This window comes from Desulfuromonas sp. CSMB_57, from assembly GCF_020194955.2.
Classification (GTDB): domain Bacteria; phylum Desulfobacterota; class Desulfuromonadia; order Desulfuromonadales; family Syntrophotaleaceae; genus JAFCIY02.
This window is the reverse complement of record NZ_JAFCIY020000031.1, coordinates 1-56623: the sequence shown is the minus strand read 5'-3', so window position 1 is coordinate 56623 and position 56623 is coordinate 1. Positions and strand designations below refer to the sequence as shown.

At 55.3% G+C, this 56623-nt stretch carries 55 protein-coding genes and 2 pseudogenes; 45 read left to right on the top strand and 12 right to left on the bottom strand.

What is annotated here, in order from left to right; genetic code table 11:
- Positions 1 to 16 precede the first annotated feature (16 nt).
- Together JQN68_RS09800 and JQN68_RS09795 are read left to right on the top strand one after the other, a co-directional pair.
- On the top strand, positions 17 to 274 hold the full coding sequence (locus tag JQN68_RS09800) for a type II toxin-antitoxin system Phd/YefM family antitoxin (RefSeq protein ID WP_225072251.1): 258 nt from the start codon (positions 17 to 19) through the stop codon (positions 272 to 274).
- Positions 262 to 573, top strand: a complete 312-nt coding sequence (locus tag JQN68_RS09795) for a type II toxin-antitoxin system RelE/ParE family toxin (protein ID WP_225072252.1) — start codon at positions 262 to 264, stop codon at positions 571 to 573. Before JQN68_RS09800 ends, JQN68_RS09795 begins: the two co-directional genes overlap by 13 nt.
- Positions 574 to 705: 132 nt before the next feature.
- Here the strand turns inward: JQN68_RS09795 and JQN68_RS14755 are convergent, their stop codons facing one another.
- Positions 706 to 1290, bottom strand: coding sequence for a DedA family protein (locus JQN68_RS14755; protein ID WP_225072253.1), 585 nt, complete (start codon positions 1288 to 1290; stop codon positions 706 to 708).
- 334 nt (positions 1291 to 1624) lie between these two features.
- On the opposite strand from JQN68_RS14755, the gene JQN68_RS09785 reads away from it, so the two are divergent.
- Complete coding sequence (locus JQN68_RS09785; RefSeq protein ID WP_225072254.1) at positions 1625 to 2371, top strand: SAM-dependent methyltransferase; 747 nt, start codon at positions 1625 to 1627, stop codon at positions 2369 to 2371.
- A gap of 338 nt (positions 2372 to 2709) precedes the next feature.
- A complete protein-coding gene (locus JQN68_RS09780) occupies positions 2710 to 3333 on the top strand; it encodes an outer membrane protein (protein ID WP_225072255.1) in 624 nt (207 codons plus the stop codon).
- A gap of 398 nt (positions 3334 to 3731) precedes the next feature.
- On the opposite strand, the gene JQN68_RS14885 is transcribed toward JQN68_RS09780, so the two are convergent.
- Together JQN68_RS14885 and otsB are read right to left on the bottom strand one after the other, a co-directional pair.
- The gene (locus JQN68_RS14885; RefSeq protein WP_225072256.1) at positions 3732 to 6209 is read right to left on the bottom strand and encodes a glycoside hydrolase family 65 protein; all 2478 of its coding nucleotides are present in this window, start codon (positions 6207 to 6209) and stop codon (positions 3732 to 3734) included.
- Positions 6196 to 7800 (bottom strand): trehalose-phosphatase, encoded by a 1605-nt coding sequence (otsB, locus tag JQN68_RS14880; RefSeq protein ID WP_249621160.1) that lies wholly within the window; start codon positions 7798 to 7800, stop codon positions 6196 to 6198. Before otsB ends, JQN68_RS14885 begins: the two co-directional genes overlap by 14 nt.
- Before the next feature lie 420 nt (positions 7801 to 8220).
- Between otsB and JQN68_RS09765 the strand changes: the two genes are divergently transcribed.
- From JQN68_RS09765 to JQN68_RS09745, 5 genes are all read left to right on the top strand, one after another.
- Positions 8221 to 8745, top strand: a complete 525-nt coding sequence (locus JQN68_RS09765; RefSeq protein ID WP_225072258.1) for a GNAT family N-acetyltransferase — start codon at positions 8221 to 8223, stop codon at positions 8743 to 8745.
- Between the two features lie 68 nt (positions 8746 to 8813).
- On the top strand, positions 8814 to 10058 hold the full coding sequence (locus JQN68_RS09760) for a M48 family metallopeptidase (protein ID WP_249621159.1): 1245 nt from the start codon (positions 8814 to 8816) through the stop codon (positions 10056 to 10058).
- 256 nt (positions 10059 to 10314) lie between these two features.
- Positions 10315 to 11235, top strand: coding sequence for a Ycf46 family AAA ATPase (locus JQN68_RS09755; protein WP_249621158.1), 921 nt, complete (start codon positions 10315 to 10317; stop codon positions 11233 to 11235).
- A gap of 101 nt (positions 11236 to 11336) precedes the next feature.
- Positions 11337 to 11636 carry a hypothetical protein gene (locus JQN68_RS09750; protein ID WP_225073761.1) on the top strand — a complete coding sequence of 100 codons (300 nt, stop codon included), beginning with the start codon at positions 11337 to 11339 and terminating at the stop codon, positions 11634 to 11636.
- On the top strand, positions 11636 to 11971 hold the full coding sequence (locus JQN68_RS09745; RefSeq protein WP_225073762.1) for a hypothetical protein: 336 nt from the start codon (positions 11636 to 11638) through the stop codon (positions 11969 to 11971). Before JQN68_RS09750 ends, JQN68_RS09745 begins: the two co-directional genes overlap by 1 nt.
- A 227-nt stretch (positions 11972 to 12198) precedes the next feature.
- Here the strand turns inward: JQN68_RS09745 and JQN68_RS09740 are convergent.
- Positions 12199 to 12708, bottom strand: a pseudogene (locus JQN68_RS09740) (transposase family protein); the annotation flags it as partial.
- A 444-nt stretch (positions 12709 to 13152) separates the two neighbouring features.
- On the opposite strand from JQN68_RS09740, the gene JQN68_RS09735 reads away from it, so the two are divergent.
- Positions 13153 to 13911 carry an acyl-CoA dehydratase activase gene (locus tag JQN68_RS09735; protein WP_225073763.1) on the top strand — a complete coding sequence of 253 codons (759 nt, stop codon included), beginning with the start codon at positions 13153 to 13155 and terminating at the stop codon, positions 13909 to 13911.
- A 25-nt stretch (positions 13912 to 13936) separates the two neighbouring features.
- Entirely contained in the window at positions 13937 to 15094 is a 1158-nt protein-coding gene (locus JQN68_RS09730) for a double-cubane-cluster-containing anaerobic reductase (protein WP_225073764.1), read from the top strand.
- 93 nt (positions 15095 to 15187) lie between these two features.
- On the opposite strand, the gene selD is transcribed toward JQN68_RS09730, so the two are convergent.
- Genes selD through yedF form a run of 3 tightly spaced genes read right to left on the bottom strand, consistent with a single transcriptional unit; the run spans position 15188 to position 18196 of the window.
- On the bottom strand, positions 15188 to 16450 hold the full coding sequence (gene selD / locus JQN68_RS09725; RefSeq protein WP_225073765.1) for a selenide, water dikinase SelD: 1263 nt from the start codon (positions 16448 to 16450) through the stop codon (positions 15188 to 15190).
- Complete coding sequence (locus JQN68_RS09720; protein ID WP_225073766.1) at positions 16447 to 17574, bottom strand: aminotransferase class V-fold PLP-dependent enzyme; 1128 nt, start codon at positions 17572 to 17574, stop codon at positions 16447 to 16449. The genes selD and JQN68_RS09720 overlap by 4 nt, the downstream gene beginning before the upstream one ends.
- 7 nt (positions 17575 to 17581) lie before the next feature.
- A complete protein-coding gene (gene yedF / locus JQN68_RS09715) occupies positions 17582 to 18196 on the bottom strand; it encodes a sulfurtransferase-like selenium metabolism protein YedF (protein WP_249621157.1) in 615 nt (204 codons plus the stop codon).
- A 216-nt stretch (positions 18197 to 18412) separates the two neighbouring features.
- On the opposite strand from yedF, the gene JQN68_RS09710 reads away from it, so the two are divergent.
- On the top strand, positions 18413 to 18598 hold the full coding sequence (locus tag JQN68_RS09710) for a hypothetical protein (protein WP_225073746.1): 186 nt from the start codon (positions 18413 to 18415) through the stop codon (positions 18596 to 18598).
- Positions 18595 to 19890: a DUF2254 domain-containing protein gene (locus tag JQN68_RS09705; protein ID WP_502799356.1), complete on the top strand. Its 1296-nt coding sequence runs from the start codon at positions 18595 to 18597 to the stop codon at positions 19888 to 19890. The genes JQN68_RS09710 and JQN68_RS09705 overlap by 4 nt, the downstream gene beginning before the upstream one ends.
- 6 nt (positions 19891 to 19896) lie before the next feature.
- Here JQN68_RS09705 and JQN68_RS09700 read toward each other — a convergent pair whose 3' ends face one another.
- Entirely contained in the window at positions 19897 to 21336 is a 1440-nt protein-coding gene (locus JQN68_RS09700) for a mechanosensitive ion channel family protein (protein WP_225073747.1), read from the bottom strand.
- A gap of 286 nt (positions 21337 to 21622) precedes the next feature.
- Between JQN68_RS09700 and JQN68_RS09695 the strand changes: the two genes are divergently transcribed.
- On the top strand, positions 21623 to 21910 hold the full coding sequence (locus JQN68_RS09695) for a sll1863 family stress response protein (protein ID WP_225073748.1): 288 nt from the start codon (positions 21623 to 21625) through the stop codon (positions 21908 to 21910).
- Here the strand turns inward: JQN68_RS09695 and JQN68_RS09690 are convergent.
- Positions 21869 to 23104 (bottom strand): multidrug effflux MFS transporter, encoded by a 1236-nt coding sequence (locus JQN68_RS09690; protein WP_249621155.1) that lies wholly within the window; start codon positions 23102 to 23104, stop codon positions 21869 to 21871. The genes JQN68_RS09695 and JQN68_RS09690 overlap by 42 nt on opposite strands.
- Before the next feature lie 185 nt (positions 23105 to 23289).
- Between JQN68_RS09690 and JQN68_RS09685 the strand changes: the two genes are divergently transcribed.
- Positions 23290 to 24135 (top strand): ferredoxin-like domain-containing protein, encoded by an 846-nt coding sequence (locus JQN68_RS09685; RefSeq protein WP_225073750.1) that lies wholly within the window; start codon positions 23290 to 23292, stop codon positions 24133 to 24135.
- Here the strand turns inward: JQN68_RS09685 and JQN68_RS09680 are convergent.
- Positions 24074 to 24424: a hypothetical protein gene (locus JQN68_RS09680; protein WP_225073751.1), complete on the bottom strand. Its 351-nt coding sequence runs from the start codon at positions 24422 to 24424 to the stop codon at positions 24074 to 24076. The genes JQN68_RS09685 and JQN68_RS09680 overlap by 62 nt on opposite strands.
- A gap of 135 nt (positions 24425 to 24559) precedes the next feature.
- Here JQN68_RS09680 and JQN68_RS09675 point away from each other — a divergent pair, with 135 nt between their 5' ends.
- The 11 genes from JQN68_RS09675 to JQN68_RS09625 all read left to right on the top strand — a co-directional run bounded on the left by JQN68_RS09675 (position 24560) and on the right by JQN68_RS09625 (position 35841).
- Positions 24560 to 25387 carry an aldo/keto reductase gene (locus JQN68_RS09675; protein ID WP_225073752.1) on the top strand — a complete coding sequence of 276 codons (828 nt, stop codon included), beginning with the start codon at positions 24560 to 24562 and terminating at the stop codon, positions 25385 to 25387.
- Between the two features lie 75 nt (positions 25388 to 25462).
- Entirely contained in the window at positions 25463 to 25663 is a 201-nt protein-coding gene (locus JQN68_RS09670; protein WP_249621154.1) for a hypothetical protein, read from the top strand.
- Between the two features lie 139 nt (positions 25664 to 25802).
- Entirely contained in the window at positions 25803 to 25979 is a 177-nt protein-coding gene (locus JQN68_RS09665; RefSeq protein WP_249621153.1) for a ferredoxin, read from the top strand.
- 663 nt (positions 25980 to 26642) lie between these two features.
- Positions 26643 to 29033, top strand: a complete 2391-nt coding sequence (locus tag JQN68_RS09660; RefSeq protein ID WP_349632311.1) for a glycyl radical protein — start codon at positions 26643 to 26645, stop codon at positions 29031 to 29033.
- Between the two features lie 109 nt (positions 29034 to 29142).
- Complete coding sequence (locus JQN68_RS09655; protein ID WP_225073695.1) at positions 29143 to 30111, top strand: glycyl-radical enzyme activating protein; 969 nt, start codon at positions 29143 to 29145, stop codon at positions 30109 to 30111.
- 246 nt (positions 30112 to 30357) lie between these two features.
- The gene (locus JQN68_RS09650; RefSeq protein ID WP_225073694.1) at positions 30358 to 31023 is read left to right on the top strand and encodes a tetratricopeptide repeat protein; all 666 of its coding nucleotides are present in this window, start codon (positions 30358 to 30360) and stop codon (positions 31021 to 31023) included.
- A gap of 15 nt (positions 31024 to 31038) precedes the next feature.
- Positions 31039 to 31965: a DUF4037 domain-containing protein gene (locus tag JQN68_RS09645; RefSeq protein WP_225073693.1), complete on the top strand. Its 927-nt coding sequence runs from the start codon at positions 31039 to 31041 to the stop codon at positions 31963 to 31965.
- A 15-nt stretch (positions 31966 to 31980) separates the two neighbouring features.
- Entirely contained in the window at positions 31981 to 32556 is a 576-nt protein-coding gene (locus JQN68_RS09640; protein ID WP_225073692.1) for a DUF4125 family protein, read from the top strand.
- Between the two features lie 399 nt (positions 32557 to 32955).
- Positions 32956 to 33600: a response regulator gene (locus JQN68_RS09635; protein WP_225073691.1), complete on the top strand. Its 645-nt coding sequence runs from the start codon at positions 32956 to 32958 to the stop codon at positions 33598 to 33600.
- 107 nt (positions 33601 to 33707) lie between these two features.
- Entirely contained in the window at positions 33708 to 34097 is a 390-nt protein-coding gene (locus tag JQN68_RS09630) for a response regulator (protein WP_249621152.1), read from the top strand.
- Positions 34075 to 35841: a PocR ligand-binding domain-containing protein gene (locus JQN68_RS09625; RefSeq protein ID WP_225073689.1), complete on the top strand. Its 1767-nt coding sequence runs from the start codon at positions 34075 to 34077 to the stop codon at positions 35839 to 35841. Before JQN68_RS09630 ends, JQN68_RS09625 begins: the two co-directional genes overlap by 23 nt.
- A 63-nt stretch (positions 35842 to 35904) precedes the next feature.
- Here the strand turns inward: JQN68_RS09625 and JQN68_RS09620 are convergent, their stop codons facing one another.
- Entirely contained in the window at positions 35905 to 36234 is a 330-nt protein-coding gene (locus JQN68_RS09620) for a hypothetical protein (protein ID WP_225073688.1), read from the bottom strand.
- Between the two features lie 198 nt (positions 36235 to 36432).
- Between JQN68_RS09620 and JQN68_RS09615 the strand changes: the two genes are divergently transcribed.
- The 6 genes from JQN68_RS09615 (at position 36433) to JQN68_RS09590 (ending at position 42823) form a co-directional block, all read left to right on the top strand.
- On the top strand, positions 36433 to 36633 hold the full coding sequence (locus JQN68_RS09615; RefSeq protein WP_249621151.1) for a hypothetical protein: 201 nt from the start codon (positions 36433 to 36435) through the stop codon (positions 36631 to 36633).
- Between the two features lie 139 nt (positions 36634 to 36772).
- Complete coding sequence (locus JQN68_RS09610) at positions 36773 to 36964, top strand: ferredoxin (protein WP_225073638.1); 192 nt, start codon at positions 36773 to 36775, stop codon at positions 36962 to 36964.
- Positions 36965 to 37094: 130 nt separating this feature from the next.
- The gene (locus JQN68_RS09605) at positions 37095 to 38426 is read left to right on the top strand and encodes a sensor histidine kinase (RefSeq protein ID WP_225073637.1); all 1332 of its coding nucleotides are present in this window, start codon (positions 37095 to 37097) and stop codon (positions 38424 to 38426) included.
- Between the two features lie 3 nt (positions 38427 to 38429).
- On the top strand, positions 38430 to 38879 hold the full coding sequence (locus JQN68_RS09600) for a response regulator (RefSeq protein WP_225073636.1): 450 nt from the start codon (positions 38430 to 38432) through the stop codon (positions 38877 to 38879).
- A 112-nt stretch (positions 38880 to 38991) separates the two neighbouring features.
- A complete protein-coding gene (locus JQN68_RS09595; protein ID WP_225073635.1) occupies positions 38992 to 40131 on the top strand; it encodes a PP2C family protein-serine/threonine phosphatase in 1140 nt (379 codons plus the stop codon).
- A 337-nt stretch (positions 40132 to 40468) separates the two neighbouring features.
- Positions 40469 to 42823, top strand: a complete 2355-nt coding sequence (locus tag JQN68_RS09590) for a bifunctional diguanylate cyclase/phosphodiesterase (protein WP_225073634.1) — start codon at positions 40469 to 40471, stop codon at positions 42821 to 42823.
- Between the two features lie 22 nt (positions 42824 to 42845).
- Here the strand turns inward: JQN68_RS09590 and JQN68_RS09585 are convergent, their stop codons facing one another.
- Entirely contained in the window at positions 42846 to 44861 is a 2016-nt protein-coding gene (locus tag JQN68_RS09585) for a sigma-54-dependent Fis family transcriptional regulator (RefSeq protein ID WP_249621150.1), read from the bottom strand.
- A gap of 679 nt (positions 44862 to 45540) precedes the next feature.
- On the opposite strand from JQN68_RS09585, the gene JQN68_RS09580 reads away from it, so the two are divergent.
- The 13 genes and pseudogenes from JQN68_RS09580 to JQN68_RS14745 all read left to right on the top strand — a co-directional run.
- Positions 45541 to 46527, top strand: coding sequence for a DUF7973 family transport facilitator (locus tag JQN68_RS09580; RefSeq protein ID WP_225073632.1), 987 nt, complete (start codon positions 45541 to 45543; stop codon positions 46525 to 46527).
- Positions 46528 to 46595: 68 nt separating this feature from the next.
- Positions 46596 to 47669 (top strand): 2,3-butanediol dehydrogenase, encoded by a 1074-nt coding sequence (locus tag JQN68_RS09575; RefSeq protein WP_225073631.1) that lies wholly within the window; start codon positions 46596 to 46598, stop codon positions 47667 to 47669.
- Between the two features lie 90 nt (positions 47670 to 47759).
- Positions 47760 to 48095, top strand: a complete 336-nt coding sequence (locus tag JQN68_RS09570) for a hypothetical protein (protein WP_225073630.1) — start codon at positions 47760 to 47762, stop codon at positions 48093 to 48095.
- A 22-nt stretch (positions 48096 to 48117) separates the two neighbouring features.
- On the top strand, positions 48118 to 48420 hold the full coding sequence (locus tag JQN68_RS09565) for a DUF6506 family protein (protein ID WP_225073629.1): 303 nt from the start codon (positions 48118 to 48120) through the stop codon (positions 48418 to 48420).
- Positions 48421 to 48495: 75 nt separating this feature from the next.
- On the top strand, positions 48496 to 48990 hold the full coding sequence (locus JQN68_RS09560; protein ID WP_225073628.1) for a VOC family protein: 495 nt from the start codon (positions 48496 to 48498) through the stop codon (positions 48988 to 48990).
- A gap of 101 nt (positions 48991 to 49091) precedes the next feature.
- Positions 49092 to 49895 carry a glucose 1-dehydrogenase gene (locus JQN68_RS09555; RefSeq protein WP_225073627.1) on the top strand — a complete coding sequence of 268 codons (804 nt, stop codon included), beginning with the start codon at positions 49092 to 49094 and terminating at the stop codon, positions 49893 to 49895.
- A gap of 100 nt (positions 49896 to 49995) precedes the next feature.
- Entirely contained in the window at positions 49996 to 50295 is a 300-nt protein-coding gene (locus JQN68_RS09550) for a putative quinol monooxygenase (protein ID WP_225073626.1), read from the top strand.
- 54 nt (positions 50296 to 50349) lie between these two features.
- Complete coding sequence (locus JQN68_RS09545) at positions 50350 to 50685, top strand: DUF190 domain-containing protein (RefSeq protein ID WP_249621149.1); 336 nt, start codon at positions 50350 to 50352, stop codon at positions 50683 to 50685.
- Between the two features lie 141 nt (positions 50686 to 50826).
- On the top strand, positions 50827 to 51702 hold the full coding sequence (locus JQN68_RS09540) for a transporter (protein ID WP_249621148.1): 876 nt from the start codon (positions 50827 to 50829) through the stop codon (positions 51700 to 51702).
- Between the two features lie 288 nt (positions 51703 to 51990).
- Entirely contained in the window at positions 51991 to 54009 is a 2019-nt protein-coding gene (locus JQN68_RS09535; RefSeq protein WP_249621147.1) for a sigma-54-dependent Fis family transcriptional regulator, read from the top strand.
- Positions 54010 to 54385: 376 nt separating this feature from the next.
- Complete coding sequence (thiC, locus tag JQN68_RS09530) at positions 54386 to 56116, top strand: phosphomethylpyrimidine synthase ThiC (protein WP_249621146.1); 1731 nt, start codon at positions 54386 to 54388, stop codon at positions 56114 to 56116.
- 41 nt (positions 56117 to 56157) lie between these two features.
- Positions 56158 to 56358 (top strand): sulfur carrier protein ThiS, encoded by a 201-nt coding sequence (thiS, locus tag JQN68_RS09525; RefSeq protein ID WP_225073966.1) that lies wholly within the window; start codon positions 56158 to 56160, stop codon positions 56356 to 56358.
- Positions 56359 to 56526: 168 nt separating this feature from the next.
- Positions 56527 to 56623: pseudogene (locus tag JQN68_RS14745) on the top strand (thiazole synthase); the annotation flags it as partial.

Below are 56623 nucleotides of genomic sequence, written 5' to 3'. Positions count from 1 at the left end.
TTGAGGGAGGTAACCCATGAAAGTAGAGCTTGTAACCAATCTGAAGCGTCAAGCGACTAGAATCCTTGCTGATCTGCATGAGAGCAAGGAACCGGTCCTGATCACAGAGCACGGCCAGCCATCCGCTTACCTGGTCGATGTTCAGGATTACGAATTCATGCAGCGCAGGCTAGCGCTGCTGGAAGGATTGTCCAAGGGGGAAAGGGCAATTCTGGAGGACAGGACGACCTCCCACGAGAAGGCCAAAGAGCGGATGCGGAAGTGGCTGAAATAGTATGGACGGATCCCGCGCTGGATCAATTGGAGGAAATCGCTGATTACATCGCTTTGGATAGACCGGAAGCTGCCGCAGGGCTTGTTAAGAGAATATTTTCAACCGTGGATCGGATTGGGCAGTTTCCGGATTCGGGCCATGTACCCCCCGAGGTTCCAAACTCGATTTATCGTGAAGTCTTTGTCAGGCCATGCCGAATATTTTACCGTCAAGAAAACGGTGTTGTTTTAATTGTTCACGTCATGAGAGAAGAAATGCTGTTACGCAAATTTCTTCTGGACGAGGAATTGAACAGCTAATCGGGTAGCCGGGGATTTTTAACCCCCAGCCCCACACCATCCGGCATGCGGGTCCGCACCGGGCGGTTCGCAGAGACCTGGCTCTGTACTGACACTTGGCTCTGGTAGCTTTGACATTTGGCTCTGCAGAACTTAAAGGACCAGGTATCCAATCACGGCATATTTTATCGACAGGCCAACTACACTTAAAAGCATCGCCCAACGGGCCGGATATCGCATCATGCCCGCGACTAACAAGACAATGGGCGAAGATAATGGAAACAGGCAAAAGAAGAAGATGGTCATTCCGCCATATTTTTCAATACGCTTATAGTAACGTCGATACTTCTTTTCCCCGATGACATTGTCTATCACGGTGTCATTGAACGCGTATCCGATCAGATAATCGATCGCCTGTCCGACCAGCGCCGTGCCAACCGCCACCACCCACAACAGACCGAGGCCATGATCAAACTCGACCATGCGCGCAAACAGGATTTCCACCGGGGAAACGATAAAGAAAAGATAACCGGCAAAGTGGAACAACCCGAACATCCAAATCGTCGTTTCGTCCCCCGCGATCAGCATCTGTCGCAAGCCATAGGAAAGGATGGATATCCCAGTGACCAAGCCGGCCACGACGATCAACCAGCGGGGCTTCCAAGCCTGCAAGCGGCCAAACCAGGATGTCGATGGTTTCGCTGCCACGTCGGCGGATCTGTCCTTTTTTTCTCTCACGCAGCGAACCCTATCACCCCAACCCAATCGCAACGAATAATTTCCCAACTATTAGGACAGTTTTGCATTGATGATAAGAATTTGCTTTCTTGAGAGCAGCGTTTAGATTAGATCAAACGGTCTTGGGTGTCAAAGAGAAGCTGACTGCAGGATCTTGTAGGCGAAACGGGTTGCTTCAAAATGGAGGATTCAGTTGAGGGGGGCTGGACGCAGGGCAGCCTGATGACGTTCGCGCTGCCAAAAACGGTCGAGATTTAAGTAGAATGGACCCCTGTAGGTCTGACCTTTTTTACGGCGACCGAATCTATTTATATCTATAAGGAGATTTTCTACATTGGATATTCCACGGATCTTCAACATCACCGAAAGTGCTCATCGCATCCATAATCCTTTCACGTCAGAAAAGCTCGCCACTCTCGGTGCCGTGTTGCGTTTAAAGCCGGGGACACGCGTGCTCGATCTAGGCAGTGGTTCGGGTGAGATGTTGTGCACCTGGGCACGCGATTACGCAATTACCGGCGTCGGTATCGACATGAGTCAGTTGTTCAGCAAACAAGCCAAGCTCCGGGCTGAAGAACTTGGCGTTGCCCATCGAGTCGAGTTCATTCATGGCGATGCTACCGGCTATGTAGCCGACGAAAAGTGCGGTGTGGCTGCCTGTGTCGGTGCCACGTGGATCGGTGGGGGAGTGGCCGGCACCATCGAGCTTTTGGCGAAGAGCCTCGGCGCCGACGGTGTCATCCTCATCGGAGAGCCCTACTGGCGGCAGTTGCCACCGACGGAAGACGTTGCCAGGCAGTGTTTTGCCCATGCCATCTCTGACTTCCTCATGCTTCCTGAGCTTCTCGCCTTTTTCGACAACCTGGGTTACGACGTTGTGGAAATGGTTTTGGCTGACCAGGAAGGTTGGGACAGGTACGAGGCTGCCAAGTGGCTTACCATGCGTCGATGGCTCGAGGCGAATCCCGAGGACGATTTGGCGAAAGAGGTTCGAACTCAACTGACCACGGCGCCAAAACGCCATGCCGCTTACACACGTGAATACCTTGGATGGGGGGTTTTCGCTCTGATGGCGCGGTAATGAGGGAGGGCCGGGCGAATCAGGCAGGATCCCTTTGGCTGCGCTCCTTTCCCTTGGGATATTGAACAGTATTAAAGTATTTGGCAAAATTTTGGTCGAAAAATTGACAGCCATGGTTCGCATGATAGAGTCGACAAGAGGTAAGTCGAATCTTTCTTCTGGCCGTTCCTCCAAAAGCCGTTCCCGGAGGAAAGAGGGACGCCGTCCTATTGTGATCTGCTCACCATGGCGCCAAATCTCATGACATGGGATGGCTAATCACCCTCAGGGAAAATGGCTTTCTGGCGGACTTCTCTTGCGCAGAAAAATTGTTTTTGCGTAGGGAAAGGAGAAGCGTCATGAAAAATGGTTTAGTTTTCTTGTTTGTCCCCATGGTTTTGGTTTGCTTGTTCTGTGCGGAATCCTTTGGCCAACCATATGTTTCAGGCAACATCGGAGTCGTTTTTTTGGAAGATTACGATCTTTTTGACAGGGAGTTCAATGAAAGGGTTGTGTTTTCTTTTGATCCAGGTTTCGGACTAGCGGCAGCGGTTGGTTACGATTTTTTGAATGGTATTCGTACCGAGTTGGAAATCGGCTATAAAATGAATGATGTGGACAAGATTCGTGTGTCAGGATCTCCGTCGGCTGGTTTTAAAGGAGATATGTCGGCCTTTACCGTGATGGGAAATGTTTTCTATGACTTTTTGCCCAACGAAAAAGTCAGTCCTTTTCTTGGGGCCGGCATTGGTTTTGCCAACCTCGATTTTGATATTTCTGATATTAATGTTAGCGACGATGACAACGTTTTTGCCTATCAATTGATGGCTGGAATAGCCTATGCATTGAATCACAATCTTATTTTGGATGTTCAATATCGTTTTTTTGGAACGGAAAAACCCAGTTTTAACCTTGGTTTCCCAGCCAGTTTTGATGAATATAAAACTCACAACATCCTTTTTGGGTTGAGGTATGCTTTTTAAACTATATTATTAATTCTTTTAAAATGGATAGAATATAGAAAAGTCCATCTCGCTTTCGAGGTGGACTTTTTTTCTAATAAATGAGATTTATTATTTAGTAATAATTTCTTTTAGCATTCTGCGAGGTGTTGCAAAAAATATGCTTCCAGCGATATCCGACCATGATATTCGTTCCCAACGAAGGTCTCGATGCGCGTCGTATGATGTTAATGCTCAACCTGGACAGTATGGGCTTCATTGATGTATTCATTTCCGAAAAAGTGACGTGCAGTTTCTCAGGCAGTTTGAAGATTGATTGTAAAGCCGAAAAAGATCCAGTGCTGAAGACGTTGATCGGGCAGGTGGAGTCAAAGTTGGAGGATGTCAGAAGTAGACTTGACCATAGCTGGCCAGAACTTTCATTTTTGGTCTTGTTTCGACAATGGACATTGCTCTTTTTCGGCCTGCCGGCAAGGGACGAACAGGTTAAAGGTACGGCGGCCGCCGGGGGCGATCTGCCGATACTGGCCGCGATAGGCGACGGTAATGGTGTCCGTGGTGAAGGCGAGGCTGGAAATCTGCAGCATTTCGTGGTTGGCGGTGACATCGAGAACCTGGCGCCGGTAGCGCAGTCGTACCCTGACGCAGGTGAGGTCCTGCGGCAGCACCGGATCAAAATGCAGAATGTCGGCCCGCATTTCGATGCCCAGGTAGCAGCATTGCATCAGATCGATGGTGCCGGCCATGGCGCCGGCGTGAATGCCCTCCGCCGTGGTGCCTCCCTGAATGTCGCCGATGTCGCTGTCGAGGGCGGTCTGGAACAGATGCCAGGAGCCCTGGCGGTCGGTGCGGGCTAGCACCCAGGAATGGACGATCTGGCTCAGGGTCGAACCGTGAGAGGTGCGTTCAAGATAATAGGCGACATTGCGGGGAATGGTGTCCCGATCGAAGGGATAGCCGAGCTGTTCGAACAGCAGCGCCAGTTCGTCGGCGGAAAATAGATAGAACAGCATCAGCACGTCGGCTTGTTTGGATAGCTTGTAACGGTTCGGCGTGTCGCCTTCGGCTTCGAGGATGCGGTCGAGGCGCTGAATATTGCCGTACTTTTCCCGGTAGCCCTGCCAGTCGAACTCTTCCAAGTCACCATAGCCCTCAAACTGACTGATGATGCCGTCGCCGTGAAAGGGCACGCGCAGTTTACGGCTGATATCCTGCCAATTATCCACTTCCTCCCGGCACAGGCCGATGCGCTCGCAAAGTTGTCGGCAGCGCAGTTCCGGCAGCAGATCCAGCACATCCCGGGCGCGGTTCAACACCCAGGCGGCCATGACGTTGGTGTAGGCGTTGTTGTCAAGTCCCCCGGCCTGCTCCGGATCGCTGTCGGGGTAGGCCGTATGGTATTCGTCGGGCCCCATCACTGCCTTGATTTCATAACGGTCCATGGCGGCGTTATAGGTGGCCAGACCGGCCCAGAAGCGGGCGATTTCCAGCAACATTTCGGCGCCGTAGAAATACAGGAATTCATGGTCGTCGGTAACCTGGTGATACATCCAGATATTGTAGGCGATGGCCAGGTTGATGTGGTACTGGCGGTGGGAGTTGTCGGGCAGCCAACGCCCCGACTGGGGATTGAGATGCATTCGCTGGGTCTCCTCCCGGCCGCTGCTGCCGCTTTGCCAGGGGTACATGGCACCGGGCAGATCGGCCGCCGCTGCGGCACGCCGGGCCTCGGTCAGGCGCCGATAGCGGTAGCGCAACAGGGAACGGGTGAGAATGGGCAGTCGCAGGGTGAGAAAGGGAAAGATGAACAGTTCGTCCCAGAAGATATGGCCGCGATAGGCTTCGCCGTGCCAGCCCCGCGCCGGAACACCGGCATCGAGGTCGACGGTGTGGATGGACACGGTTTGCAAAAGGTGAAAGATGTGCACCCGCAGTTTGAGCAGAGTCCGGCCGTTGGAATGATCTTCAAGGGCGATGTCGCATTCGTCCCAGAGATGGCGCCAGGCCAGGGCATGTTTCGCCAGCAGATCGTTGAAGCGGCCGGTGCGACGCAAGCTCTGCAGTGCCGCCAGGGCGGGTTCGGAGATGGCCGGGTCGCGGGAACTGTGCATGGCGACAATTTTCTCCGCCGTCACAATATCACCCTGCTGCAGGTCGCAGGATAATTCCTGGACGATGCCGTCGGGTCCCGGTCTTATCACCACCTCGGCGCTGATGGGGCGCTGGTTGCGAAACAGCAAGGTGCGGGCTGCCTGGGCGACCTGCAGGTGGGATTGGCTGGTCTGCACTCTCAGCAGCAGGGTGTCATCGTCGGCCTGTTTCACTTCCAGCGTTTCAAGATGACGGCCTTCCAGTTTGCGGTAACGCTCCACGCCGCTGTTGGTGACGGCGCCATCCAGGGCGCTGCGCAGCGTCAGGCGTCCCGACCAGTTCTCGGCAGTGAGACGGACTTCCAGCGCGGCGAGGTGGGGATTGGCCATGCTCACCAGGCGCCGTTCCTGCCAGCGCGTGGTACGGCCGCGATGGTCTCGAAACCGCAGAATTCGGTACAGCACGCCGCACCGCAGATTCAGCCTCTGCCGAAAGGACAGCAGATCCGTGTCGCCAAGCTCAAACCACGCTTCCTCGTCAATGCGAAAGGTCAGGGGCAGCCAGTTGGGCAGATTGACCAGGTCCTCGTTTTCGATTTCACGCCCGGCCACGATGGACGTCAGACGATTGTAGCCGCCTGCCAGGTAGGTGCCCGGATAATGGATGCCGTCGGCGCGACTGTCGGGGGCGGCACCGCGGGTGGCGAAGTAGCCGTTGCCCAAAGTGCAGAGGGTTTCGCGCAGGCCTTCCTGCTCTGGATTGAACCCGTCGTAGACCAGGGTCCATTGGCATTCATCGCGAGTCATCGTCATCCTCCCTGGAAGCCGGCGGCTCGCCAAGGATGCCGGTCAGCCATGCGAGAAAAGCGCGTACCTCGTCGGTGTCGGCGACGGCGTAATCGGCCGCCGTCGGGCGCTGCTCCTCACCGCGCACGACGATGGCCAGGCCGCTTTCGGCCAGAGCTCTGAAGGCGTGTTCGTCGGTGATGTCGTCACCGATGTAGACCGGCAGGATATCGGGCCGGTCAAGCTGCAGCTGCTCCAGCAGCCACAGCACCGCCTCGCCTTTGTTCCAGTCCAGGTCGGGCAGGATCTCCAGCACCTTTTTGCCCCGGCCACCCAGCAGTTGCGGATGCCGCTCCAACACCTCGTCGACGATGGCCTTGAGTTCCTCGATTTGGTCCCGGGCCACCTGGCGATAATGCACGGCCACGGAAAAGCGTTTTCGCTCTACGGAATGGCCGGGAATCTCCGCCAGCTTGCGGCGCAACTCCTGCTCGACCTCGTCGAGCAGCGGCAGATACTCGACCCCGCGTTCCATGCTTGTCACCCGGCCTTTCGGGCCGGCGATTTCAAAACCGTGACTGCCGGCATAATACAGATTGTCGATGGCCACCAGCTTGCGCAGCATGGCCAGGTCGCGGCCGCTGACCACCGCCACCGGGCAGCGCTCGGCCAACGCGGTTACGGCGGTGCGCATGGCGTCGTCCAGCAAGGCTTTGGTGTGGTCGGCAACGATGGGCGTCAGGGTGCCGTCATAGTCGAGAAAAACCGCCGGCGAACGCCCCGAAAAAAGACGGCGGATCTCCTTGTTCCGGTCCTGCGCCGAAGGCAGGTTCTCCAGGGTCTTGAGAAGGATTTGACGATCCGAGCCGATACGGATTTCGCTCAGGTCGTTGATGATCAGGTCGGCGCCGGCGGTACGCAAAGCGTCTGCGTGGTTGCCACGATCCACGCCGATGACCAGCCCAAAGGCTCCGGCGGCGCCGGCCTCAACCCCGGCCACGGCATCCTCGATCACGGCGCTTCGCGCCGATTGCACTCCCAGTCGCTTCACTGCCTCATGCAGCATGGCCGGGGCGGGTTTGCCGGGCAGGCCCAGGCGGGCCAGGTCGCTGCCATCGACGAGGATGTCGAACAGGTCGCTGACACCCGCGTTTTCCAGCACCTTTGCGGCATTGCGACTGGCCGAAAAAACCGCGGCGGGAATCCCCAGCCGATGCAGATCGCGCAGGAGTTTGAGCGTACCGGGAAAGGTTCGAACCCGGTTCTGCTGCAGCCATTCGTTAAACAGCCGGTTTTTTCTGTCCGCCAGGCCGCAGACGGTCTGCTGCCGCGGACCGTCGTCTTCGCTGCCGTAGGGCAGTTCGATGCCCCGCGCCGCAAGGAAGTCGACGACGCCCTGGTGGCGCGGCTTGCCGTCTACGTACTGCAGGTAATCGCGCTTGGCATCAAAGGACTCAAACGCTTCCTTGCGGGCCTTCGCATGCTGTCGCAGGAATTCATCAAACATTTCTTTCCAGGCGGCGGCATGGGCCCGAGCCGTATCGGTGACCACGCCATCCATGTCCAGCAGCACCGCCTCGAGAGCGGGACCATACGTGTTGTGAGGGGTCATGGGCTGCTCCCTGTATTGCTTTGCCAATGAGTACGACACCGTGTGCCTTCCGGGGTTGCCGTCGAACACCGACCAGGTTAAGGGCCGGCTACAACAATTCTGTCAGCTCCGGCGAAAAATGGAACCCGTTGAAGAGGAATTTCTTCTCTGGAACGACCCGGGATAAGCTTTTGCCTCTCCTTTCCGCTATTGACAATCGATCCCCAGGAGATTCTTTCAGGCTGAATAGCGTGACTCGAACGACCCCCATTCGCCAACTTTATGGAATTCAATGCACTTATTTTCATTGCAAGTCTGTAAAAAATGGCTTAATCTTTTCCAGAAAATATCAGAAGCGGATTCTTTTCGCGGCAGTTCTACGGCGGAAAAATTTAAACGCTTCCTCACCCAGCTTATCAACACCAATCGATTGCTCAGGATATGCGATTAACACATCGACCTATTAATCAGAGCGACGTCCGGATCGTGTGTGGCTTTCCACAAAGCGAAGAAGAACTGTTTTTTCTATTTCCCAAGGCCGACTTTCCATTAACACAAGTTCAATTTCAGGAAACAATTTTAAAGCGTTCTGATTCAACCATAGTCGAAGCTGATGGTGTTGTTGCAGGTTTTGCAAACTTCTACAAATGGGAATTCGGCGGAAACTGTTCAATAGGAAATGTCATCGTTTCCCCGTCATCACGTGGTTACGGCGTAGGGCGCTATCTCATTGAATGTATGATTGAGACCGCACTATCGAAGTATAAAGCCAGACATGTTAGTATTTCTTGCTTCAATATGAATGTTATTGGATTGTTGCTGTATTCAAAGCTTGGGTTCAAGCCATGCGATGTTGAGGAAAGAAAAGATAATAGAGGGAATCGTGTTGCCCTTATCCATATGATTCTCCATCAAGATCGCACAGATCCAAAGCATCCGAGAGGAAGTCCTGACGCACACAATTAGGTGGTTCGCATGTTTCTAGATATGGCCTGGTGTCCCGCTCCTTCGCGGCAGGATCAAAGGGAGATGAAATGATGGATTCGAATGAAATCGTAAACGATGCGGTTAATGTTCAAAGGTGGCCCACTGAGACACCTTTATTCGTTCTGGTTCTGTTGAGTGCCATAGCCTGCTGGATTTTTTTGGTTTTGTCTATTGTCGGGCTCGTGTATGCCGGGATGCTCGGTATCTTCTTTTTTGTGTCCCATGTCGCCTTTATCGCCCATCTGCGAGGGAGTGCCGTACGAATCGGGCCGGACCAGATGCCAGAGCTTTATGAACGGATAGAGTATCTTTCGCGACGTGTCGGCTTGAAGGCAGCGCCGACAGTTTACGTCATGCAGGCCGGTGGAACCCTGAATGCCTTGGCCACCAAGTTTTTCTCCTCCAATTTTGTTGTGCTGTTTTCAGATCTGATCGAGGCCTGTGGCGACAATGCGGAGGCTCGTGACATGATTATTGCCCACGAACTCGGCCATCTCAAGGCGGGTCATTTGAAAGGGTTATGGTTTCTCCTGCCTGGAATGTTCATTCCCTTTCTCGGTAGCGCCTACTTCAGGGCTCGTGAATATACTTGCGACCGCTACGGGTTTGCCGTCTGTCAGGATCGGAGAGCGGCGCTGGTCGGAATGAGCATTCTTGCCGCCGGGGGTGTCAACGGGCCGAAGGTCAACCTCGGTGCCTTTGCCAATCAGGGAAACGATCTCAACACAACCTGGATGACCCTGGGTCGGTGGCTTTCGACCCATCCGCCCCTGGCGGATCGTATCGTTGCCGTGGATCCTTCGCTTGCCGCGAATCAAAACTCCCGACTGGGTGGCGCCATCGGTGCAGTCGCGCTCCTTGGCTGTCTTGTTGTCGCTCCCTTGGTTGGTTCTTTCGTGATGATGCCCAAGTGGATCAATGCCATCAAGGAGGCGAACGCGGATTTTGCCGATACGGAAGAACTCCCTCACCCGTCTGCGGTGCATGGGTTATCTCCTGCGCAAATTGCCGAAGCGACTCGCCAGGCTTGGTCAGACATGGAGCAATTGAACACCGTCATCGAAAAATATCGGCTTCAAACCGGCGAGGTGCCTGAAAATTATGATGTGGTGCATGCCGCCTGGAAGATATTTCGGCCCGATTCAGAGCCTCCCGTCGATCCCTTCGATGGGTATGGTTATGGCTATGAAAAAATAGGTTCAAGCTACGTGATCTGGAGTGAAGGGCCTTCTGACGAATCGGATGAAGATGACCTCGTATTCAGGCCTGAATCGACCCGGCCCTCGCTATAGAGGCATCTGAACCGAAAGGATAGGGCAGGGGAGGGAGGTGGCTGGTAAGCAAGGCATTCAGTAGGACGGCTAGCTGGGGCCGCCTCAATATCAAACTGTTGCCGGATGCCCGCCCCACATGACGTTTAAGCTGAATCGCCTGCAAGCAGTCGGCTGGTCAGCATTCGATGCATCGCCAGTCTAATCAAGCTCTCCTTCCTGTCGCTGGTCCCGGGCTTCTTTTCGGCCAAGAAAAAAATCGTTCAAGGATATGGTGATGGACCGTTTCAACGATCTCGAAGTGCTTATAGACTCCCAGTATCCCATTATTTGTATCGAAACCCACGAAGAGGCTCGGGCCGAAGCACTGCTTAACCGCGTTTCGCAAAGCATGGGCTTGCCCTTCTTTTATTGGGTGACGACCGAGGGGCTGACGCGGTTCGGAGAGCCGGATCCGGTATACAATACCAAGACCGTGTCGGAGGTGCTTGGCTTCGTATCTTCCTCTTCGCTGGCGGCAATATACCTGCTCAAGGACCTCCATCGATTTCTTGACGATCCCATTACGGTGAGAAAATTGCGGGACATCTGCCAAGGTTTCCGTCAGAAACGGAGATCTCTGATTCTCACCGCTCCTTCCTTCGATATCCCACCTGAACTGGCCAAGGAGGTCGTGTATTTCGATCTCTCCCTCCCCAGCGCCGGGGACCTGAGGGAACTCGTGCTCCAAGTGGTGCGCGATATCTCCAGGCGCCGCAAGATCGTCGTCGACTTGGATTCGACCACCGGGCGGCAACTCGTGCAGAATCTGCAGGGCCTCACCCTCAATGAAGCCGAAAGGGTGCTGACCCGAGCCATCGTTCATGATGGCAAGCTGGCGGCCGATGACCTGCCGCGGGTTCTTGATGCCAAGAAGCAGAAGATTTCCAAATCCGGCCTCATCGATTTCTTTCCCCGGCAGGAGCAATTCGAGGGTATCGGCGGCCAGAAAAACCTGAAACGCTGGCTGGGATTGAGAAAGGGCGCTTTCTCAGCGGAGGCGAAAGGTTTCGGTATCGATCCCCCGCGCGGCGTCCTGCTGCTTGGCATTCAGGGGTGCGGCAAGAGTTTGATGGCCAAGGCCATTGCCAGGGATTGGGAATTGCCGCTGCTGCGCCTGGACACCGGTTCTCTTTATTCCCCATGCACAGGATATTGAGACATCATTGAAAACGCGCGAGTCGCTGAGGCCGGTTTTTCTTGCATTTCAGTGCTGTGCTTGCTAGAATTGTTATAAATCCTAGCAAAGAGGCTAATGTTATGTCAAAACGCAATCAGATCAATATCACCCTAGACGATGCTGAATTGCACAATGTCAGCGAATATTGCCGAGTTCACAACATGACGCCCCAGGCATTTTTCAAGGTCGGTGGGCAAAGACTGATCACTGAAGACCTTCTGGAGCGGAGGGCCGATCTCATGACTTTGCAATCGCTAGAGGAAGTCAGGGATGGCCGTGCCACTCCAATTGACGATCTTCTTCAGATGATCGAAGAGGATAGAAAAATCGGGGAGGAAATGGTTAGAAACAATCTGCATTCAGCGAAGCAGACTCAGTAATGTCCGGGAAATATCTCCGGATCAAGAAAACTCCAACCTTTCTATCGGCCTTTTCGGGTGTTAGGGAATATTTGCGGATTAAAAGCCCATTGGCCTACCGTGCCCTACCTTCGGCCATGATAACCATATTGGACGTCATGGATGAGCATCCCCGCGCATGGCCGGTTAAACGAAAAATACTGAATGGTGTCGAGCAGGAGTTTCACCTTGCCGTAACAGATATCGCCTACAGGCGGCTTCACGTTCGATATGTCGTTGATGAAAACGATATGTGTTACCTATTGGCAGCCTGGGTTGACGGACAGGACGAACCTCGCTACATAGTTGAAAACTAGCCACCCAAACTTAATTCAATACAGCACAAGCAGAAATCCCCACAGGCCTTGCCTGTGGGGATTTTTAATTTTGCGAAGAAGTCTTGCATGGGAACCTAAAATGGAAGGTCGCCTAGTTGGTCAAGGAAGGCGGTATCGACCGGCCTAAAAACATCCCTGCTTGGCACGATCTTGTTTTTCCTCGTGCCGCGCATGTAATCTCGAAGGCCGAGCTGAATTTCCTTGGCCGGGAATGGTGGAATTCTCACCGCATGCTGAAGTAATCGCAGGAAAAGCAGTCCGCGAGACTTGGATTTGCGTCGGTTAAATCGAAAAGCGAACTCTTCCAGGTAGCGGTCAAGCTGCGCTGGGTGGACAGCAATTTGGTAAGGATTGAGCAAGGATCGCTTAAGCAACGATATAACACGGTGACAGAGGGGTGAGGGATCTTCGCCGACGGCCTCTTCAGAGTCCCTGCCGCCGTGTTTATGGGTTGTGATATACCAGATTGTCCGGAACCATAGGGTTAACGGCTTTCGGGTGCGATGAAAAATGGTTCCGGCTGTAACTGATGCTTGATGGCGACACTTTGCACAGATGTATCGGTCTCGATTGGTCGACCAGAATTTCTCGTGGCCGCACTTCGGACAGATGAATTCTTCAGGCCAACGTAGTTTGAAGAGGTACTCCAAGCAATGATCCTGGGTGCGGAAATGCTCTTCTAATTCAATACGGTTTTTGGGGAATCCTGGAAACATGTCCAAATACTAGATTTGGTATGATGGAGTGTCAAGAGGGGCGTTTCGATTGAGGGTAGGATTCGTGAAAAAATCAAGAATCAAAGCCAAAATCCACAATGAATGAGGTATCTTGTTGTAGTTTTTGGTCGAGTCAGCATGCGGCAACTGTCAACGATATCCGGAAATTTAAATACACAACATAGTGTGTATGGTGGTTTTAACTGCACACCCCAGTCTGTTTATTTAACCAACCTCCTTGAAACCGGATCTGGGACGACTTTTGAAGGGGAAACCCGAGAATAGCCTTTGGTGATGGTTGGGAAAGAAAATACTGGGCCGAAACCTCGCCGATCTGTAAGATATCCTCCGACTTGCCCCGATTCCACGGTCTGGATTCTTGGCAGGTTTGAAACGGATGCCGCGAAGGGCACTCCATAAGCTGATTCGAAGGGCTGAAAACACATGGTTAGCGTCGGCATCGACATCGGTTCCACCGCCACCAAGGCGGTGGTTTTTGACGGGGGCGTACGGGGCAGGGCGGTTGTTCCCACTGGTTGGGAGCCTCGAGAAGCGGCTCTCAGCGCCCTGCGGGATGCGCTGCTTCAGGCCGGCATAGCCGAAGGGCAGGTGGGCGGCATCGTCGGCACGGGCTATGGTCGGATTTCCCTGCCCATTTTCGACCGCCGGGTTACCGAAATTACCTGTCATGCCCGGGGTGCCCACCATCTCTGTCCGGCAACGCGCACGGTGATCGATATCGGCGGCCAGGACAGCAAGGTGATCGCTCTCGACGAAGGGGGCATGGTCAGCGATTTTATCATGAACGATAAATGCGCTGCCGGCACCGGGCGTTTTTTGCAGGTGATGGCCGGAGTGCTGGACGAAACCCTCGATGGACTGGGGTCCCTGGCGGCAGGGGCCGAGCCGGTTTCCCTTTCCAGCATGTGCGCGGTCTTCGCCGAGTCGGAAATTATCGGGCTGCTGGCCAAAGGGCTGGAAAAAGAACGCATTGCCGCCGGCATTCTCGACACCATTGCCCGGCGTGTGCAGGGTCTGGCCGGGCGGATAGCGTTGCGGGATACGGTGACCTTCACCGGCGGGACGGCAAACAATCCCGCCATCTGCCGGGTTATCGCGGCACATCTTGGTGTAAAACTCCATGTACCTGAAGATCCGCAATTCGTGGGAGCGCTTGGAGCGGCCCTGATTGCCGCGGATTGATATCAACTCAAACGGGAGATAAGGGATGTCTTTGACGCAAACGGAAGCCTTTCAGAGAATTGCCACCATAAGGGAGCGCAGCGTCATTGCGCTGAAGGAGTCCAAGGAAACCGGCCTGAAAGTGGCGGGCACCTACTGTCAGTATTCGCCGGCAGAGCTCATCGTCGCGGCGGGGGCGGCCGCCGTCTCCCTGTGCGGCACCAGCCAAACCCCCATTCCGGCGGCGGAGAAGGTTTTGCCTCGCAACCTCTGTCCGCTGATCAAGTCGAGCTACGGGTTTGCCGTGACCGACACCTGTCCTTTTCTGTATTTTGCCGATCTGCTGGTGGCCGAAACCACCTGCGACGGGAAAAAGAAAATGTATGAACTGCTCGGCCAGATTAAACCCCTGCATCTCATGCAGTTGCCGCAGGTGCAGAACGAGACGGCTTTGGATTCCTGGATTCTTGAATTGAAGCGGCTCAAGGAAAGACTCGAAGAGAGTTTCGGCGTGGAGATCACCTCGGAGCGCCTGCGGGACGCCATCCGCCTGCTCAACGAGGAGCGGCGTTCCCTCAAAGAGCTGATGGACATGTGTCGTTTGAAGCCGTCACCCATCAGCGGCATGGAACTGCTGACTGTGCTGCACAACACCGGCTTCAACATCGACCGCCGGGACAATATCGCCCTGATGGATCAATTGACCGCCGAGCTGCGCAGGCGCGCCGCTGCGGGCATTTCACCCTTTACGGAGGCAACCCCCAGGGTCCTGCTGAGCGGGGTGCCCGTCGGTATCGGCTCGGACAAGGTGGTCAAGCTGGTGGAGGAGTGTGGCGGTAGTGTGGTTGGATTCGAGAACTGCACGGGCTACAAAAAACTCGACCCGGTGGACGAGGCGGGAGATCCCCTGGTTGCCGTGGCCGAACGGTATCTTCGCGTGCCTTGCTCCTGTATGTCTCCCAACCCGGGACGTTTTGAGTTGGTGAAGCGATTGGTCGAAGAATTCCAGGTCGATGGCGTCATTGACCTTACCTGGCAGGGCTGCCATACCTTCAATATCGAATCCCACGCTCTCAAGCAGTTTGTTCAGGAACAGTTGAGCCGTCCGTTTCTGCAGATCGAGACCGACTACTCCGAATCGGACACGGAGCAACTCAAGGTGCGCATCGAGGCATTCCTGGAAATTCTCGCCCGGCCACGGTAACCCTGTCGGTTCGGCCCTGGCGTGGCCGGTTCGGGCTCAGGACTCGTCCTGGCCGGTTGCCGGATCCACGTTGGGGATGGCGGCCTCCCTTTATTACAGAACAACCAGGTGTTTTTCTCCCAGCGGCGTGGTTCGGCCGACCATGGCCGCCGACGGACAGCCGCGATCCTTGAGGGCCGCCAGAATGGCTTGTGCATGGTTGGCGGGTGCGCAGAGCAAAATGCCGCCGGACGTCTGGGGATCGAGAACGAGCATCTTACGCGCATAGGCGAGATCCGGGGCGAAATGGCTGAACGCCTCCACATGGTCCAGGTTGCGGAAACAGGCTCCGGGGATGCAGCCGGCTTCCAGCAGATCCAGGGCCCCCGGCAGGGCTGGAATCCCGGCCGTGTCGATTTCGATGCTGACCTGGCTTGCCTGGGCGATATTGAGGGCGTGGCCCAGCAGGCCGAAACCGGTGATGTCCGTCGCGGCGCGGATGCGGAATTCCTGCATGATTTCCGCCGCAGAGCGGTTGAGTTGCTTCATGGAATCGAGGGCGCGCCCATAGTCGGCTGCGGAGGCCTGGCCGAGCCGCTGGCCGGCGACCAGCGCCCCGGTGCCGAGGGGTTTGGTGAGGATCAGTACCTGATCCGGGACGGCATTGGCGTTGTGGATGACGCGCTCGGGATGGACCATCCCCGAAACGGCCAGCCCGTATTTGGGCGGATAGTCGGCGATGGAGTGCCCCCCAACCAGAACGCCGCCGGCTTCCTGGATCTTTTCCTGGCCGCCGCGGATGATTTCATGCAGCACCTCGTAAGGAATGCCGGTGGCGGGAAACATGACCAAATTCATGGCGGTCAGTACCTTGCCGCCCATGGCGTAGACGTCGCTGAGGGCGTTGGCGGCGGCGATCTGGCCAAAATCGAAAGGGTCCGAACAGATGGGCGGGAAAAAATCCGTGGTCTCGATGAGGGCGATTTCATCGGACAGGCGATAAACGCCGGCGTCGTCGCCGGTGCCGAGGCCTACCAGGAGGTTGGGCTCGGTCTGGGCCGGCAAGCGGCCGAGGGCGTCGAACAGCACTTCCGGCGGCAGTTTTGCCGAGCAGCCGCCCTGTTCCACGGTGCTGAGGAGATCGAACCGGGGCGGATTTTTCCCGTCAGGTCCATGCACGGCAAAGTCCAGGCCCTTTTCTTTCAGCAGACCGCCCGCCTGCTCCAGCATCTGTTGGGCCAGGGTGATGGCCATGCCGCATTCCGAGGAAATTTCCTTCGGCACCGCGATGACCGTGCAATCGATGTGGTGGGAGCGAAGCACTTCTTCGCCCTTGATAACGGCACGGGTGGAGGTGAACAGCAAGGTGACATTCATGGTTGCAGGCATTCCTTTACCGCCTTGAAAAAATAGGCAAAATCATCCGCCGTATGGTAGCGGGAGACACCAACCCGCAGGGAGCCGCCGGGAAAGGTTCCGAGGGTGCGATGGGCCAGGGGCGCGCAATGCAGGCCGACCCGGGTTTCGAGCCCCCACTCGGCGAACAGTCTCTGGCCCAGGACCGCGGAGTCGTGTTCGGGATGCAGCAGGGAGAAAACATCGCCCTGATCCTCAAACCGTTCCGCGCAGATTACTTTAAGGCGGGGAAGGGTTTTCAGTTCTTCGATAAACCGGCCGAATTCCTGCCGCGAATGGCGGCAGTCCACCGGTTCCTGCAGGGCGGCCAGCAGGCCGTAGATGCCGGCGATATTCGGGGTCCCCGCTTCGAAGCGATCCGGCGTAAAATCGGGCATCTCGAAATGTTCCGAAGCGCTGCCGGTGCCTCCGTAGATCAGGGGTTCCAACCCGGCCGCATCCCGCAGAAACAGACCGCCGATCCCCGTCGGGCCGAGCAGGGCCTTGTGGCCGGTGAAGGCCAGAAAGTCCAGGTGCCAGTCATCGACCCGGATGGGAATGGAACCGAAGGACTGGCTGGCATCCACCAAAAGCGGCACCTGGCCGAGACGCTGCTTGATTTCCGCTAAAGGTTGAATGACGCCGTTGACGTTGCTCTGGTGGTTGATCACCGCGAGGAGGGTATCCGCGGTGAGAAGTTTTTCGATCCCATCGGGGTCGATGCGGCCGTCGGAATGGTGGGGCAACACCTCGAATGTGGCACCGCAACGCGAGGCCAGGGCCGAAAGCGGCCGGGTGACGGCATTGTGCTCCAGGGGCGAGATGAGCACCCGCCCGCGTCCGGTGAGAAGACTTCTGAGAACCAGGTTGATGGCGTGGGTGGCATTGGGCGCGAATACGAGGTTGTCCGCCGCGCGGGCACCCATGCGTTCGGCGAGCAGATCGCGGGTTTTCTCCACGGTTCTGGAGACGTCCAGGGCCCGGGTGTAGGCGCTACGGCCATAGGGGCCGCCTACCTCGTTGAGATAGCGGGCCATGGCCGCGGCCACTCCGGGCGGCTTGGGAAAGGACGTGGCGGCATTGTCAAAATAGGTTAAGAGGTCCATTGCAACACTAAAGGGTTATGATGCGATTGGCGCTGGAGAGTTGCTGCAGAATGTCGTACATGTTGGAAATGGTGCCGACCGCAATCTTGTTTTTCAGATCGAAATAGTCGACGCAGGTACCGCAGATCAGCAGCGAGACCCCCTGCCTGGCCAATTCCTCCAGGGCCGGCACCGTGGGGGCCCCTTCGGCGGCGGCAAAAACGCCGGCATTGTAACACAGGATGGCAGCCGGAGGAGGGGCGATGTCCTTGAGGGTATTGAGGCAAGCCTGCAGGAGTATTTTCCCAAGTTCCTCCGAACCGGAACCCATGCCTTGATTATGGATCACGACCACCGTTCCACCCGCCGAGGATGGCGGGGAACAATAGGCGGCGGCATCGGCCAGAACGGGCGTAACGGCGGCCTTGGTCAGGGTGATGGTGTGTTCTCCGTTTGTGCTGGAAAGTTCGGGAGTCGTTCCATGATCCTTGAGAAAGCGCATCAGGTTTTCGCAGGAAAGCTCGTTATCGATCAGCACCTGAAGGCGCTCTCCTTCGGCCATGCCTTCCAAGGCCTTTTTGGTCAGCATCAGGGGTTGGGGGCAGCGCAGCCCGCGCGCATCGATGGTGTGGTCCTTCATCATTTTCTCCCTTGTCATCCGGTTGGAGCAGTTCCTGTCTTACTGCCTGGATTGTAGTTTTATTAGGGCATCCCTGACGCGATTCAATTTTAGGTTTCGCATAGTAACGGTTTTGAGACACATATTTCAACCGCTTTGGTCGTGTGGTATGCCCCTGTGAAGGCGTTGCGCAGGCGAATAATTTTAGAGTTGCTCTCAGACAAAGGAACACCCGAATAAATGTCACCCATTAACCCGCACCATGAGACATTTCCTGATGTTTCAGCTTTATCTGCTATTCTTTTTCAAGGGAAAGTGGCGGAGGCCATTGCGATGAGTCTCCCTTTCCTGCAATTTTTACCAGGCGAGCAACCCACATGTCTTCGCAAAAACCAGCAGGATGGCGTCTCAGGGCGGGCCAAATGAATTATTCCGGCATGCATGAACGGTTCAGATTTTTTATCCGTCGCCTCCAGGAGCGACTCTGGGTGAAGCCCCTCGCCATCAGCGTACTTTCAATTTTCGGGGTCCTGCTGGCCAAAGGTGCGGACCGCATCCATGTGGAGGGGATTACTCCTCGTATTTCAATGGATTCGCTGGAAACCATTCTGCTGGTCATGGCTTCCAGCATGCTGGTGATCGCCACCTTTGCGGTCGGATCGATGGTAGCGGCCTATGCGTCCGCGAGCAATACCGCCTCGCCGAGGACTCTGACTCTCGTGATCGCCGATGACGTCTCGCAGCATGCCTTGTCGACATTCGTGGGCGCTTTTATTTTCAGCATCGTCGGGGTGATCGCCGTCAAAGAGAACTATCTGGGCATCGCGGGACGTTTCGTCCTCTTTCTCCTGGCCTTGATGGTGTTCGGAATTGTCATCTTTACCTTCCTGCGCTGGGTGGACCGCATCGCCCGGCTGGGACGATTGGGACAGACCATTGTCAAGGTCGAGAAAGCCACAGAGCAGGCCCTGGAACAACGGCGCAAGGCCCCGACCCTGTACGGCATGCCCCTGAACTCGTTATCCGCAAGCGGCCAGGCGGTGCCGGCAAAGCGGGTGGGCTACCTGCAGCGCATCGATATTGCCGCGCTGCAATCCCTTGCCGACAATGCTCAGAGTCGCATCGCCGTGGCGGTTCTGCCGGGAAGTCTGGTTGCTCCCGGGCGGGTTCTGGCCTACGTCAGGGGCGATTATCAGGCGAGAACCGATGTGGATGGCGAACTGGTGGCCCAGGCCTTCGTGGTTGGCAGGGAGCGGACCTACTACACGGATCCGCGCTATGGTCTCGTGGTGTTGTCACAGATTGCCGCCCGGGCCCTGTCGCCTGCCGTGAACGATCCCGGTACGGCCATTGACATTATCCTCACGTTGTTGAGGCTGTTCGCACTGTGGGGCGCCCCACAAAATGAGGACAACCACCAAAATACCAAATACGATCGGGTTGAGGTTCCTGAACTGTCGGTGCGGGATATGCTTGATGATGCCTTCCTGGCTATTGAACGCGATGGCAGCGGAGCTGTCGAAGTCTGCATCCGGCTGCTCAAAGCGTTATCATTCTTGGCGTCGATGGGAAATGACACGATGCGTGAAGCGGCCGTGCATCATGCGCGGCGACTTCTGGCATACGCGGAAAGGGGGCTCGCTTTGCCGGAAGACATGGCGACTTTGCGGGAACTGGCCGGCTTCATGGAGGACATCGAGGAGCAGGCCTTGCGCTGATGGTTGTCAGGGTTGCCGGGGGTTCTCTTCCAGAAGGTTTTTGCCTTCCTCCGGGATTCTGGACTTGCGGGCCTGCTCCTGAAGCTGTTCGTCTTCGCTGACCAGATTTCCTTCGGTTTCACTGCTGAGTGTTGCCGGTTCGAGTACCGGCTGGGGAAGCGGCCTTTGCAATCCCTCCGGCTGTTCGGCCGCCAAGTTTTCCAGCATGCGGACCGAAATTCCCTCGGGGAACAGAACTTCTCTGGCCTCGTCAGGCATGGAAATCCCGTGCGCCTCGTAGGCCCGCTTCACCAACCTAATCAGTGAAGACTTGACCTTCGCCCCATTATAAACAGTTCCGTCATACCAGAAGAAGACTTTGAGATTGACCGTGGCCGAACCGAGCCGGTCAACCAGTACCAGAGCCTCCGGCTCCCCCAGGACCGCGGTATGCCCATTGAGCACCTCCTTGGCCAGTTCCTGAGCCTGAGAAATTCTGTTTTCGAAGCCGATCCCCACCTCAAACATTTCGCGACGCGTGGGATTGGCTGTGTAGTTGCGGATAATGCTTTTGTAAATGATGGTATTGGGAATTTGTACATGGTTGCCATCCGGGTTCATCAGCACCGTGCCACGGGTTGTCACCCGCTGCACCAGCCCGGTATGCCCGGCGACTTCCACCAGGTCTCCGAGCCGGAAAGGATTGTGGATGCTGATCAGGATGCTCGACAGGTAATTTTCCAGAATATCGCGGAAGGCAATCCCTGCCACCAATCCGATCAACCCCGTACCACCTAGTACCGTGGCGGCCAGCCGCGAAAGCCCTACGACCTGCAGTACCAGGTACAATCCAAGCAAAAAGACAAAAATACTCGATACGCGTGCCGCCACTTCCCCCAGGAGCAGATTGAGTCGACGAATGAAAATTTTCTTGGTGCCCATGCCCACCAGCCAGGCAGTCACTCCGGTCAGGAGAAAAACCACCAGGCCGACCACGAGCCGTGGTATCCGCTGTACCGACAGCATCAGAAGGGCTTCCAGTTCGATGACCGCAGGGGAAAAATCCCAAGGGGATCTTTCGGTGACTTGGATGCGGTTGACAACCGCTACCACGTCGCTGATTTTGCCGGCGAGGTTGCCGGCCCAAATCCGATAATCGGGGGAGTCGGTTTGCCCCTCCAGAAAAACCACTCCTTCTTTTACCTCCACGGCGATGGCCGCAAACCACCCCGTTGCCTCGAGAATTCTGGTCAAGCGCGTGTCGATGGCTTGGTCGCTGGAGTCCGGTTTGACTTTGATGGGTTCGACGGCCGGTATGTTTTGCCCTGGTGTGGGGGCCCCCATGCCCTCAGGGGCGGATGCGGGTTGGGCCAGGGCGAAACAGACCGTCAAAATAATGAAAAGCGTACTGACAACAAGCATCAGGTTGAGAAGCCGGAAGGCATGGGCTTTCGTCAGGCACTTCATGATAGCGACCTTTCTTCAGAACTCCCAGGTCGGATCGGGCCATTTTGCCTGACCTGAAGAAGGGAGAGATCCTCACCGTCGCCGGACTCAAGCAGGATGGACAGATTTGGTGACTTTCCTACCAACAAGCTTACCCACTCGGTTGCAATCCTCAACATACAGGGGTCCCAAAGAGATTCTATTGACAGGGCGGCGATGTCCTATAAGGTTTTATAAGATCGGCTCACCGATTGGGTGACGGTTGATCGCTCTAGGGCAATATTTTTTAACCACCGGAGGTTTTGTCATGGAAGAGAAAAAGGCCTACCAGGAAAAATATGAAGCCAAATTGAAGGAATGGAAGGCGCGCATTCAGTTGTTGGAAGCCAAGGCCGAGCAAGTCAAGGCGGAATCTAAAATCGAGTACCAGAATATGGTGCAGGAATTGAAAGCGAAACAGCAGGCGATGCATGGCAAACTGGATGAACTGAAGGCCAGCGGCGAGTCGGCCTGGAAGGAAATGAGGTCCGGCCTGGAAAAAGCCAAGGACGAGTTAAAGGGAGCGCTGGACCGGGCCGTCGACAGGTTCAAGTAGCAGGCCGCGTTCACCCCACAGCATCCCCATGCCGGCCAGGGCACATAGGGGCATGCCTATGGCCATGACGGCAATGGTGCCGTTGTACCCCCAGCTTACCAGGCCCGCCGCCACGGCACTGGCCGCCATCTGCAATGATCCCAACAGGGCCGAAGCGCTGCCGGCCTGTTCCCGTGCAAAGGGTTCCATGATCAGGGCGGTAATGTCCGGCAGCAGAAAGCCCAGGCAAAACAGGTAGCTCGCGGCAAAGGCCAACACCATCCAGAGCGAAACCGGTGCCAGGGCGACAGTCAGCACAAACAGGATACTGACCGCCAACTGCAGCAGGTTGGCACCCCACAATACTTTTCGCAGGGAGAAGTGTCGCAGAAGACGGGCATTGATCTGGCTGCCGACGATGAGTGCCAGGGCGTTGGCGCCCATGGTCCAGCCGTAGCGGGGGCCGGACATGCCGAACAGTTCCATGAAAACCAACGGCGAGGCGGTCAGGTAGGCGAACAGGCCGGCGATATGAAAGCATCCGGTCAGCATGCGGGGAGTGAAGCCCGGCACCACCAGCACCGCCAGGTAATCGGTCAACGCCCGGCGTGGATGCAAGGCTTCGCGGCGTCCATGTCCGGCGATGGCGGGCAGGATCCACCAGACGCCGGCCAGCATCAGCACCGCAACCGCCCCCAGCAGAATGAAGATATACCGCCAGCCCAGGCTGGCAACGATGATTCCGCCGAGTGTCGGTGCCACGATGGGCGCCAGCCCCATGATCAGCATAAGGGTCGAAAATACGCGCGCCGTCTCGTTGAGCGGGAAAAGATCCCGTACCACCGCTCGTGCCGCGACCATGCCGACGCAGGCGCCAAGGGCCAGGACCAGACGCAAGCCGATGAGCCATTGGACGTTGGCGCTCAGGGCGCAGCCCAACGCGGCCACGCCGTACAGCACCAGGCCGAAAATCAATGGCCCCTTGCGTCCCAAGACATCCAGCAAGGGGCCGTACACCAGCTGCCCGGCGGCAATGCCGATAAAGTAGCTGCTCATGGACAAGCCGACGGTGGCCACGTCGGTGTTCAAGTCGGCGGCGATGGCGGAAAAAGCGGGCAGATAGGTATCGATGGTCAACGGCCCGATGGCCGTCAATGCGCCGAGCAGGATGACGATCAGGCGCAAATCGGTTCTGGTTTCAGTGTGTGTCGACATGAGGAGGATCCGGGAGTCAGGAGAAAAAAGAGCCACAGGGCAGGGGCAGCATACACCGATTCAGGCCCATTGTCTGCCAGTGGATGAAAAAAGTCTGGGCTGAAGTCGGGCCAATGAGTAGAATATCCTCCCGATTGTCACACCCGACCAATATTGTAAAAAGCGGAAAGGAACAGCAGATCGTCATGGATACCTCGGCAAAACTCGATGTGGCATTGCGCAAGGACACCGTGGAGCGCAAAAAACAGCAGGGAGCCCGTTGTCTCGGCAAGCAACGCGACGGCCATTTTGCCCTTTCCGTCGGGGTGCCCAACGCCTGTTTCAGCGCCGCGCAACTGCGCGCTCTGGCCGATATCGTCGAGCGATACGCCAAGGTCGGCCATCTGTCGACGGCACAGAGCATGGTGCTGCTCGGCATCGAGGGGCAGGACTATGCCCAGGCCCGGCGGGCAGTGCTGGAGGCCGGGTTCCAGATCCGTTCCGTGGGTCGTGATGTCTTCCATGTCAAGTGTTGCCCCGGCGCCGATTATTCCCCCTTCGGATTGCAGCGGACCTTCGCCCTGGTTGCCCATCTTGAGGAGACCTTTCGGGCCCTGCCCACTCCTCAGAAGTTTAAAATTGCTCTGTCCGGCTGTCCCAACTGTTGCGCCAACACCCGCCTCGCCGAGTTCGGCATCCATGCCGCGATGAACGGCTGGAAAATCTTTGTCGGCGGCAAGATGGGCTTCGCCCCGACCGTCGCCCGAGAACTGGCCGGCCCGGTGGCGGCGGACCAGGTGCCCCAATACCTGGCGGCGGTGCTGCGCAGTTATCGCGCACTGGCCGAACCCAATGAACGCCTCACTCGGACGGTGGAGCGCATCGGATTCGAGGTTTTCAAGAGCGCGGTAGAGGAATGCCTCCATCTGCCTTACGAAGATCTGGCTGCGGAGGCCCGGCAATCCCGGTTGGCCCTGGAGCAGGAGGAGGTTATCGGACTGCTGGATGCGGGGAAGAGCAGGAACGCAGCATCAATTCCAGCCCCCGATTGACATTGTTCAGTCGGCGGTTTCTCGCCTGTAATTCCCGGATAACGGCCTGCTGCTGCTGAATCACTCGGTTCTGCTGCTGGACAATGCGTTGCAGGCGGGCGATGTCTCGGGCCGCCTCCCTTGGTTTGCTAAGCGTCTGATTTTCCGCCTCTGGCTCGGGCGGCCGCTGGTCTTCCGTGGTTGTCATCTCCCCCGTCCCAAAATCCACGGTAATCTCGCGTGCCGGCCAGGCCGGCCCGGTTCCCAGCAGCATCAAAGCCAGCAGTGTTGCCCCGACGAGTTTTTTCATTGCTTTACTCCCCACCCTGTTGTTCGGACCGAACCGTAAGGTCTTCTTTTTCTGAGGATATTGTACCTTTTCAGGCTTGGTTCCAGCTCGGACACCGCCCCCTCGTGTACAATGGTAGCAAAAGGAGGCGCGCCCATGATTCCCAAGCGACAACTTGGCAAAACCGGTGTCGAGGTGACCTGTATCGGTCTTAGCGGCGAAGGCGTTCTGCGCAGCTTCGGTTGCGAAACGCAGGCCACGGAGTTGATTGCCCGCGCCTTGGACCTGGGGATCAACTATATGGAGTCGGCCCGGGCCTATGCCGGCAGCGAATCTTATTATGGATTGGCCCTCGGACAGCGGCGCCGGAAGGTGTTTCTGGCCAGCAAGGCCCATGACCGCACGGCCCGGGGGGCCTGGGCGCAGCTGCAGGAATCCCTGACCAACTTGCAGACCGATTGGTTGGATCTGTGGCAGGTGCACGATCTGCGCACGGAAAAGGACCTGGAGATGATTTTCGGGCCGGGCGGGGCCATGGAAGCCTTCGACCGCGCCAAGCGGGAAGGGAAGGTGCGGTTTGTCGGGGTCACGGGCCATGAAAACCCGGACATCCTCCTGCGGGCCTTCGACCTGTACGACTTCGATACGGTATTGATGCCCGTCAATCCGGCAGAGAATGCCTGGGCCAGTTTCCCGGCCACGGTGCTGCCGGAGGCGGAAGCTCGCGGCATGGGCATTGTCGGGATGAAGGTGCTGTGCCGCGGCTTCGGGCTGCGGCTTCCCGGCCTGCAGAGCCCCGCTCCCTGGGTGCGCTATGCCCTGGGGCAGGGCGTGTCGACCATGGTCATCGGTTGCGACGACCCCCGGCAACTGGAACAGAATATCGCCGCCTGCCTGGAGCCACCCATGGATGCCGCGGAGCGACAAAAGCTGGAGGCGTTGGTGGCACCCTGGGCCCGGAAGCTCATGTACTACAAGCCCTGATGTTGGGGAGGGCCCGCGTCAGGATCCCGGCGTCGGCGACTTTTGTTGTATCGCCGGACCAGCAGGGAGGTTGGCATGCTCATGATGCCGGGTTTGGTGGGAGCGCTGGCCATTCTGGCGCTGGTCTGGCTTTGCATGGTCCGGTTCGGCCGGGCCGGGCAAGGGCATCGCCGGCCCAGATTCATATTGACTGCAGCGATTGTCATGGCGGTGTTGTTGGCGCTCTGGATGACGGTGATGGTGTTGCTGGTCGGCCCGGCCATGCGGGGCCTGTAGACGTATGAAATGTCCATGGCAGTATGAACTTGCGAAGGAGGAAAGAGTCTGAACATTTTCAAGCCGGTGTACCTGGACCCTGCCCTGCCTGCCGGCAGATGCGCGTCCGAACAGGAGGCACTAACCAAGGAGAATGATCATGGCCAAAACGCCCTACGTGGACCAGGATGCTTGTATCAGCTGCGGACTTTGTGTGGAAATGGCGCCCGAAGTGTTCAGGATGGACGCCGAGGATCTGGCGGAAGTGTATGCGCCGACCGGTGCATCGGAACAAAGCATTCAGGAGGCCATGGATGCTTGCCCGGTTTCCTGCTGAGGCCGAGGTTTTCATCTTAAATGCGAAAGAATCATTCTTTTTATGCTGCGCCATCTCCGCCGGCGCCACCAGGCCTGGGTTGGCTATCGTAGCGTCGGTGAAATAAGGAGGCAGGATTTGTTCTGTCGCCAAGATTGCCCTGTTTGTGCCGTGAATGGTGTGTTGGCTGGCCTAGGCATGGCATCTTGGGTGGTGGAGGGCCTCGAAAATGCTGTTTCACATTGAACGGTGTCTCTGATATGGCTCCACTAGGGACACGTTTTCCCCCTCGGTCCCCCCTTTTAGGTATCGAAAAATACACCTTTGCGCGATGGTAGCATAGCTATTGATGGGGTATTACCTATAAATAGAAAGATAGGTTTCGTTTGATTTGGTTCTGGCTGTTGATACTCTTTTTCTGGTTAAAAAATTATTTTTAAATACGATAGATTTTGTTTATGCAGGCTCTGTCCAAGAAAAAGATGTTATGGAGGGGTATTACCAAAAAAATGTGCTCATTGCTGTTTCTTGCACTTTTCCTGGAAGCTTTTATTGATTCATGGATCCTGCAAAATATGCCTGGTGCAACAAGTTAGCCACAAAAAAAAGGAGGTGCTAAAAGCTTCGCAGTTCTGAGGGAATCGGATGGCTCAATTCATCGAACAGCAAACAAAGGAGGAAAAAATGGCGATAAAAATCGACGTATCGAATCTACCGGGACCAACCCCTCGGGTGGAGGCAATTAAGGAAAGGTTTGTCAAGACCACTCCGGAAATCTGTGTTGAGCGTGCGCAACTGATCACCGAATCCTACAAGGAAACCGAAGATCTGCCAATGCATCTCCGGAGGGCGAAAGCTTTCGAAAAGATCCTGAACGGTATGACCGTTTTTATTCAGGACGACGAATTGGTAGTTGGAAATCAGTGCACCAAGCCGCGCTCTGCCCCGGTATATCCGGAGTTTTCCTGCAAGTGGCTGGAAGCGGAACTGGATCGGTTGGAGAAGCGGACTGGCGACGTATTCTTGATTTCTGAAGACAAGAAGACAGTTCTCCGTGAGCTCTTTCCCTACTGGGACAAGAAGACCTCGAACGAACTGGCCACGTCACTTATGACCCCTGATGCTCTTGAGGCTCAAGGGGCTGGTGTTTTCACCGTTGGCAACTACTACTTTAACGGCGTTGGTCACATCTCCGTTGATTACGCCAAAGTTTTGACTAGAGGCCTGAATGGTATTATTGCTGATGCTAAAGCTGAGCATAAAAAAACCGACCTTACTAATCCCGATGATCTCAAGAAGATGCATTTCTTGGATGCCGTAATTATTTCAAACGAGGCAGTCATTGCCTTTGCTAGACGTTTCGCAGTGGAAGCCGAGAGACTGGCTGCGAGCGAAAAGAATGAACAACGCAAGGCCGAGCTTTTGGAAATCGCCCGTATCTGTCGCAAGGTTCCGGGGCAACCTGCCGAATCATTTTGGGAAGCGGTCCAGTCCTTCTGGTTTATTCAACTTGTGATCCAGATAGAGTCCAATGGTCATTCCATATCCCCGATGCGATTTGATCAGTACATGTACCCTTATCTTCAGATGGACGCCGATATTACCACGGAGAGGGCCCAGGAACTGCTTGATCTTCTTTACATCAAGTTCAGCGAGATCAACAAGGTCCGGGACGAAGGTTCTACCAAGGCGTTCGGTGGATACCCGATGTTCCAGAACCTGATCGTTGGTGGCGTAGACAGCGAGGGTGAGGACGCTACCAACGAGCTGTCGTTCATGTGTCTGCATGCGACTGCCAACACCAAGCTCTACCAACCATCCATTTCGATTCGTATTCATAGCAATACTCCTGCTGCCCTGTACACCAAGGCGGCCGAAGTAAGCCGAGTCGGGCTGGGTATGCCTGCATACTACAATGATCGGTTCATCATTCCTGCATTGCTTAGCCGTGGCCTCACTCGTGAAGACGCTCGCGACTACGGCATCATCGGCTGCGTCGAGCCGCAGGTAGCAGGCAAGACTGAAGGGTGGCACGATGCCGCGTTCTTCAACATGGCCAAAGTTCTGGAGTTAGCTCTTAATGATGGTGTCGACGCTCTAACAGGCAAGCAGATTGGTCCCCAGACAGGCGCTTTAACTTCATTCAGCGCGTTTGAAGATGTCATGAAGGCGTATAAAGCGCAGATGGAGCACTTCGTCAAACTGCTGATTATATCCGATAATGCCTGTGACATTGCCCACGGCCAGCGCACTCCGCTACCGTTCCTTTCTTCATTAGTCGATGATTGTATGATCAAGGGCAAGTCGCTCCAGGAAGGGGGCGCACACTACAACTTTACTGGTCCCCAAGGGGTTGGAGTGGGTAATGTCGGCGATTCACTAACTGCCATTAAGAAGCTGGTGTTTGAAGACAAGGCAATCACCCTGGGCGAACTTCAAAAGGGACTTGCCACCAACTTCGAAGGCCTGGAAATGGAAGGCCTTCGCCAGATGCTGTTAAATCGTGCGCCAAAGTACGGCAACGATAACGAATACGCTGACATGATCGCACATGAAGGTGCACTTATATACTGCCGGGAAGTGGAAAAGTACATGAATCCAAGAGGTGGAAAGTTCCAGCCTGGCCTTTACCCTGTTTCGGCCAACGTACCACTCGGCACGGTAGTCGGGGCTACTGCCGACGGACGCAAGTCCGGTACCCCGCTGGCTGATGGCGTTTCCCCGGTTTCAGGTGTCGACCAGTCCGGCCCGACCGCGTCTGTAAGATCAGTTGCGCGTCTTGACCATGTTATTGCATCCAATGGAACTTTGCTGAACATGAAGTTCCACCCGAATGCTCTGAAAGATGAGCGTGGCATCCAAAACCTTGTTGGTGTCACCGAAACCTTCTTCAATGGCGGCGGGACCCACATTCAGTACAACGTCATTGGGCGCGATACGCTTGTCGACGCGCAGGAACACCCTGATAACTACCAGGGGATGGTCGTGCGTGTTGCTGGTTACAGCGCATTTTTCACCTCGCTCGACAAAGCTATTCAGGATGACATAATTGCACGAACCGAACAGATGTTCTAATGACAAAAATTGAACCTGCGCCGACACCATTAGTGGTATCGGCGCAGGTGATTTTTTATGTGCATGTAAAATTTATTTATTAATTCAGGCAATGATCGGAGCCTACTCAATGAGCTGGTCACATGAATACCTTATTTATGATCCCGGTGCCATCAATAGATCCGAACTAACCGGTCTTATAAGTGATTTTCAGCGGTTTTCCATTCATGATGGACCCGGTATCCGCACTCTTGTCTTTATGAAAGGTTGTCCTTTGTACTGTGCTTGGTGCGCCAACCCCGAAACAATCATACCGCGCCCGGAGATAATGCTCATCCCCCACAACTGTATAGGATGCGGCAAGTGCATTGAAGCGTGCCCTTCAAAGTGTCTTGCTCAAGTGGATGGAATTGTTAGCTTCATTGATCGTGATAAGTGCCTCCTTCCAGAATGCGGCAAATGTCAGCGTGTCTGCTATGCCAATGCCGTCAATATAAGCGGACGTTATCTCACGGTCGAGGAGGTCATGGACGTAGTGTTGCGTGATAGGGAGTTTTATGACCGTACCGGGGGAGGGGTTACCATTTCTGGCGGCGAACCGTTTGCGCAACCTGTCTTCCTTATGGAATTGGTACGCACGGCAAAGATCCTGAAACTGCACACGGCAATCGAAACATGTGGCCAGGTTAACTGGAATATCTTCAACTCAGTCCTGGAACACTTGGATTATGTTCTTTACGACCTTAAGCACATGGATTCTAGGCGGCATCTTCAGGGAACCGGGGTCGACAATCGGATCATTTTGGAAAACGCTAAGCGACTTGGTGCTTCAGGAAAACCTGTCCGTATCCGGCTTCCGTTGATACCCGATTTTAACGATTCCGAGGAGAACGTACGAGCAACTGCGGAATTTATTGCCGAATTTTCCAATCTGGAGGCGCTTGATATACTACCTTATCATCGCATGGGTGAACCTAAATGGGGGCAATTGCATCAGGAATACAAACTCCAAGGAGTTGTGCCTCACAATAAGGAACGGGTTTTTGAGCTTGCCGATATTGCACGGAAATACGGTATCGAAGTTACCGTCGGTGGTTAGATGGAAATTCGCCAGGATTTTTCCAATCCCCCATCCGGGTAAGGTCAGGATGTGCCAGACTCTTTTTATGCCGACTGTTAGTGTAATTTAATATAACCACGAACTCTGATATTTTCATAACTGCCTATACGGGGAACCGATACGCCGTTTCGAAAGCTCCACGAGTGAACATAATCCTGCTGGCTTGTCAACGGTCAACTTATGATTGATTCGAGGCAACGACATCAGTGGGTAACAGGAGGGCCCATGGACAAAAAGAAACTAGTGCATGCGGCAACGGTCTTTTCACGAGACGGCACAAGGCATTTGAAAATGACTTCATATGAAGCAGCGCTGGCTGCTTTTGAAGAATCAGCAAGGCTATTTGCAGCCGCTGGAGATAGTGCCGGGGCGGCCGCCCAGCGTATGATCGTTGCCGAAATTCAGTGTGCCTTGGACAAACCCGGCGAGGCTTTGAGTGCCTACCGTTCAGCCTATTCAAGCTTTGCCGCTCGCGAAGATAAGGCAGGAACAGCAATCGCTCTGAACAACATGGGCCTTCTGCTGGCGCACCTCAAACGCTACAGCGAGGCCGAGGCTACGTTTCTTCGCGCTCGGCGTGCTTTTGAAGAGTGCGATGCGCCGGAACGGGCGGCCGAACAACTGGGAAACCTGGGTTCGCTCTACAGGGACATGAGAAAATATGATGCAGCTCTTGATTATTACCACCTTGCACTGCAACAGTTGGAACTCCTTGGTTGTGTCGATAGGGTCGCTGATCAATGTGCCAATATCGCTTATATCCATGTAATGCTCGGCAATAAAAATGCTGGGATTGGCTACTTTGAAAAGGCGCGGACTCTTTATGAAGTGACAGGCAATATTGTCAAGGCCTGCAGCACCGTTCAGAACCTGGATCTTCTAAGGCAATGATACTCAGGTAGCGCCATGCAGGGACTACAACTGGCCAGGGATTATTTTTTCTCCCACGGACGGCCCATGCTCCGGGAGTCTTTCCGTGAAATTTCTGACAGGGCCGCCGCAGGCCTGGTCGGGCCCGGATCGGAATGCTATGGTTTTGATGATCTCTTGTCTCGGGACCACGATTGGGGCCCCGGGTTTTGCATTTGGCTGAGTCAGGAAGACTATGCTACTCGCGGCGTCGAAATTGGTGAAGCCTACCGGCGTCTGCCTCAGGTTTTTGATGGTTACGGACCACGCCTGGAGAGTTCCGGCGAAGAGGGACGCACGGGTGTAATGACCGTTTCCGGATTTTATGCCCGCTACACGGGACTCGATCATCCGCCAATGACAGCACGCGAATGGTTGCTGATTCCGGAGCAGGCCCTGGGGGTTTGTACCAACGGCATGGTTTTTTACGATCCTGCCGATACCTTTTCTTCTTGGCGTCGCCATTTGCTCGACTACTATCCGGAAGATATCAGGCTCAGAAAGATTGCTTCGCGCTGCATGACCATGGCGCAGACGGGACAATACAACCTGGCGCGCAGCCTGTCGCGCAAGGAGATTTTTGCTGGCAGGTATGCTGAACTGCTGTTCTGTCATGAACTGATGTCCATGGCATTTCTCCTCAACCGGTGTTATCCGCCTTTTTATAAGTGGCTTCACCGAGCAGTGCGGCAGTTGCCTATTCTCGGGACCACCGCCTACGATCTCATCGTCCTTTTGCTGAATACCACTAACAACGACGAAAAGGCTGCCGTCATCGAAACCCTTTGCCATATGGTCATCGACGAACTTCGCCGCCAGGGGTTGAGCGATTCGAATAGCTGTTTTTTAGCCGACCACGGTCCCGTGGTGCAGTCAGGCATCCTGGATCCTGATCTTAGAAAGAACTTTAGGGTATGTGCCTGAGTTAAAGGAACGCATATGGAAGGCAGGAAGGTTATCATTGATCAAGTGCTTGAACTGGAACTTGCCATGTTTCTTGCTGTCCCCACCGGTCATAAATATTGCTGCCAGGAGGACCCTGATAGGTTCAGGATCCACCGGCGGGCTCAATTTTCCGGATGGTCGGCTGAAACCTTGAAAAGCTATTGTGCGGACCTACTCTGGGCCCGAGGCAGTGGACGCAATTTGGTCGCCATCAAGTATGCCCGCATGGATAGCCTTGTTCCCTGTGAAAACTTTAGCCCCATCATCAATGCCATTGTCGATCTTGCTGTGGCTGACCAAAGGCAGTTCATTGCCGACTATCCCCGACTAATGAGGAGAGGCCGTCCCCTTGGCAAGGCAGAAGATGCTCAAGGGCTGACATCTTTTGAAACCTACCTGCGCTGCGAACTGGAAACTTTTTCAGAAAAGACTCTTCAACTGCTTCACGAGGACATACTGGCTTTGCGGAAGATTGGTTCAAGCCTCTCCGAAGCGACATATCGCAGCCTGGCAAGGCAGTTGGGGTTCAAGTCTTTGGAAAGCCTTGAGGAGAGACTGCGCGAAGGGTAGGATACAAAAGCAGATCTGAATCAGTGAATTAGTCATGCAAATTTTAACCGTCAACATCCGGGCGGGTAGAAGTGTCTGTTGAAAGGCCGGAGGTGATTTGACTGACGGCGACCAGCCGAGGCCTGTACTTGCGTGCCGGTAGGAAAAGATGATAGGTATTCAAATATATATTGGCCAATATGAGTTAGATGAAAAACATTTAAACTTCGCGGGCCTATGTTGAATTATTTTTCCGATTTGAATTGTTACTACTTGCAGAGTTTTACATTGGGTTTTTTACCTTCGAGGTTGCAATAGGTGGCCTTTTTTATTTTTTTCGGTGACGGTTCGAAACACAAACGCAAAAAGCCAAGCGGCTGTTAGAGCTTGCCTGCTGCGAGTTTCATTAAAGGTGAGCCAATGTCTTTAACAATTCCTTTCAGGGTTTTTCTGGTCGACGACCATCCTTTGCTGCGAACAGGACTCCGCTTTACCTTGGACGAAATGACGGACCTCGATCTTATCGGGGAAGCAGCGGATGGTTTTGAAGGTGTCGAAAAAATTCTTCAAAATCCTCCGGATATTGCACTGATAGACATTGATTTGCCTGGCATATCCGGCATCACTGTCATTGGCATGCTGCGTAATAAACTGCCAGGGTTGAAAATCATCGCTCTGTCTTCCTACTCTGAGAAGGGTTACGTTACTGGGGCCATGCAAGCCGGTGCCGATGGTTATCTGCTCAAAGCCATCAGTATTACCGCGCTGGTTGATTTTTTACGGGACTTTGCTCAGGGCAAGCAACCAGTTTCTCCCTACCTGCTGGATTTGGCTGTTGCGCACAAAAATGCTCTAGAAAATGAAGAAGATGTTCATATTTCACCTCGAGAAAAACAGGTTTTGAAGTTGCTGGCTGAAGGAAAAAGCAACAAGCAGATAGCTGATGAGATCTTTTTGAGTATAGAAACTGTAAAAACTCATATTAAAAATATTTTTCAAAAACTTGAAGTTAAAAGCCGCATGGAAGCAGTCATTGTCGGCCGGCGGCGAAAGCTCATTGATTGATCTATTGTGGGGCGCAACCATGCAAATCGAATTTTACAAATAGTATATAAATAATCAAGACTTCATCGGCAAACGGGGGTATGATGAATGTTAGGATTAAGGTTTTTTTGGCTGATGATCATCCATTGATCCGTGCAGGGTTGTCGATGGCATTTGAAAATGACAGTAAAATTTGCATTATTGGTACAGCAGACAATGGGTTCGACGCAATAGAAAAAATTGAAAAAACAATTCCGGATATCGTTCTTATGGATATTGATATGCCAGGTCTATCTGGTGTTGCTGCGATTAGTATTTTACGGAAAAAATATCCAGACATGATTCTTTTTGTACTGTCAACATATAATGATCGAACTTACATAGATGATTCTAAGGCATCTGGAGCTTCAGGATATATTTTAAAAACAATTAGTATTGAGTCTCTTTCCAGACTTATTGTTGATATTATTGACAAAAAGAGGATTATTTCTCCATATGTTTTATATCTTAACCAGTAAATATACTGATTTAGGGTATTTTATGAATATAGAAAATACAAAAAACAAACTTCTAGACAATAAAAGAAAAATTAAAACAACAATTAATTTGTTGGATTTGATTGATAAGAAAACACTTAATGATATACTTGATGCATTTAACGAGGTGTGTGGCATTGGTTCTGTCATTGCGGACACAGAAGGGAAGCCGTTGTCGGGGGAACAAAACTTTACCCGCTTTTGTGCCAAATTTTGTCGTGGTACAGAAAAGGGCAGAAAAAAGTGTTATGCCAGTGATGCTTTTGGTGGTGAAATGTCCCTTAAGCAGCAAGAACCTTATGTTTACAATTGCCTTAATGCCGGCTTGGTTGATTGTGCAACACCTATTATCGTCGAGGGGTACCATCTAGCTAATCTAAATGGAGGACAGGTTTTGGAAGCGCCAATCTCGGATGAGGCTGCGATAGCTCGGGCGCGCGCGATTGGCATTGAAGATATTGATGGCTATTTAAAAGAACTGCGTAAAATCCCTTTTGTTACCAAGCCGCGACTTCAAAAAATTGTTAAATTCATGGCAGTTATTACACGAACTCTCAGCGACATGGCCATGCAGAAATATCTTTTGGCAAAGCAGTCCACTGAATATTTAAATAAGTTGGTCAATAGCGCTTCGGATTGTATTTTTGCTATTGATCCCAATTTCCGCATAACCATGGTCAACCGGGTATGCCACGAGGTGTTCCACTACGATGATGGGCAGTTATGTGGCGTAGATTTTTGTGATTTGTTGGCGCCTTCAGCCAGGATTTTGGAGTGCAAGAGTAAACTTGACTTGGGTCGGGAGGAAAATTTTCGGATTGAAATGGAGGGTGTCAAAGTCGCGGGAAACAAGTTTCCGGCCCAGGTTTCCATCTCCCGAATTAATGATGAGGATGGTGAAGTTGCCGGGTATGTAGCGATCCTGCGGGACATTACCGAAGAAAAACGCCATGAAAAAATGAAACAGGATCTTGTGGCTATGTTGAGCCATGACATGCGGAATCCAATTTCTGCCATCAATAAGACCCTTGAATTGCTGTCAACTCAGAGGATTGGCGAAATCAACGAAAAGCAGGACTATGTTATTCGTCTCGCCTCAAATACCAATGACCAGCTTTGCAGCATGGTCAATTCTTTTCTGGATATTTTCAGGGACGAAAACACAAACTTTAGTCTTAATAAGACATTTTTTGATTTTAACCAGATTGCTAAGGATTGTATTGAGGAACTTTCATTGCTTTTTTCTGACAAGAATCTCGATGTAATATTAAAGTCAAAAAATATTACACTTGAGCTTGAGGGTGACTTGGTAAGGCTGAAGCGCACAATTAATAATCTTATTTCAAATGCAATCAACTACAGTGTGTTTGGTGGAAAGATTGTAATTGAATCAAGGCGTATATGGGGAAGAAATAAAAATATTCTTCAAATCGCTAAGGGAGATCAACTCCGTAATCTCAATCCCAAGAAAATGTATCTCTGGACCTCTGTGAAGGATCAAGGTTATGGTGTCCCAGAAAAATACCAAGAAGCCATTTTCGAAAAATTTTTTACAGTTGAAAGCAAGGAAGGGTTGGGTCGAAGAGGCATCGGTCTAGGCTTGGCGTTCTGTAAATTGGTCATTGAAGCTCATGGTGGGATCATCTTTGCCAAGACTCCGGCCAAGAAGCTCACAAGTCAAAAAACGCCGGGTTGCGAGTTTCATTTCATCCTACCTCTGTCTTGAGAATCGGGATTCCCCAAATGAGTACTCTGGCCGAGATAATGGACTGTTACCTCCGACCCTACTTCATCGGCAGGAGCGCAGCATCAATTTCAGCTCCTGATTGACATTGTTCAGCTGGCGGTTTCTTGCCTGCGATTCGCGGATGACAGTTTGCTGCTGCTGAATCATCCGGTTCTGCTGCTGGAGGATTCGTTGCAGGCTGGCGAAGTCTTGGGTGGCCTTCCTTTGCTTGCTGGCCGCCTGATTCTCGGCCTCTGGCCCAGGTGGCCGCCGGTCCTTGGTGGTCGTCATCTTGCCCGTCCCAAAATCCACGGTCATCTTGCGTGCCGGCCAAGCCGGCGCGGATCCCAACATCATCGATGCCAATAGCGTTGACCCGACGAGTTTTTTCATTGCCTTACTCCCCATCTTGTTGTTCGGACCGAACCGTAAGGTCTTCTTTTTCTGACGATATTGATCCTTTTCAGGCTTGGTTCCAGCTCGGACACCGCCCCCTCGTGTACAATGTTAGAAAAAGAGGCACGCCTATGATTCCCAAACAATAACTTGGCAAAATTTTCGCTCTATTGCCTGATTAGTGGGAAGGTTTGTATGCTCAGGATTCTCGTTTTGGTGGGCGCGTTGGCCATTCTGGCGCTGGTCTGGCTTTGCATGGTCCGGTTCGGCCGGGCCGGGCAAGGCCGCCGCTGGCCCAGATTTATTTTGACTGCAGCGGTTGTCATGGCGGTGCTGTTGGCGCTCTGGATGACGGTGATGGTGCTGCTGGTCGGGCCGGCCATGTGGGGCCTGTAGGCGTCTGAAATATCCATGGCGGTGCGGACTTGCGAAGGAGGAAAGGGTCTGGACATTTTCAAGCCGGTGAACCTGGACCCTGCCCTGCCTGCCGGCAGATGCGCGCCCGAACAGGAGGCACTAACCAAGGAGAATGATCATGGCCAAAACGCCCTACGTGGACCAGGATGCTTGTATCAGCTGCGGACTTTGTGTGGAAATGGCGCCCGAAGTGTTCAGGATGGACGCCGAGGATCTGGCGGAAGTGTATGCGCCGACCGGTGCATCGGAACAAAGCATTCAGGAGGCCATGGATGCTTGCCCGGTTTCCTGCATTCATTGGCAGGAATAGATCCGGGCTCTGGATGCGTTGAGAAGAACGGCCTGCGGGAAGGAGGTCGATGGTTGCTTCCGCCTCTGCCGGTGGCATAATTCAGCAATGATGCTTGGATGCCCCACCGAGACCCCGGCAGAGACTGCGTATGTCCAGGAATGACAAAAAATCCCGCGCGGACCTGGAAAGAGAACTCCGGGATCTGCGCCAGGAGGAAGATCAGGCTTTGCGGCAGGTAGCCCTGCTGCAGGGCATCGTGCGCCTTTTTCGCGAGACGCCGGAATGCAAAAGCGAGGAGGAGGTGGCTGAACTCTGTCTGAGCATGGCCGAGACTCTGTCGGGCAGCACCATCAGTTTCCTGGGGGAACTGAACCAGGAGGGGAGTTTCGATACCTTGACCCTCAGCACAGCCGGATGGGCGGCCTGCCCCATGGCTCCGTCCGAGGCTGCGGAACTGCTGCGCAACATGCCGAATCACGGCATCAACCCCATCGGCCTGCGGGAAGGGCGGTCCTGGTTCATCAACGATCCGGCTTCCCATCCGGCTTCCGTCGGCACGCCGCCGGGGCACCCGCCCATCCATTGCTTTCTGGGGGTGCCCCTGCGTTTCATGGGTGGCATCGCCGGCATGGTTGGCCTGGCCAACAAGGAAGGCGGCTATACCCCGGCCGATCAGCAGGAAATGGAAGCCCTGTCCGTCGCCTTTGTCGAAGCGCTCAATCGCCTTCGGGCGGAACGCACCATCCGGGAATTGAACCGGGAATTGCAGCGCAACCTGCAGCAGGCCACCGCCGCCAACAAGGAATTGGAAGCCTTCAGCTATTCGGTTTCCCACGATTTACGGGCGCCGCTGCGGCATATCACCGGCTTTGTCGAGCTGCTCAACAAGCGCGATACGGGAGTCCTGGATGAGAAAAGTCGGCACTACCTGCAGGTGATTTCAGAGGCGGCTCAGAAGATGGGGGCCCTCATCGATGACCTGCTGTCCTTCTCCCGCATGGGCCGGTCAGAGATGATGCAGACCTGGGTCGATCTGAACCAGGCGGTGCGGGAGGCGCTGGCCGATCTGGCGGAAGAGACCAGGGATCGAGAAATCATCTGGGATATCGGTCCGCTGCCGCGGGTCATGGGGGATCGGGCCATGCTGCATCTGGTGCTGGTCAATTACCTCGCCAATGCCCTCAAGTTCAGCCGCTCCCGGAAGCCGGCCCGGATCGAAATCGGGGCCGTCACCGATCATCCCGAGGAGACGCGAATCTTCGTGCGGGACAATGGCGTGGGCTTCGATAATCGCTATGCCGACAAGCTGTTCGGCCTGTTTCAGCGCCTGCATGGCACGGAGGAATTCGAGGGCACCGGCCTCGGGTTGGCCAATGTGCGCCGCATCGTTCACCGCCACGGCGGCCGGACCTGGGCCGAAGGCTCCGTCGACGGCGGGGCCACCTTCTGGTTTTCGCTGCCGAAGTGGGAGGAGGAATAAAAGATGGTTCTCCACTTGAGACGAATTCTGTTGGTCGAGGACAACCCCAACGATGCGGAACTGACATTGGAGGGGCTCACCGATCACAACCTTGCCAACCGTGTGGATTGGGTCCGCGACGGCGCCGAGGCCCTCGATTATTTGTACTGTCGGGGGGCTCATTCCGAACGCCCGGTGGAGAATCCGGCCGTCATTCTGCTGGATCTCAAATTGCCCAAGGTGGACGGTCTCGAGGTGTTGCGCACCATCAAATCCGATGAAAAACTCCGCTCCACCCCGGTGGTGGTCCTGACCTCGTCTCGCGAGGAGCAGGACATGATCGAAAGTTATCGGCTGGGCGTCAACGCCTATGTGGTCAAGCCGGTCAATTTCCACGACTTCATCGATGCCATCCATGAACTTGGCGCATTTTGGGCGGTTGTCAACGAACCCCCGCCCATGCCTCGTGCCTGAGCGCGGTTGGCCCTGTCCAAGACGTTGCGACAAGGACACTTTTCTGCAACCGACGAGAAGGGCCTCGGGTCCCGGGATCCTTCAGTGAATAGTGAAGCCAGGCAGGAATGCCATGTCCCAACAACTGCGTATTCTGCACCTTGAAGATGATCCGCTGGATGCGGAACTGGTCGAGTCCACGTTGATCGGCGAAGGCTTTGACTGCGACCTGCGCGTGGTGGCGACCCGGGAAGCCTTTGTCGCCGCCCTGGACGCGGGCGGCATCGATGTGATCCTGGCCGATTTTGCCCTGCCGAAATTCGACGGCATGGCAGCCTTGGAAATCGTTCGCCACACCTGCCCCGCCATCCCATTCATCTTCGTTTCCGGGCGACTGGGGGAAGAAACGGCCATCGACTCTTTGCGCAACGGGGCCACCGATTACGTGCTGAAAAACCGCCTCTCCCGTTTGGGACCGGCGGTGCGGCGGGCCTTGGACGAAGCTGTCGAGCGGGAAGAACGGCGCAGGGCGGAGGCGGCCTTGCATGAAAGCGAACGGTGCCGCCTGCAACTCCAGGTGGAACTGCGCTACGCGGCGGAAATTCAGCGCAAGCTGCTGCCGCGGAACTATCCACAGATACCCGGCTTCGAAGTGGCGGCCCGCTGTCTGCCGGCCCAGCAGGTCGGCGGCGACTTTTTCGACTGGCAGGAAGTCTGCCCCGGGGTCTGGGGCTTCACCCTCGGGGATGTCATGGGCAAGGGACTGGCGGCCGCCATGCTCATGGCCACGGCCCGCGCCGCTTTGCGTTCCGTGGCCCATAATCGCCCGGAAAAAGCTCTGCGCCTGGCCGAGCAGGCCCTGGTGACCGACCTGGAAAATTCCGAAAGCTTCGTCACCCTGTTTTTCGGTCAGATCCATGCCGCCGCCCGACGCCTGACCTTCGTCGACTGCGGGCACGGTCTGGCATTTCTGCGGCGCGCCTCGGGGCTGGTTGAGGAACTCACGCCGCGCACCTTCCCCCTTGGCATTCCGGTGGATTTAAATTTTCAGGAAGGGGCGGCCATTTTCGCCACGGGCGATACTTTGGTGCTCTATAGCGACGGTCTCATCGATGCCCGGCCGGAACTGGCCCTGGACAACCAGGCTCTGGCCCGCTGCCTGGCCGGCGCCGGCCGTGCCCAGGAGATGGTGGATCGCCTGCTGGCCCTGCCGGCCCTGGAAGACAACCTGCCCGATGATCTGACCGTGCTGGTGGTGCATTGCACGGGGTGACGGCCACCTCCCTGGTTCCATCAAACTGCACGCATTCAAGCTTGATGCCTTCGCAAATTCACACCGTCATGTCCGAGTGTTTCTATCGGGCACCCATGATTTCAAGATTTTACAGGCTGGATTCCCGACCAAAAGAACTTCGGGAAGACTTTTTGCGAGACCATCAAGCTTGAACGATGGCTAATGGTATGAAAAATGCTTTTCGCCTTCAGGTTAATCTGAATATCGAGTTAAGAGCATTTTTTTGACACGAAATTCGTCGGCATTTATGTCCAAGTGTGTTGCCAAGTGATTCCAGGCAGCAGAAATCCCCTTAGTGACCCCGGAAAGGAAGGACATGAGCCTGAGGTGGCGCACGCTGCTGAATGTGGCCTTGACCCTCGTGGTGCTGCTGGCGGTGCTTTATTTGGCCTCTTCGACTCTGCTGCTGGAGGGTGTCGAATCGCTGGAAATAGCCGGAATGGAAAGAGAATTGGCACGAGCCCGGGCCGCCGTGATCATGAACCTGCGTGCCATGGAGTTGATCGTTGAAGATTGGGCGCACTGGGATGACACCTACGAGTTCATGGTCCAACGGCAGGCTTCCTATGGCAGCAATCTCGTGCCCGAATCACTCGCGACTCTGGACCTCGATTACCTCCTGTTCTTCGATCCGGGCGGCAACCTGATTGCAGGCGGCGGTTTGACGGAGGACAACGAAATCCAGGAGCCTTCCTCAAAGCTGTTAGAGGAGATTTGGTTGGCATTTGCCGAAAATGGGCTGGTCCGAAAAGGGATGATCCAATCGGGCCAGTACCCCCTGCTGGTGGCGGCGGCACGAATACTGACCAACGAAGGCAAGGGGCCGGGTCGCGGTTTTCTGGTCATGGCCCGGCATCTGACCCCGGCCCGGCTGCAACGCTTGGAGGAGGGCGTCCAACTCCATCTTTCCCTGCTGCCGGTTGACCCGACTTCGGGCCTGACAGCCGAAGAACCGATGGCGATTCAAGTATCCGGGGATGGACGGATTTGGGGTGATGTCCTGTTGACGGATCCTGACGGTGGTCCGGTGGCGGCTCTGCGCGTGTTGGAACAACGTCGCTTCTACCAGCAGGGACAAGTTTGGCGACGTGTCATCATGCTGACTCTGGCCCTGGCCGGGCTGGTCTTCATGGGAGTGGTCTGGTGGCTTCTGGAACGGCTGTTTTTGTCCCGGTTGGCCCGTATGGACCGCGCTATCCACGGCATTCGACGCCTTGGAACCGGCGAAGCGCGGGTGCCGGTGGAAGGCGACAATGAATTGGACCGCCTGGCCGTCGCCATCAATGAAACTCTCGACGCCCTGCAGGAAACCCAGGAAAAATGGCAGCACGACGCCTTGCATGATCCCCTCACCGGCATTGCCAATCGGACCCTGTTCCTGCAGCATCTCGGCGCCGCTTTGGAGCGGGCCCGAAACACGCCCGAGGCCTGCCTGGCATTGCTGATGATCGATATCGATCATTTCAAAAAGATCAATGACAGTTACGGCCACCTGGTCGGGGACGAATTTCTGCTGACCATCACCCGGCGTATCTCCGGGGTGCTGCGCTCCACGGACCTGCTTGCCCGCTTCGGTGGCGACGAATTTGCGGTGCTCCTCGAGGCGGTTGGCGATACCGGGGAAGCCTTGGCCTGCGCCGAACGGATTCGGGAGGCCTTGTGTCGACCCATTCCCTGGGAAGTACATACCTTTCACGTCTCCGCCAGCCTTGGCGTGGCCCTTGATGTTGGCGGCACCACCACCGCCGTGCAGTTGCTGCGCGAGGCCGATACGGCCATGTATCGTGCTAAACAACAGGGGCGCAATTGCTGCATGCTGTTCGATGCGGGCATGCATGACGAGGTGGTTTATCGCCTGGAGATCGAAAACGAACTGCGACAGGGCCTGGAGCGGGGTGAACTGCGGGCTTATTTTCAACCCTGTTTCGACCTGCCTTCCGGTGGTATCCGGGGCTTTGAGGCACTGGTCCGCTGGGCTCATCCGACTCGGGGCTTGCTGACTCCGGATCAGTTCATCGCGGTTGCCGAAGGTGCCGGATTGATCCATGCCGTCGATGGCTGGATGCTGGAGGAAGCGTGTCGCTGCCTGATGCAATGGCGGGAGGAGTTGAATCCGCCGAGGGCCCTTTCCATGTCCGTCAATCTGTCCTGCACGGAATTGAATCCACGTCACTTGGGACCGTTGGTCAGGGATGTCCTGCGGCGCAACTCCCTGGCCGGCGCCAACCTTTTTCTCGAAGTCACGGAAAGCGCCCTGAGCCTGCCGGAGGAGGAATTTGTCCAGCAACTGCACGGGTTGAAGGACCTCGGCGTGCGTTTGTCCCTGGACGACTTCGGCACCGGCCACTCCTCCCTCAGTCGTCTGCACCGCATGCCATTCGATGAGCTGAAAATCGACCGCTCCTTTATCGCCAACCTGGACCAAGGCGATGTGGCCATTGCCCAGACCATCATTGTCCTGGCTCACAGCCTCGGCATGAAGGTGGTGGCCGAAGGGATCGAAACGGAAAGGCAATTGGCCATTCTGCGGGAGTTGGGTTGTGACGGCGCCCAGGGCTACCTTTTTTCCAAACCCTTGGACGAAGCGGCCGCGGCGCGTTTTCTCCGTGACCACCTGCAACCAGGCGAAGTGCAGCGGCTCGCAGAACACGGTTCGCCGCCGCAAAAATGATCGAACAGGCCGGGCCTCGGCTTCAGATCTTGTTGGGCGCAGTGATGCGATAGCGCTCCATCTTGCGATAAATGGTGGCCCGACTGATACCCACAGTGCGGGCCGCCCTGCTGACCTGCCATTTATGTTGGATCAAGGCCTGCACGATGGCTTCCCGCTCGGCCCGTTCAAGATGGTTGAGGTCATCAGCGGGGGCGGGCAGTACCGGTGCGGCCGGGCTTGCGGTCTGCGGCGCCGGAGCGATAGCGGGGGGCGGCGGCACGGTTTGCAGGTGGAGAACTGCGGAAATTTCCTCGGGAAGGTCATGTATGCCGATGCTCTGGCCGTCGCAGACCGCCAGGGCATAACGCAGGGCATTGCGCAGCTGGCGAATATTGCCGGGCCAGTCAAAGGCGGTCAGCAGCGCCATGGCCTCCGGGCCGATGCCGACGGAGGCCGTTTCCGCCTCGACTTCCAGGGCCAGGGCCGAATGGATGAGACGGGCCAGATCGCTTCTGTTCCGCAGGGGCGGCAGCTCGAAGGCGATGCCGTTCAAGCGGTAAAACAGGTCTTCGCGGAAGGCGCCGCTTGCCACCAGTTGGCGGATGTTCCGGTGGGTGGCGCAGATCACCTGGATGTCCACCGGGATGGCCCGGTCGCCGCCCAGGGGGATGACCTCTTTTTCCGCCAGCACCCGCAGCAGGCGCGGTTGGAGGCTGGCCGGCATGTCGCCGATTTCGTCCAGAAAAAGGGTGCCGCCGTCGGCCTGCAGCAGCTTGCCGCGCATGCCTTTGCTGCGCGCGCCGGTAAAGGCGCCGTCCGTATATCCGAACAACTCGCTTTCGATGAGGGATTCGGGAATGGCGGCGCAGTTGACGGCGACAAAGGGCTTGCCGGCGCGGCGGCTGGCGTTGTGGATGGCACGGGCAAAAACCTCCTTGCCGGTCCCGGTTTCCCCGAACAGCATGATGGAGATGTTTTTGTCCAGCACCCGTTTCATGCGCTCCACGTTGGCTTTCAGGGTTGCATCGGCTCCGGCCAGATAGTCCAGAGTGAGGCTGCCGTCGCGGGGTACGGAAGAAGGCCGGCGCGTAGAATTGATTCTTCCTGCCTGCGCCGGCGGCAGGTGCAGGGCCTGCGGCGCGCGCAGGCTGGCGTAGAAACCCTCGCCGCGATGGGTTCTGAGGGGGAAGACCAGGCCCGCCGAACTCTGAACCCGCTCGAAGTTCATGTCGAACAATTCCCCGATGTCCCGACCGATGATCCTGCCGTCGGCCAAAGCCGCGAGTGCCTCCAGGGTCTTGCGGGTACCGGCCAGCACCCGCCCCTCACCATCCAGGGCGAGGAGAAAGTCGTTGCGCACCTCGGCCAGCTCGCGGCAGCGATTCAGTTTAAGAATGTAGTGTTCGGGGAAATGGCTGCAAAAGTAAGCCGTCTCGATCATGTGCGCGGTCTGGATGACCAGTTGCAGGGTCAGGTGCTGACTGTCCTTGGACTCGGGGGAACGCAGGGCGGAGACGTCCAGAACGGCCAGCAATTGCCCTGAAGGATCGAAGATGGGCGCGGAGCTGCAGGTCAGTTCGGCATTCAGAGCGCGAAAATGTTCACCGTGGTGAATGGTCAGGGGTCGCTGTTCGATGAGGCCCGTACCGACGGAGCAGGTGCCTTCGTGACATTCGGTCCACACCGCTCCCAGATACAGACCCGCCTGCTTCCATTCCTTTTTAAAGCGATCTTCACCCCGCCAGTCCACGGTAATGCCCTGCGCGTCGCACAGCAGGGTGGAATAGCCCAAGTCGCAGACATGCCGATGCAGATTGTCGATGCCGGCCCGGGCAATGGACAGGAACTCCTCGATGGGTTGGCTGTATTCCCGCAGTTCCCGGGCGGTCAGAATCCGCACCTGGTTGGGGCGGGAAGGATCGATGCCGTGTTGCTGAAGACTGCGCTGCCAGGACTTTAAAACATCGGTTGCTACCGGTAGATTTTCCGATTCAGAGGGTTTTTCCACAAGGGAGATAATCTTTTCACAGTGCCGGCTGTGTTTGAAGTATCTCATGCACAATTCCTGTCGAAGTTAGAAACCAAAATCCTCACCCGCAATCAGCGGTGGCGGCACATATTTCAATCGAAGAAAATCCCAATTCAAGTTGCAGTACTTGGATCCTTGGTCGACTCCAAGGCACGCTCAAAAACACCACGGCGAGTAACATAGCATAGATCTCTGGTTTTTGTCTCCTGTTCAGGCGCGACATCTGTCTCACCACGAAACACACGCCTCATATCGGGGCAGGTGCCCATCGTCATGTATACCTCAAACACCAGACCGTAAACGATATCCGTTTTTTCGGATTTTTCCTAACTGCAGATAAAACAACAGTTTAAAAATGTAGATGGCGAAAATTTGGTGAAACGGAAGATTTGGTACATCCATTGCGAAATAGGCCAGGCAGCGAAGCCGTTTTACAAGCATGGTTCAACTCAGGCGCATTCAGGATGTACGGCGGTGGTGAGGGTCTAACCGGTTGACCAGAGATTTTTCACCCACTTGGGTGGTTTTCACGAAAGGAGGTTTTGGGGGAGGGAATTGACGGCGTGGGGGGGTTGAGAGTTCTGAGAAATGGAAAGAATGTACTGGATTGGCATGTGTTTGCTTATTCGTGCGGGGTTGAAGCCTGGCGGTTGGGAGATTTGGTACCCAATCACTCCTGTAAATGTCTAGCAAAAGGAAGCTTTACATGGAACCTTATAGCTTGAACACTCTGTTAATGGTTTTTGGTGGCGGTATCATCGGTGTAGCTCTGGGTGGGCTGTGGGCGGTAATCATTTGTGCCCTGATCGGTTTGCTGGGCATCGCCATCATCATGGCCGGAGGTACCGAATTCGTTCTGATGCAGGTCGCCTTTGGTCCCATCTTTGGTCCTCATGTCGGCGGATTCGGCGCCGGTCTGGCCGCCGCCGCTTACGCTGTGGCGCGTAAAAATCATCCTTCCGGGGCCGCCAAGGATATCCTGACCCCATTGCTGCATACCTCTTGGGATGTCATGGTGTTCGGTGGCCTGTTCTCTGTCGCCAGCCACCTGCTGCTGCAAGTGGTTGCAGCGACCCCGATTCTCAACCAGACCGATGGCATCGCCTTCGTGCTCATTACCATGACCCTTCTGGTTCGTCTGGTTTGGCTCAAGGAAATGCCTTGGGGCAACGCCGCGTCCATCAAAGAGCATGGGCTGATGAACACAAAAGGATATTCCATCTCCTGGGCCGGTTGGCAGTCTCCCTGGGGGCTCAATATCCCCATGAATTTCGGCGCGGCGATTTTTTCCGCCTCCATCGCCTATGGCCTGAAGACACAGCTTGACCCGATGGCGGCTGCGGGGCAGATTTCCGGTACCGCCGCCTTCGTGGCGCCCCTGCTCATTGGATGGTGTCTGGCCATCTTCATTCTTACGGCGTTGCAACTCGGTACCGGCAAGCTGCAGCAGGTTCCCATTGTCCATTGCCCGTCTATTATCGGCGCCTGGGTCTTTCTTTACACCGGATCGATTCTCGCCGCCGGCATTGCCGGAATCTTTGCCGGGATCGTTCAGGAATATTCGGCTCGGGTATTTTACAACCATGGCAGCAGCCACATCGATCCGCCGGCCTTATCCATCGGAATTTGCACCTTTTTGGTCAATATCATCATGAAGCCCGAGTTTCTCAATATGGCTGCCCTGTTCCAGTAGGCCGGCCTGGTTGCCCACATTATCCTGGTGCGAGAGCACCGCTTCGTCCACTGAAAGGGAGAACTACAATGGCAGAAACGATGAAAGCAGCAGTATGGCATGGCAAGAATGATATTCGTGTCGAAGATGTTCCGGTACCCGGGTTTCCTCAGCCTGGTGAAGTAAAGATCAAGGTGGAGTGGTGCGGTATCTGTGGGTCCGATCTGCATGAATATCTGGCCGGCCCGATCTTCATTCCGACTGCCGCCCATCCTCTCACCGGTCACAGCGGCAAGACCATCCTTGGTCATGAATTTACCGGTACGGTTGTCGAGGTCGGCGCCGGCGTGACCAATATCAAGGTCGGCGACCTGGTGGCTCCGGATGCCTGCCAGCACTGCGGCACCTGCCTGCCGTGCCGCCTGGGCCGTTACAACGTTTGTGAAAAGCTCGCCTTCACCGGCCTGATGGCCGACGGCGCCTTCGCCAAGTATGTCAACGTGCCGGCCAACATCTGCTACGTGCTGCCCCCGGGCTTCAATGCCGAAGCCGGTGCCCTCATCGAACCGCTGGCTACCGGCTTCAAAGCCGTGCGCCTGGCCGGCAGCGTGCTGGGTGAAACGGCCGTGGTATTCGGTGCCGGAACCATCGGCCTGGGTACCCTGATGTGCGCCAAGGCAGCCGGTGCCGGCAAGGTCATCGTGGTGGAAATGTCCGCCGCTCGCAAGGCCAAAGCCAAGGAGTGCGGTGCCGACGTGATCCTGGACCCGAAAGAATGCGACGTCATCGCCGAGATCAAGAAACTGACCGGCGGATCCGGCGCCGACGTGTCCTTCGAGTGCATCGGCCACAAACTGACCGCGCCTATGGCCATCGACGCCATTCGCAACTGCGGTCGGGCCGTCATCGTCGGCATTTTCGAGGAGCCGAGCTCCTTCAACTTCTTCAGCTTGAGCGCCACGGACAAGGTGGTTATCGGCACCCTGGCCTATACCCTGGATGATTTCAAGGGCGTGTCCGCCCTGTTGGCCAGCGGCCAGTTGGTGGCCGAGCCGTTGATCACCGGGAAAATCGAGCTGCAGGAAATCGTGAAAAACGGTTTTGATGAGCTGGTGAACAACAAGGAAAAGCACATCAAGATCATCGTCCGTCCGGCTGAGTAAACAGCAATATGGCGGCTCCCCGTTATTTTGCGGCGGGGAGCCGCTAGAGAAAAATTCCAAAAATTCTGTTTTGAAAAAATGGAACGAAAAATGTCAGCCCATATTGATGAAAAAGTCCTCGACAATCTTATTAAGTATGAATCTGTGGTCAAGCAACAGCTTTCCGACCTCGAAGATAGACTGTGGATTCAACTCGATTTCAATGTGATCCGAAAATATGATGACATAAAAAAAATGATATTAGAAATATCATCAATTGTTGATCTGGCATTTTGTATTTATGGCGAAAATTCAGGTGTAATGAAAATAAGACAAGACAAGGTAGATCCATCGAAGATTGATAAGTTGAATTCATTGGTTGGAAGAATTTCCAAAATCAACAAAAGAAAAATTGATTTTGAAAAATTATTGAAAATTGCGGTCTGACAAATACAAGGTGAGGCAGGATATGGCATTGAAAGCGGCTTTTATATTTCTTTCACCGAGCGCCGATGGGGAAAAGGACCGAACCGTTATCAAGACTCAAGAGGTCGAACTGACGACCGTCGGCGTGGCGGATTACGCCATGGCCGAAGCCGTTGCCGTCAAGTTGGCGGATGAGGGGATTGGGGCCATCGAACTCTGCGGCGGGTTCGGACATGAAGGTACGGCCCGCATGGTCAAGGCTGTTGGCGGACGCGCGGCGGTGGGCGTGGTCCGTTTCGATATACACCCCGGATTGGGGAATCAGAGCGGGGATGGCCTGTTTTGATACCGATATGGTTCGATGGGATGGATTCCCATTGATGCCATACAGTTTGCCAACTTTTGAACAAAGGAGTCGTAAATGGCTGCGAAACCGCTGTTCAGCAAGGTCTTGCAAATTGCCATGGTGGTCAAGGATTGCGATGCCGCCGTCAGAATCTGGGCCGACAAGTACGGCATCGGTCCCTGGAAAATTTACGAATTCAATCCCGATACCGTCCAGGACATGATCATTCGCGGGGAAAAGGTCGATTATGCCATGCGTCTGGCCCTGTGCGACATCGGAGGTGTGCAGTGGGAACTGATCCAGCCTAAAGACCACAAGAGCATTTATGCCGAATTTCTGCAGCAACACGGCGAAGGTCTGCATCATGTCGCATTCGGCACCGAGAACTACTCCGATGCCGTCAGGTTCTATGAGGAGCAAGGCTTGCCGGTGCTGCAGGGCGGGCATTGGCAGGGGCTGACCTACACCTATCTCGACTCCCTCAAGGATCTGAATCTGGTAGCTGAAATTTATGATCTCAAGCCTGATTTCGCATGGCCGGAACCGCAAGATGTGTATCCCGCCGAATAAGGCGGCGAAGGGAACGATTAGCCAGGCAGTTGACGGCCCAAGGTGGGCATGCCGTTTGGGTCGGTAAGACACCAAGGACATCTAACCTGAGGAGTGGAAACATGGCAAAGCTTGCAGGCAAGGTTGCAATCGTAACGGGAGCGGGTCGGGGTATCGGCAGAGGTATCGCATTGCGCTTGGCTGCCGACGGTGCCGCCGTCGTGGTCAGCGACATCATGTTCGATAATGCCCAGAAGGTGGCCGGCGAGATCGAGGCGGCGGGCGGCAAGGCCCTGGCCGTCAAGACCGACGTCACCAATGAAGCGGAAGTGACCGAGTTGGTGGAAAAGGCCGTTGAAAAATTCGGCAAGCTGGATGTCATGGTGGCCAATGCCGGCATCGGCATCGTCAAGCTGGGTGTCGATCATACCCCCGAGGATATCGATAAGCAACTGGCGGTTAACGTCAAGGGCGTGGTGCTGTGCGACAACGCTGCCGCGCGGCAGATGATCAAACAAGGTCATAAAGGATATCTGGGCAGCGGTGGCAAGATCATCAACTGCGCGAGCATCGCCGGGCATTCCGGTTTCGCCTTCCTGCCGGTATACAGCGCTTCCAAGTTTGCCGTTCGCGGCTACACCCAGGGCTTCGCCAAGGAAATGGCCCAGTACAAAATTACCGTCAACGGTTACTGCCCGGGTATTGTCGGCACTGACATGTGGGAACTCATCGACGAGAAAATCGGTGCCTACACGGGTGCTGCCAAGGGCGAAACCCTCAAGGCTTACGTCGACAGTGCCATTCTGGCCAAAGAGGTAGGGAATCCGGAGCAGGTTGCCGGGTATGTTTCCTTCCTGGCTTCCGACGACGCCGACTATATGACCGGCCAGTCGGTCATGATCGATGGCGGTATTGTCCTGGTGTAATTCATTGCCGGCCGGGAAGCTCCTGGCGAATGCGGGTGCTTCCCGGCAGTCTTGTCGCCTTGGGAACAAGGTCTAGGCGGAAATGGGAAGGAGGTTTAGCGTGGGCAACAAGAAATTGGTGGTGGTGGCTAAATTCAGGTCCAGAGCCGGCAAGGAGGCTTTGGTGGAGAAGGAACTGGCGGCTTTGTTGACTCCGACGCGCGCCGAGGCGGGCTGTTTGCAATACGATTGCCATCATTCGCCAGGCGATCCTGGTCTGTTCATGTTTTATGAAATCTGGAGCAATCGTGCCGCGCTCGACGAACATTTGCAGAAGCCCTATATCCAGTCTCTGCTTGCCAAGGCGGATGACCTGTTCGCTGAAGCACCTGAGATCCATTTTTTGGAAAAGCTGGCCTGAAACCCAACCTGGTTTGGGCCGGGATAACATCAAACACAATTCAATGGAGGTTCTATGAGTGCTGAAGGCAAGGGAAAACTTTTGAAAATCTATCTCAACGAAAATGCTCGTTATGAGGACAAGCCGCTCTATGAGGCAATCACTCAGAAAGTACTTGGAATGGGCATCGCCGGCTCCATGGTCTTCAGGGGTTTCGAAGGCTCTGGTTTCTGTTGTGTATCCTGTCGCACCCACGGTTTGGGCATGACCATCTCCAAGTGCCAACCGATGGTCATCGAATTTGTCGATACTGAAGAAAAGTTGAACGCTGCTGTTCCGATAGTTAAACAGATGCTCAAGTCTGGAGCCATGATTATGCAGGACGTGGATATATTGTTTAATCAGGCCTGATCACATTGAAAATTTTTGGCTAAACGTCTGTCCACGGGAAAGGAGGCATATCCGGACTGTACTATGATGTTGGAATTTAATTTATGTTAATTTGAAGAGAATTCATTTTCAGCAATAATTAGCTAATTTGATGGAGGCGGTATGATGGCGATAAGGAACAAGACACTAATTTTGTTTTTGTTTGCAACATTTTTGGCGGTCGGGAGTATCTCAAAAGTAAGTCAGTCGTTTGCAGCCGATGCGATTATTCCCTATAGCGTTATCGGGACAAACGAATACAATCTGCCCATGGATTTTGATAAACCTATCAACCTTCTGCTTTCCTACAATGTTTGGCAAAAGACCAATAGTTATTACGGTGCAGAAGGTCCTGATATGGATGTACTGGTTTCCGTAAATAAATTCGCGCGTCTTTTCAAGATCGACGGCATTGATAATGTCGGATTTCTCTGGGAAGCGGTACTCGGTTATGCCGGAGTGCTTGTGGAGAATGGCGACAACATTAACGGCATGATCGATCCACAGACCGGGGTGGTGGCCTGGATCAAGCCCACCGCTAACTGGACGACGATGCTTGAATACTGGCTGCATCTTCCCTGGGGCTCCAGCGATCTTTCCGATTCCGCCTTTGTGTCGGACTTTGCCTGGATGAATAACCATCAATGGGGTAACGTTGTTCTCGACTGGGATATCGGATACCGTTTGCGTGGTGATCAGCGTAAAGGTGGGCAACGAAACGAACTGGGAGACTCGGTGTTTGCCAACGCGGTTCTCACCTATAAAGTCAGCCCCCGTATCAATCCTGCCCTGCATATCGATTATGAAACTGCGGGATCCGGAAAGAACAAGAATACCGGTGAAACTATAGCCTCTTATGATCGGTTGCAGGTCGGTTTGGGCAACAGCATGAAGGTTTCGGACAAGTTGACCTTCGACATTTGGTACAGCAGAGGTATCGACGGAAGGAATGTTGCAAAAACCAACGCCCTTTACACCCGCTTTATCTGGGCCTTTTAAGAATCATAAAGTAAATTAAAGTTTCATGATTCGTTTTGAATCAGCCCTCTCCTGGATTATTCGGGGGAGGGCTGTTCGGCAATTTAAAAAAATTTTGAGTTAGCTAGGTTAATTGCCTGTTTCGTTTTTTAAGTGCCGGGGAAGAATGAAGGAAGGGGCGCAGCGCATGGAAAAATTTGACCGTTTGGTTCAATCGGCATGATTCAGAGGGCAGTTTAAATTCTGCAAAATCCAAAAAATTAGTGGCTGGATCCCATAGAATATGCACGGATTTCCGGGGAGGGAAAGATGGTGCGTTTCGATAGAAATCAGCACATCGATAAGATTTTTTCCTATATATCCGGCAATGCGCCGGAAGCGGACAGCACGGTTGAGAAACCCATTCTGCAATCCTGGGAGCGAAGCCTGCAGGAACATCGTATTGATCCGAGCCGCCCGACCAGGGTGCGGGTCCTGACCGCCGGAGAATTGCGGGATTATACTCAACCTCTGGAAAATTTTCTGCGCATCGCCAAGGCCGGCATCGATCGTCTGCACCGGCAGGTGTGCGAATTGGGCTATTCGGCCCTGCTGTGCGATTCCAACGGCGTGACGGTGGACTGGCGCGGCGATCAACGCCTGGCGCGGGAATGGAAAGACGCCGGATTATACCTGGGTTCGGTGTGGACCGAATGCCATGAAGGCACCTGTGCGGTCGGCACGGGGCTCATCGAAAAGCGTCCCATCACCATCCATCACGGCGAACATTTCCGTGCCCTCAACTCCCACCTGACCTGCAGTTCGGCGCCCATTTTCGATCCTTTCGGCAATTCCGTGGCCATTGTCGATGTTTCCGCGCTGCATTCGCCGGACGGTAAGGACAGCCAGCACCTGGCCCTGCAACTGGTCATGGAAACCGCCCGGATCATCGAATCGGCTTATTTTCTGCGCAAATTCGAGGACCAGTGGGTATTGAAAATCAGCCGGATGCGGGAGTTGGCCGAAGTCAACAGCGAATTTCTCCTGGCCCTGGACGGCCAGGGCGCCATCTTGGCCGCCGACCGCGCTTCGCACCGGGAGTTTGAGCAGGAAGCCGGTGGATCATTGGTCGGGCGGCAGGTCGGGGAACTGTTCGATGTCAACCTGGAGCAGTTGATGGTGCAGGCCGGGCAGTCCAATCTGGTCTTTCCCCTGCGGACCAGTCGGCGAGGGCGGCAGTATTTCGTGGCTCTCAGGTGCCCCCAGGCCATTTCCATCTCGCCGGTCGCCAAGGTGGTTGTACCCAGTGTGTCGCCGGCCACGGCTCCCAAGCCGGGAACCGTACTCGATCTGGACTATCTGGCCGGCGCCGATCCCGGTCTGCAGGATGCCGTGGCCCGCATGAAGCGGGTCATGAACAAGAACATTCCGATTCTGCTCAACGGGGAAACCGGGACCGGCAAGGAGATGTTCGCCCGCGCCATCCATCACGGCAGTCGTCGTTCCCAAAAACCCTTTATTGCCGTGAATTGCGCCGCCATCCCCGAATCCCTGATTGAGAGCGAGCTGTTCGGTTACAAGGAAGGCGCCTTTACCGGCGCGCGCAGCAAGGGCATGCGGGGCAAGATTCTGCAGTCCGACGGCGGCACCCTGTTCCTGGATGAAATCGGCGATATGCCGGCCAGCCTGCAGCCGCGCCTGCTGCGGGTCCTGGCGGAAAAGGAAGTCACTCCCCTTGGCGGCGACACGCCCATTCCCGTGGATCTGCAGGTCATCTGCGCTACTCATCGCGGCATTCAGGGCATGGTGGCCAGCGGCGAATTCCGGGAAGATCTTTATTATCGGCTCAACGGGGTTTCCTTCGAACTGCCGCCTCTGCGGCGGCGGGCCGATATCGCCAATCTGATTCATCAGGCCTTGGCCATCGAAGCGGCGGAAGAGGGCGGTGCCGTGGATCTGGATGAGGCGGCCATGGCCATTCTGGTCGCCTATCCCTGGCCGGGGAATGTGCGGCAGTTGCGCAATGTGCTGCGCTATGCCTTGGCGGTGTGCGACCAAGGGGTGATCCGAATCGAGGACCTGCCGGAGGAGGTGCGTTGTTCTCCCGCTCCGGCGTTGCCCGACGGGCCTCCGGTGCCGCCACAGGCTGTATTGCAACTTCCCCTGCGCGACACGGTTTCGATGCCACCCAGCAATACCATGGAAGAAGCGGAGCGAAACGTCATACTCAACGCCTTGGTCCACCACCGCTGGCAGGTAACCCTGGCGGCCCGGGAGATCGGCATCAGTCGGGCGACCCTGTACCGGAAGATGGAAAAGTTCAACATCGTTCCGCCCAACAAGCGCTAGGCCAGGGTCGTAATTTGTGCAGAAAGGGACCTCGGGGCCGTCGGGCAGGTGTTGCACCACATGGTGAGACAGGTGTCTCAAAGACCTGTCGCAATCCTTGGTCGGAATGGACAGGGCCTGCTTTGGGGGCCGCCGATTTTCTTTCGTTGTGCTTTCGAAGAAGGAAAATACCTAGTGCTGTCGGCATGTTGGAGCTTTGTTTCGGTTATCGAGAAAAGGCATGGTGATTGCGCAGGGGGTTGGCTTGCTTTTTGCCTTTTTGTTATACGGCATCCTTCGTCGGAGCGAACCGCATGCGTCTATTTACCAAAGCGTGCATCCAAGTTGCACGGTTCGCTTCCAAGCAACGGCCCACATCATCCAGTAAGGATTAACCATGAAGCATAACAGTGCAACGCTTTCCAACCGAGGTCTTTCCATCACCCATCCGCCGGCGGCCGCAGGAGGCCGCAAAATATATGTCGAGGGCTCCCGCCGGGATCTGCGCGTACCCATGCGCGAACTCGTTTTCAGCGGGACGCCCGGGGCGGCTGAAGAGACCCTTTGCCTCTACGATACCTCCGGCCCTTACTCCGATCCCGAGGTCACCATCAACTTGGGTCAGGGCTTGCCTCCATTGCGGCGGGACTGGATCGAGGAGCGCGGCGATACCGAGCTGGTCGCTTCGGATACCCTTGCGAACGGAACCGGTGTGCCGCAACGGAGCCCGCGTCGTGCCCGGTCGGGGAATACGGTGACCCAGATGGCCTATGCCCGGCAAGGCATCGTCACCCCGGAAATGGAATTTGTCGCCATCCGTGAAAACCAGCGCCGGGAAACCCTTTCGGAACTGCTGCTGCGGCAGCATCCCGGCGATGGCCGGGGTGCCGCCATTCCGGAGGCCATCACGCCCGAATTCGTCCGCGACGAGGTTGCAGCAGGGCGGGCCATCATTCCCTGCAACATCAACCATCCGGAAACGGAGCCCATGATCATCGGCCGCAATTTTTTGGTCAAGATCAATGCCAATATCGGCAACTCGGCCCTGTCTTCCTGCATTGGCGACGAGGTGGAGAAAATGGTCTGGGCCATCCGCTGGGGCGCCGATACGGTGATGGATTTGTCCACTGGCGCTGATATCCATGAAACCCGGGAATGGATTCTGCGCAACTGCCCGGTGCCCGTGGGCACCGTGCCCCTCTACCAGGCCCTGGAGAAGGTCGGGGGCCAGGCGGAGGCCCTCAACTGGGAGGTGTTTCGCGAAACTTTGATTGAGCAGGCGCAACAGGGGGTAGACTATTTCACCATTCATGCCGGGGTGCGTCTGGCCCATCTGCCCCTGGCGGAGCGCCGCCTGACGGGCATCGTCTCGCGCGGCGGGTCCATCATGGCCAAATGGTGTCGTGCTCACGGTCAGGAGAGTTTCCTGTATACCCGGTTTGAGGAGATCTGTGAGATCCTCAAGGCCTATGACGTGGCCTTCTCCCTGGGGGACGGTTTGCGGCCCGGCTCCATTCATGACGCCAACGACGCGGCCCAGATTGCCGAGTTGAAGACTCTCGGCGAACTGACCCGCATCGCCTGGCAACATGAGGTACAGACCATGATTGAGGGTCCGGGGCATGTGCCCCTGCATATGATCCAGGAGAACATGATCCTGCAGCAGCAGTATTGCCACGATGCTCCCTTTTATACCCTCGGACCTTTGGTGACGGATGTGGCGGCCGGTTACGATCACATCAATTCCGCCATCGGCGGGGCGCTGATGGCCTGGTGCGGTACCGCCATGCTGTGCTATGTGACGCCTAAGGAGCATCTCGGTCTGCCCGATCGGAATGACGTCCGGGAAGGCATCGTGGCCCACAAGATCGCTGCCCATGCGGCGGATCTGGCCAAAGGCCATCCGGGAGCTCAGGCGCGCGACAATGCCATGTCCAGGGCCCGTTACGAGTTCCGCTGGCACGATCAATTCAGCCTCTGCCTGGACCCGGAGCGGGCTCGGGAAATCCGTGAGACCACCCTGCCGGCGGATGTGGCGGGCAAGGAGCATTACTGCTCCATGTGCGGTCCGGATTTTTGCTCCATGAAGATCTCGCGCAGCCTGCTGTCGGGTTCGACGAAAGCCTAGGCATCCTGACGGGGGCGAAACCGGGGAAGGGGAAAGTGCAGATGGAGATTACCGTGAATGGCCGCGCCCGCGACTGCTCGGCGGGGACGACGTTGTCCGGATTGCTCGAGTGTCTGGAGCTCGACCCGGCCCGGGTCGCCGTGGAATACAACGGCGCCATTGTCACCCAATATACTTTTGCCACCACGCAGCTGGCCGACGGCGACCGGTTGGAGATCGTCCAGTTCGTGGGCGGCGGCTGATGCTCCGCCGGGAAAGCTGTTGGTTGTTGTTGGCGAACTTTGCGGCGAGTACGAGTACGAGTACGATTACGATTTCGAGTACGAGTACGAGTACGAGTGCGATTACGGGTACGAGTGCGACAACGATCACGACTACATGACCAGAGCAGTTCGATAAAGGATACTACCATGGATGAACTGATTATTGCCGGCCGTCCCTTTGCCTCCCGGCTGTTGGCCGGTACCGGCAAATTCGCCTCCCACGCCCTGATGGCCGCGGCCCTGG

Excerpts from the sequence above, each read along its gene's own strand:
- JQN68_RS09800 (WP_225072251.1), top strand. The coding sequence starts at position 17 with ATGAAAGTAGAGCTTGTAACCAATCTGAAGCGTCAAGCGACTAGAATC.
- JQN68_RS09780 (WP_225072255.1), top strand. The coding sequence starts at position 2,710 with ATGAAAAATGGTTTAGTTTTCTTGTTTGTCCCCATGGTTTTGGTTTGC.
- JQN68_RS14885 (WP_225072256.1), bottom strand. The coding sequence starts at position 6,209 with ATGACTCGCGATGAATGCCAATGGACCCTGGTCTACGACGGGTTCAAT.
- otsB (WP_249621160.1), bottom strand. The coding sequence starts at position 7,800 with ATGACCCCTCACAACACGTATGGTCCCGCTCTCGAGGCGGTGCTGCTG.
- JQN68_RS09765 (WP_225072258.1), top strand. The coding sequence starts at position 8,221 with ATGCGATTAACACATCGACCTATTAATCAGAGCGACGTCCGGATCGTG.
- JQN68_RS09760 (WP_249621159.1), top strand. The coding sequence starts at position 8,814 with ATGATGGATTCGAATGAAATCGTAAACGATGCGGTTAATGTTCAAAGG.
- JQN68_RS09755 (WP_249621158.1), top strand. The coding sequence starts at position 10,315 with ATGGACCGTTTCAACGATCTCGAAGTGCTTATAGACTCCCAGTATCCC.
- JQN68_RS09750 (WP_225073761.1), top strand. The coding sequence starts at position 11,337 with ATGTCAAAACGCAATCAGATCAATATCACCCTAGACGATGCTGAATTG.
- JQN68_RS09745 (WP_225073762.1), top strand. The coding sequence starts at position 11,636 with ATGTCCGGGAAATATCTCCGGATCAAGAAAACTCCAACCTTTCTATCG.
- JQN68_RS09735 (WP_225073763.1), top strand. The coding sequence starts at position 13,153 with ATGGTTAGCGTCGGCATCGACATCGGTTCCACCGCCACCAAGGCGGTG.
- JQN68_RS09730 (WP_225073764.1), top strand. The coding sequence starts at position 13,937 with ATGTCTTTGACGCAAACGGAAGCCTTTCAGAGAATTGCCACCATAAGG.
- selD (WP_225073765.1), bottom strand. The coding sequence starts at position 16,450 with ATGAATGTCACCTTGCTGTTCACCTCCACCCGTGCCGTTATCAAGGGC.
- JQN68_RS09720 (WP_225073766.1), bottom strand. The coding sequence starts at position 17,574 with ATGGACCTCTTAACCTATTTTGACAATGCCGCCACGTCCTTTCCCAAG.
- yedF (WP_249621157.1), bottom strand. The coding sequence starts at position 18,196 with ATGATGAAGGACCACACCATCGATGCGCGCGGGCTGCGCTGCCCCCAA.
- JQN68_RS09710 (WP_225073746.1), top strand. The coding sequence starts at position 18,413 with ATGTCACCCATTAACCCGCACCATGAGACATTTCCTGATGTTTCAGCT.
- JQN68_RS09705 (WP_502799356.1), top strand. The coding sequence starts at position 18,595 with ATGAATTATTCCGGCATGCATGAACGGTTCAGATTTTTTATCCGTCGC.
- JQN68_RS09700 (WP_225073747.1), bottom strand. The coding sequence starts at position 21,336 with ATGAAGTGCCTGACGAAAGCCCATGCCTTCCGGCTTCTCAACCTGATG.
- JQN68_RS09695 (WP_225073748.1), top strand. The coding sequence starts at position 21,623 with ATGGAAGAGAAAAAGGCCTACCAGGAAAAATATGAAGCCAAATTGAAG.
- JQN68_RS09690 (WP_249621155.1), bottom strand. The coding sequence starts at position 23,104 with ATGTCGACACACACTGAAACCAGAACCGATTTGCGCCTGATCGTCATC.
- JQN68_RS09685 (WP_225073750.1), top strand. The coding sequence starts at position 23,290 with ATGGATACCTCGGCAAAACTCGATGTGGCATTGCGCAAGGACACCGTG.
- JQN68_RS09680 (WP_225073751.1), bottom strand. The coding sequence starts at position 24,424 with ATGAAAAAACTCGTCGGGGCAACACTGCTGGCTTTGATGCTGCTGGGA.
- JQN68_RS09675 (WP_225073752.1), top strand. The coding sequence starts at position 24,560 with ATGATTCCCAAGCGACAACTTGGCAAAACCGGTGTCGAGGTGACCTGT.
- JQN68_RS09670 (WP_249621154.1), top strand. The coding sequence starts at position 25,463 with ATGCTCATGATGCCGGGTTTGGTGGGAGCGCTGGCCATTCTGGCGCTG.
- JQN68_RS09665 (WP_249621153.1), top strand. The coding sequence starts at position 25,803 with ATGGCCAAAACGCCCTACGTGGACCAGGATGCTTGTATCAGCTGCGGA.
- JQN68_RS09660 (WP_349632311.1), top strand. The coding sequence starts at position 26,643 with ATGGCGATAAAAATCGACGTATCGAATCTACCGGGACCAACCCCTCGG.
- JQN68_RS09655 (WP_225073695.1), top strand. The coding sequence starts at position 29,143 with ATGAGCTGGTCACATGAATACCTTATTTATGATCCCGGTGCCATCAAT.
- JQN68_RS09650 (WP_225073694.1), top strand. The coding sequence starts at position 30,358 with ATGGACAAAAAGAAACTAGTGCATGCGGCAACGGTCTTTTCACGAGAC.
- JQN68_RS09645 (WP_225073693.1), top strand. The coding sequence starts at position 31,039 with ATGCAGGGACTACAACTGGCCAGGGATTATTTTTTCTCCCACGGACGG.
- JQN68_RS09640 (WP_225073692.1), top strand. The coding sequence starts at position 31,981 with ATGGAAGGCAGGAAGGTTATCATTGATCAAGTGCTTGAACTGGAACTT.
- JQN68_RS09635 (WP_225073691.1), top strand. The coding sequence starts at position 32,956 with ATGTCTTTAACAATTCCTTTCAGGGTTTTTCTGGTCGACGACCATCCT.
- JQN68_RS09625 (WP_225073689.1), top strand. The coding sequence starts at position 34,075 with ATGTTTTATATCTTAACCAGTAAATATACTGATTTAGGGTATTTTATG.
- JQN68_RS09620 (WP_225073688.1), bottom strand. The coding sequence starts at position 36,234 with ATGAAAAAACTCGTCGGGTCAACGCTATTGGCATCGATGATGTTGGGA.
- JQN68_RS09615 (WP_249621151.1), top strand. The coding sequence starts at position 36,433 with ATGCTCAGGATTCTCGTTTTGGTGGGCGCGTTGGCCATTCTGGCGCTG.
- JQN68_RS09610 (WP_225073638.1), top strand. The coding sequence starts at position 36,773 with ATGGCCAAAACGCCCTACGTGGACCAGGATGCTTGTATCAGCTGCGGA.
- JQN68_RS09605 (WP_225073637.1), top strand. The coding sequence starts at position 37,095 with ATGTCCAGGAATGACAAAAAATCCCGCGCGGACCTGGAAAGAGAACTC.
- JQN68_RS09600 (WP_225073636.1), top strand. The coding sequence starts at position 38,430 with ATGGTTCTCCACTTGAGACGAATTCTGTTGGTCGAGGACAACCCCAAC.
- JQN68_RS09595 (WP_225073635.1), top strand. The coding sequence starts at position 38,992 with ATGTCCCAACAACTGCGTATTCTGCACCTTGAAGATGATCCGCTGGAT.
- JQN68_RS09590 (WP_225073634.1), top strand. The coding sequence starts at position 40,469 with ATGAGCCTGAGGTGGCGCACGCTGCTGAATGTGGCCTTGACCCTCGTG.
- JQN68_RS09585 (WP_249621150.1), bottom strand. The coding sequence starts at position 44,861 with ATGAGATACTTCAAACACAGCCGGCACTGTGAAAAGATTATCTCCCTT.
- JQN68_RS09580 (WP_225073632.1), top strand. The coding sequence starts at position 45,541 with ATGGAACCTTATAGCTTGAACACTCTGTTAATGGTTTTTGGTGGCGGT.
- JQN68_RS09575 (WP_225073631.1), top strand. The coding sequence starts at position 46,596 with ATGGCAGAAACGATGAAAGCAGCAGTATGGCATGGCAAGAATGATATT.
- JQN68_RS09570 (WP_225073630.1), top strand. The coding sequence starts at position 47,760 with ATGTCAGCCCATATTGATGAAAAAGTCCTCGACAATCTTATTAAGTAT.
- JQN68_RS09565 (WP_225073629.1), top strand. The coding sequence starts at position 48,118 with ATGGCATTGAAAGCGGCTTTTATATTTCTTTCACCGAGCGCCGATGGG.
- JQN68_RS09560 (WP_225073628.1), top strand. The coding sequence starts at position 48,496 with ATGGCTGCGAAACCGCTGTTCAGCAAGGTCTTGCAAATTGCCATGGTG.
- JQN68_RS09555 (WP_225073627.1), top strand. The coding sequence starts at position 49,092 with ATGGCAAAGCTTGCAGGCAAGGTTGCAATCGTAACGGGAGCGGGTCGG.
- JQN68_RS09545 (WP_249621149.1), top strand. The coding sequence starts at position 50,350 with ATGAGTGCTGAAGGCAAGGGAAAACTTTTGAAAATCTATCTCAACGAA.
- JQN68_RS09540 (WP_249621148.1), top strand. The coding sequence starts at position 50,827 with ATGATGGCGATAAGGAACAAGACACTAATTTTGTTTTTGTTTGCAACA.
- JQN68_RS09535 (WP_249621147.1), top strand. The coding sequence starts at position 51,991 with ATGGTGCGTTTCGATAGAAATCAGCACATCGATAAGATTTTTTCCTAT.
- thiC (WP_249621146.1), top strand. The coding sequence starts at position 54,386 with ATGAAGCATAACAGTGCAACGCTTTCCAACCGAGGTCTTTCCATCACC.
- thiS (WP_225073966.1), top strand. The coding sequence starts at position 56,158 with ATGGAGATTACCGTGAATGGCCGCGCCCGCGACTGCTCGGCGGGGACG.